The organism is Cereibacter sp. Soil_C_27 (assembly GCF_057657095.1).
Genome location: NZ_JBDGJD010000011.1, coordinates 1 through 49,251 on the forward strand (window position 1 = coordinate 1; position 49,251 = coordinate 49,251).

A 49,251-nucleotide genomic window follows, 5' to 3' on the forward strand; every position below is an offset into this window, starting at 1 on the left:
ATGCCGACGGGCAGGACTGGTTCGCCCGCATCTTCGGCCGCTCCGGCTTCACCCTGCTGCCCGACCCCGCCCGCCTGCCGCGGGCTTTGCCCGACATCTACCGATCCCTTACCCAGGAGACCTGACCATGCGTTCCCTCACCGCCCTGCCGCTGCTCTGCCCCGGCCTGCTGCAAGCCGCCACCTTCGACCGTCCGGTGCCGCAGGCCCAGACGGACGCGGCTGAGTTCTGGTTCGCCGTCGCCTCGCTGGCGCTGCTCGTCAGCCTGATCGCGGTGCAATGGCTGGTCAGCCGCAGATGACCCGACAGGCACGCCTGACCCTGCTGCTCTACCCTTTCGGCGCGGGCGCGGCGGCGGTGAACGTGTTCTTCGCCTCGCTCATCTTGTCCTGGGCGGGCGCGCCGGTGCTGCCTCCGGGCTGGGCGGTGTTCGGCGGGGCGCTGCTCGGCATCCCGCCGACATGGCTCTTCGCGGGACATATCGATCTGCTGATGCGGGAAGCGGAGCCGCACCCATGACTGCCTGGCCGAAACTTCTCGCCGCACTGGCGGTCTTCGTCGGGTCAATGGGCGGGCTGAATCTCGCGGCCCAGTATGAGAGCCTGACCCTGCCCATCGCCATCATCCTGATCGTCCCGATGGGAGTGCTGGCAGCGCTGACCGGCGTCTGGCTGACCGGGGGAGACAACAATATCTTCACGCAGATCGGCCTGATGGTGCTGGTGGGGCTCTCGGCGAAGAACGCGATCCTGATCGTCGAATTTGCCCTCGAGCTGGAATTCGATGGCCGTACCCCGGTGCAGGCCGCCATCGAGGCCAGCCGCCAGCGTCTGCGGCCGATCCTGATGACCTCAATGGCCTTCATCATGGGCGTCGTCCCTCTTGTCATCTCGACCGGTGCGGGTGCCGAAATGCGCTCGGCGATGGGCGTCGCGGTGTTCTCCGGCATGATCGGGGTCACCTTCTTCGGCATCTTCATGACCCCAGTGTTCTATGTCCTGATGCGTCGCGTGGCAGGGAACCGGGCGCTGATCCAGCACAAGGACGAGACGCCAGCGGGCGCCGAGGAGGCGGGAGAGCATGCCCGGCGGGAGCTGGTCACCTAGGAAAACCTGAATTTGGGGCGCTGACGGTCAGGCAAGCAGCTGATTGGCGGCGCCTCGCGTCCTCCTGCGCCAAAGCCGCGCGTTGTCTCGATCAATACGCGCAAGCCGCTTTGGCAAAGCGAATTCTCCGTGTATAGACTAGGGGAGGCAGGCTTCTCCTTCTTCTCCGACTGTGCCTGACCGTTAACGATTTGCCCGCGCCCTGCAAGAACAGCCGTGCGGAACCCGCGAGCTTGATTGGAGACAGAGATGAAACGCATTGCAGCGCTCGCGCTCGCTGGTTTTCTTGCCGCTCCCGCCTTCGCCGCCGGTCCAGTGACCGCGATCCCGGAACCGGCCGTGGAGCCGGCGCCTGCCCCCGTTGTGATCGCCCCGGTGACCGACTGGAGCGGATTCTACGTGGGCGGCCAGCTTGGCTACGGAGATGTCGACACGGACGTCGACGATTACGATGGAAATGGCGCCATCGGCGGCGTGCATGCCGGCTATCGCTATGACTTCGGCCGTGCTGTCATCGGCGCCGAACTGGCCTACGACATCACCAACATCGACATCGGCGACGCCGGCGACGAGCTCGACAACGTGGCGACGCTGAAGCTGATGGCGGGTGGCAAGATTGGGCAGGGTCTGCTCTACGCGACCGCCGGTGGAGCCTGGGCCGACACGAGTTCGGATGCAGGAGATCCTGACGACGGCTACGTCTACGGTATCGGCTACGACCATATGTTGAACGAACGCTGGTCGGTGGGCGCCGAGTTGCTGCGCCACAGCTGGGATGCGTTCGACGACACCGGCACCGATGCGGATGCAACCACGCTGCAGGCGAAGGTCGGATTTCGGTTCTGACTACTGCCACATCGATCCGGAGGGGTGTGGAGCGTTCCACGCCCCTTCTGCATGCCCGAGGCGGCACCTGCCAAACGCAGGGCGACTTTATCGCAAGACGAACGATACGGCATCTGAGGCCCTCGCGGTTAGTTCTCTCCTGTGCGTCCGGGCGCGGCGCGCTCCCAGCTGGCCGCAAGACGCAAGAGGTTCGGACACCGACGGCGCGTCCTGGCTGAACTCTTGGTTCCGGGCCGCTCGCGCCATTCCCTTTCGATGACTTACTCGGCTGCGCCGCGATGGACCGTGGCGTGTCTGGTGAGACAGGCGGGCGCTGCGTTGCGGGCGCGCGTCCAAGGCAATTTCCTTCACCGGATTTCGGGCGGTGTCAGGTCAGATCATGTAGCGCCTTGCCGAGGGGCGCCCGTATCTGAAACTCCGAGAACCGCACCTTCAGGCCATCCCCCTCGGGGCTGCAGCACATAGGGCCAACAAGATAGCTCGATGCCTGTGGGAACGGGCAGAGACGCAACAGCGGCCACCGCGTTCCGTCCTGTGACCACTGCAAACGCAGGTCTCCGTTTGCGACGGTGACCCGCAGATGGAGCTTGGAAGCACGCCCATGGTGGACAGAAGTTGCCCAGTCCGATTGACCGACCGTCAATACGCTCCCGAGACAAGCCTCGCCGTCGGACAGCTCGATCCCCGCCTTGATCCAGGTGGTCTCGTCCACGCGCACCATGATCCCAGCTTGGTCGTAAAGATCAGTATAGTCACCCTCGATGCACAGAGACGCCGTAAAATCCCCCTCCCTGCGAGCCCCGAAGAAATGCCCGGTGTCGCGGGTGAAGCCATAATGGGTGTTCCGCCAAAAATCCGATCCCCTGTCGGTTGTCACGGCCAGAACATCGTCGGTGATCGCCCAGTTGCGCGGCTCATTCAGCCAAGTGCATGTCTTGAACAAGGATGCCTCCTGCGGGGATGCCTGTCGGGCAGTCGCGTGTCGAGCCGCCGGGCCTCATGCTGCAGCTGCTCCGCCTGACGAACTTTGCCTGCACCATCTCGCTACGGCAAGTCCGAGCGTCCGGTTCCAAGCCGCGTCACGGCGTTGTCACTTACCAACCGCGCCTTAGCTCTGCCTGTCCCGCCGGGCCTATCAGCGCTGCGAGCATTACGCCGACGAGGCTGTCGTAACTGGAAGCTCATCGCCGAAGCGTTCTAGGTCCCACTGCTGCTGATCGAATCGCTGATCCCAGCCGATCTGGCGGGCTCGCCCGCGGCGGCGGGCAAATCCTCGCGATGCCAACCAGCGCCGCCTGAGCGAGCGCGGTCTTCGATCTCCCCTAAACTGCTGGTGAAATCGGCTGCAGGAGCTTGCCCGACGCGCGAAGAAAAATCGTCTATAAGACGACCAATTTTGCCGTCTTTATTTTCTTGATTAACACGATAAAGTCTGTCGTAATTATCGTGACAGGGCAGCGGTGCCCGTCGGACATGACAGGAGGCGACCATGCAGATGACTGCCGAGTTCCGTCAGGAGTTTCCCCAGGACATCATCCGGGGCGGCTTCGGCCTTGGCGATGGTAATGTGCCGCGCCCGGAGTGCCGGGTGCATCTGGTCTCGCGCGATACCGGCGAGGTGCTGCTGAACGGGATGCCGCTGGTGGTCTTGGCCGGCGATGCGGCCGCGGCCGTCGCGTCGCTGATGGAGACGCGCGATCCGGCGGAGTGGCGGGCCGAGGTCAGCCGCGTGGCGCCGGGCCGGGAGGGGCTGTGATGTTCGAGTTCACCAGCTTCGGCGCGGGCCGCTTCACCCCCTTCTACCTTCCAGAGACAAAAGACCAACAGGAGATGTCGACCATGCTTGATAAGGTAACAGTGGATCCGGCGCAGACCCAGACCGAGGCTGCCTCGCGTCCCAACCCCTTCGCATTGGTGGGCTGGCGCATGGCCTTTGCCACCGCCGGGGTGGCTCTGCTGACCGGCATGGTGCCGCAGGCGCAGGCGCAGACGCTGCTGAACGTCAGCTACGACCCGACGCGGGAGCTGTATCGCGAGTTCAACGAGGCGTTCTCGAAGCGCTGGGTGGCCGAGGGCCATGAAGCGCCGACGATAGAGACCAGCCACGGCGGGTCGGGCGCGCAGGCGCGCTCGGTGATCGAGGCACTGGATGCGCAGGTGGTGACGCTGGCGCTGGCCTCGGACATCAACGCGATTGCCGAGAAGTCGGGGAAGGTTCCGGCGGACTGGCAGTCGAGGCTGCCGCACAACGCCTCGCCCTATACCTCGACCATTGTGTTCCTTGTCCGCGACGGCAACCCGAAGGGGCTGACCGATTGGGGCGATCTGGTGCAGGACGGGGTGCAGGTGATCACGCCGAACCCGAAGACCTCGGGCGGCGCCCGCTGGAATTACCTTGCCGCCTGGGCCTGGGCCGAGAGGAACGGGCAGGATCCGAGGGAGTTCGTCGGCAAGCTCTACAAGAACGTGCCAGTGCTGGATACCGGGGCGCGCGGGTCGACCACGACCTTCGCGCAGCGCGGTCTGGGCGACGTGCTGCTGGCCTGGGAAAACGAGGCCTATCTCGCGCTGGAAGAACTGGGCGAGGACAAGTTCGACATCATGGTGCCGACCGTGTCGATCCTCGCCGAGCCGCCGGTGGCGCTGGTCGAGGGCAACATCAAGGATGAGGCCGAACGCGAACTGGCGACGGCCTATCTGGAGTATCTCTATTCCCCCGAAGGTCAGGCCATCGCCTACAAGAACTTCTACCGGGCCTGGGATGCCTCGGCGGCAGATCCCGAGGACGTCGCCCGCTTCCCGAAGCTCGACCTCGTGACCATCGCCGACTTCGGCGGCTGGGAGAAGGCTCAGCCGGAGCACTTCGGCGACGGCGGCACCTTCGACCAGATCTACGTGTCGCAATGAGCTACGCGCCGACCTTTCGCCTGAAGCCGCCCTCCCCCCTGCCGGGGTGGGGGCTCTCCTTCGGCGTCATGCTGACCATGCTGTCGCTGATCGTGCTGCTGCCAATTGGCGCGCTCCTGCTGCGCGGGGCGCAGGTCGGGCTGCCGGAGTTGCTGGCGGTGCTGGGGCGCGACCGGGTGCAGGCGGCGCTCTTGCTGTCGTTCCGGGCGGCGCTGATCGCGGCGGGGTTCAACCTCGCCTTCGGTCTGGCGCTGGCCTGGGTGCTGGTGCGCTACGACTTCCCGTTCAAGCGGGTGGTGGACGCCAGCGTCGATCTGCCCTTCGCGCTGCCGACCGCCGTGGCGGGCATCGCGCTGACCGCGATCTACGCGCCGAACGGCGTGTTCGGCGGGCCGCTGATGGCGTGGTTCGGCCTGCAGGTCGCCTATAGCGAGTTCGGGATCTGGATCGCGCTGATCTTCGTCGGCCTGCCCTTCGTGATCCGCACCGTGCAGCCGGTGATCGAGGAGATCGACCGCGAGATCGAGGAGGCCTCGGCCACGCTGGGGGCCTCGCGCGGGCGGACCTTCACACGCGTGATCCTGCCGATGCTGACGCCGGCGCTCCTGACCGGCTTCGCACTGTCCTTGGCGCGGTCGGTCGGGGAATACGGCTCGGTCATCTTCATTGCGGGCAACCTGCCGCTGCAGACCGAGATCGCGCCGCTGCTGATCGTGATCCGGCTGGAGGAATACGACTACGACGGCGCCGTGGCCATCGCGCTGGCGATGCTGGGAATTTCTTTCGCGATGCTGCTGGCGATCAACCTGATCCAGATCTGGAGCCGTCGCCGCATGGGCGAGGTCTGAGGGGAGATCATGACAACCGCTGTTCTGACCCGTTTCCGCCCCGCCACCACCGAGCCTGTCTGGCTCAGGCGCATCCTCATCCTTTCGGTGCTGGCCGTGCTGGCGGTGCTGGTCTTCGCGCCGCTGGCTGCGGTCTTCATCGAGGCGCTGCGGCAAGGCTGGGCGATGGCGTTGGCCTCGCTGGGCAACCGCGACGCGCTGGCGGCGATCCGGCTGACGCTGACCGTCGCCGCCTTCTCGGTGCCATTGAACGCGGCCTTCGGCATCGCGGCGGCCTGGGCCATCACCAAGTTCGACTGGCGCGGCAAGGCCTTCCTGATCACGCTGATCGACTTGCCGTTCTCGGTCTCGCCGGTGGTGGCAGGGCTGTGCTTCGTGCTGCTGTTCGGCGCCAACACCACCATCGGCGGCTGGCTGGTGGCGGGCGGCTACCCGATCGTCTTCGCCGTGCCGGGGATCGTGCTGGCGACGATGTTCATCACCTTCCCCTTCGTCGCGCGCGAGCTGATCCCTATCATGACTGAGCAGGGCACCGCCGAGGAAGAGGCGGCACTGACGCTGGGCGCCTCGGGCTGGCGGATGTTCTTCACCGTGACGCTGCCCAACATCCGCTGGGCGCTGCTCTACGGCGTCCTCCTGTGCAACGCGCGGGCGATGGGCGAGTTCGGCGCGGTGGCGGTGGTGTCAGGCAAGATCCGTGGCCAGACCTCGACCATGCCGATCATGATCGAGATGCTCTACAACGAATACCTCTCGGTCGCGGCCTTCACCATGGCCGCCGTGCTGGCGCTGCTGGCGCTGGTGACGCTGACCCTGAAATCCGCGCTGGAATGGAAATACGCCGACCAGCTCGCCGCCACCCACCGGCATTGAGGAGACCCCGATGCACATCCAGATCGACGAGATCGCCAAGTCCTTCGGCCCGACCACCGCGCTGCATCCGGTGAGCCTTTCGATCCCCTCGGGCGCGCTGATCGCCCTGCTGGGGCCGTCCGGGTCGGGCAAGACCACGCTGCTGCGCATCCTTGGCGGGCTGGAGTTCCCGACCTCGGGCCGGGTGCTGTTCGACGCGCAGGACGCGACCGGGCTGACGGTGCAGGAGCGCCGCGCGGGCTTCGTGTTCCAGAGCTACGCGCTGTTCCGGCACATGACGGTGTTCGACAACATCGCCTATGGCCTGCGCGCCCGGCCGAGGAAGACGCGGCCGACGGGGCCGGAGATCGACCGCCGCGTCCACAAGCTCCTCGACCTCATCCAGCTGCCCGACATCGCCCGCCGCTACCCGGCGCAGCTCTCGGGTGGCCAGCGCCAGCGCGTGGCCCTCGCCCGGGCGCTGGCCATCGAGCCGCGCATGCTGCTCTTGGACGAGCCCTTCGGCGCGCTGGACGCGCGGGTTCGGAAGGAGTTGCGGCAGGGGTTGCGCGACATCCATGACGAGACCGGGCTGACCACCATCTTCGTAACCCACGATCAGGAGGAGGCGATGGAGCTGGCCGATCTGGTGGTGGTCATGTCGATGGGCCGGATCGAGCAGATCGGCAAGCCCGCCGAGATCCGTTCCCGCCCGAAGACCGACTTCGTGCGCCAGTTCATCTCGGTATGAGCGTTGGTCCTCGGGGGCATTGATACCTAAGTGCGATCGGGAAGGTCCGGCGAGGCGTTGCGCAGATTAACGGCTGCGCACCGTCAGAAAGCCCCTCCACGGCGATGGACGCGCCCGAGGGAAATCGCCCCAATTGCACCCTCGAATCCGTAAGCGGCCGGTAACATTTTGGACGAGGCGGCAGCCACCACGTTGGGAACATGCCTTCATGAGGCGACGTCATGGACATGCTGGCTGACGCGCTCTAGTTGGTGCGCAGTCAACACAAAAGCAGGATGCGAGCTGCGCGTTTCATCGAATAGCGCGCCACTGACGATGGATGCCGGGTAGCGACCGGACCCGTGCCGCAGCCGCCGCAGGAATGTTTTCAAGAAATTGTCCGCCGCCATGGCGTGCACTGCCCGCTTGGAACCTTGTCAGCACTGGAGAGTTATCGCACGCGTCAAAATGACGGGGTCCAATGAATATCATGCACATCGCACTCGGTGGGTGCCTCCGGGCTCCACCTGTGCACTACGGGCGCACGCCAGACACCGGCGGACATATTGCCTATGTTTTAGGGGCAAGTCTTCACCAAGCAGATCTGCCCGGGGTGGGCCGTGTGGATATCGTGACCCGGGCTTTCGAGGGATATGGGCCGGACTACGCGAAACCCGTGGAACAGGTTTCGCCGGGAGTGACTGTGATACGGCTGCGGTCGCAGACGGGGGGCTACCTCTCCAAGGAAGGGCTCTGGTGTGAACTCGCAAGCATCGAGCAGTCTCTTGTTCGGCACATTGATAAGAACGGGCGCCCTGACGTTCTGCATGCCCATTTTGCGGATGCCGCTGAAATCGCACTGAAAGTCGGGCAGCGGTTCGGAATACCCGTCGTTTACACGCCTCATTCTCTTGCGCTTCAGAAAGCCGACCGCGACGGCGCCGAGCCTCGGCGGTTGGCGGCCGAGAAGGACGCCATAGGCCAAGCGGCGGCCATCATCGTCTCGAGCCGCGACGAGGCGGAGCGGCAGATATGCGATTATGACCCTTCGGCAATCGGGCGTGTGCACAAGATACGTCCCGGTCTCCCCGACCCAGCGCGGGACCAATCGGTCGTGGCTGCGCTGGATCTCCTCGGCTCCGATCTCACGGATCCGAAACGCCCGGTCGTGCTGGCAATTGCGCGGCCGGTGGCCAAGAAGAACCTTCTTGGGTTGATCGAGGCATTCGCAACGAACAGCACGCTGCGAAATCTCGCCAATCTCGTCATCTTGGCCGGTCAGCATGACAGCTGCGCCGAAGACAGCGCCGTGCTTGAAAAACTCATCGCCGCTCGAGACAGACTGGGCCTGAGGGGCATCATGTCCCTGCCTGTCCGTCACACGCGCGAAGAGGCATGGAGCCTCTACAAGCTCGCCGCCAGTTCCAAAGGTGTGTTCGTCAATCCCGCCTTCTTCGAACCGTTTGGCCTGACGCTGCTTGAGGCCGCCGCAGCGGGTCTGCCGGTTGTCGCAACACGCAACGGAGGCGCGCTGGAGATTGTGGAAACGCTGGAGAACGGAATCGCCGTTGATCCGCGAGACCACGGGCAGATCGCCGATGCCTGTCTCACTCTGATCAGGACCCCGAGCCTGTGGGAGAGGGCGTCTCGCAACGGCTTGGATGGGCTGACCGCCTTTTCCTGGGAAACCTACGCCCGACAGAGCGTCGATCTGTATCGTGACCTCGCAAAAGGCGCTGCGGAGGGCTTGGTGACCCAATCGTGTCCGCTGGTTGTCTGTGACATCGACAACACCCTGACCGGGTGCGTCCACAGCGCGGCGAAATTCGCATCCTGGGTTCGACGCGGGCGGTATCCATTCGTCGTTGCGACCGGCCGCACGCTGGTTGAAGCGCGGTCGATCCTCCGTGCTTGGGACCTGCCGACGCCCGCCGCCTATATCACGTCGGTCGGATCCGAGATATACAGGACGGGACCGAATGGCCTGATGCTCTGGCAGGCTTATTCCGCCCGACTGGCCGCCGACTGGGATCGCCCAAGCGTGAAGAACTGCCTAGATGCTCTGGGCGTGATCTGGCAACCCGCTCTTGACCAGAACCCCGCAAAGCTCAGCCTCTTCGGCGATGCCAAGGAGGCTCTTCGCATCGAGGCCACGCTCGCGGCGGAGCGCCTGAAAGCGCGTGTCATCGCCTCGCACGGGCGTCTGATCGACGTAATGCCGATTTCAGCGGGGAAGGCAAATGCCATAGCCGCGCTGGCGGCGGAGTACGGGCTGGGGATGGAGGATTGTATTGCCTGCGGCGACAGCGGCAACGATCTCGACATGCTCACACTCTGCGGCACAGCCATCGTCGTCGGCAATGCGACGGCCGAGCTGTCGCATATGGCGCCGCGCCCAGGTCTCCTTAGGGTCACGCGCCATCATGCGGCGGGTGTGCTCCAAGGGCTGGAACAGGCTGGCCTTGTGATGTCGTCCCCATGAAGCGACCCATCGGGTATTTCGTCCATCATCAAGGCCGGGGCCACGCACTGCGCTGTGCAGCCTGGATGAATGCGCTTTCGCCGGATCAACCCGTCACCGTCTTCTGTGCCCGCGACGACATCTTCCCGCCGCTGCGGGATGGGATCACCATCCACCTCATCCCTTCGCTGTTTGAAGCGCAGGGGGACGAGCCAGCGGGGCTCGCCGATATCCCGACGCCCGACACTCTTCACTGCGCCCCGCTCGGTTGGTCGGGCATCCGGGAGGCCATGGCTGCAATAACCGGGTGGTTCGCGAAGGCCTCACCTGCACTGATGATCTGCGATGTCTCCGCGGAAATCGCCCAGCTGTCGCGCATCTGCTCGGTGCCGCATGTCAAGGTGCTCCAGCACGGGGATCGGAGCGATCCCGGTCACCTCGCCGCCTATGACGGCGCCGTGGGACTTTTGGCACCGTTCCACGCCTCGCTTGCTCAACCCGACTGGCCTGAGCGCCTCCGCTCGCGTTTGCATTTCGCGCCCGGCCTCGGCGTCGAAGCTGGGGCGGCGCCAAGCCGCGCAGCGGCGCGCGCCGCCCTCTGCCTGCCGCCGGAGCAGGAGATGATTTTCGTCCTGTCGGGCGGTGGAGGGTGTGGGTTCTCCGAGGCCCCGATCTGCGTCGGAGCACGCGCGACCCCGGATGCCCGATGGATCGCCGCCGGTCCTGTCGCACGCGACTGGCATTCGACAGCGCCGGGGAATATCGACTTCGTCGGATGGATCGACACTGTCGCCGATCACATCGCCGCGGCTGACATCGTTATAGCCTCGACGGGCAACACCACCTGCCACAGTATTCTCGCCTCCGGACGTCCATGGCTCGCTGTGCCCGAGTGGCGCTACTTCGACGAACAGGTCTTCAAGGCGCGCGCGCTCGCGGCGGCAGGGGCTGCCGTCCACCTCACCGCCCTGCCCTCCTCGGCCCATGCCTGGCTGAAGGCTCTCGAGGATGCGCGCTCGACCCACAGCCCCGAACGCCAAAAAGCTCTGACGGGGGGGAATGCCCATGATGCCGCAGCTTGGCTCGAAGACCTTGCAGAGCGCCTCTGGCGGAAGCCGGCTGGCGGCCCTGTTCCGAAATCACCGGCGCAGCCGCGCCTAGCCGCCTCATAAGGACATCGCAATGGCATCCCCTACCGTTTCCGTACTGACGATCGCTTCGGGCCGTGTCGACCACCTGCGTAATGTCATGATTGGCCTTGACCGCCAGACCGTACCACCGTGCGAACTCGTCATAGCTCGCATGCAGGCCGCTCCTTTCGAAGATCTTCCCCAAGTCTCCTTTCCGGTGTTCGAGATCGTAGTCGACGGCGACGACCACGGCATGCCGCTCGCCGCCGCACGCAATGCAGCCGCTCGCCGTGCCTCGGGTGAAATCCTGGTCTTTCTGGATGTGGATTGCATCCCGGCGCCCGGACTTGTGGAAGACTACCTGAGAGCCTCTGCGGATTTCCCGGGCCTGCTGATGGGTGAAGTCATGTACCTGCCCGGCGGAGCTAACCGGCCCGGTTGGGAGGTCTCGCAGTTCGAGCAAGTCGCCGTTCGCCACTCCGACCGGCAGGGACCGCCCTCAAGCGGGATCGAGACCTGCACCGACTACCGCTGCTTCTGGTCGCTGAACTTCTCCCTTCCCGCCCAGGCCTTCCTGGCATCAGGCGGGTTTGACGAGCGCTACATCGGCTACGGCGGCGAGGACACCGATTTTGGGAAGACGCTTTCCACCCTGGGGATCGGCATCGCATGGATGAAGGGCGCGAGGGTGTTTCACCAATATCACGAGCACCACATGCCACCCATTCACCATCTGACCAGCGTCGTGCGAAATGCCGAGCTCTTTGCTTCCAAGTGGGGCTACAGGACGATGGAGCACTGGCTTTATGCGTTCAAGCTCATGGGATTGATTGATACCGTCGGATCCGAGATCCGCATCCTGCGTCAACCCAACGCCGAGGACGCCGCCCTTACCCGCCAGACTCCCGACAAGCCCTATGCGAACACGACGCGGGTCATCCGTGTGCTGAAAGAACAGCTGGCGCAGAAGGAAGAGGCGACGACCGATATGCTTGCCGGCCAGAGGGCGTTACGCCACCCCGCTTCCGTCTCGGCAAAATGAGGATCGCGGTTCTGTCGCATGTTCGCCATCCGATTGCCGAACCTTTCCGGGGCGGCATGGAGGCGCACTCGTGGCATCTGGTCAATGCTCTCATGGAGCGGGGTCATGAGGTTACTCTGTTCGCCTCCGGCGACAGCGACCCCCGCTTTAACCTCTATGCGGCCATGCCCGAGCATTATGACCTCCGCTACCCCTGGCACGACTTCGTGGGAACCGACGCATTGAACGACCACCTCGATCAATCGTTCGGCGCGGTCTGCCGCGAGTTGCTGACAGGCCGCTTCGATGTAGTGCACAACAATTCCCTTCACCGCTATCCGCCGCGCCTTGCCCGCACGCGGCGTATCCCGATGGTGACATCGCTGCACATCCCGCCCTTCGACGCCCTGCATCGCGCCGTTCGGGAAAGCGCCGCGCCGTGGTCAGTGTTCACAGTCACCTCGCAGGTTCAAATCGCATCGTGGTGGGGTGAGGCCCCACCCGACGAGGCCCACGTCGTCGTCAACGGGATCGATCTTGCGCGCTGGCCCTTCCGACCAGAGGGGGATGGCAGCGCCGTCTGGGCGGGACGGATCACGCCAAACAAGGCGCCCCATCTCGCCGCCAGAGCGGCGCTAGAGGCCGGACTCCGCCTGCGCCTCTTCGGAATCATCGAGGATCAGGGCTACTTCGAAAACAAGATCAAGCCGCTTCTCGGACAGCAGGTCAGTTACGACGGCCACCTGTCTGGAGAGGATCTGGCCACGGCGCTGGGACGGGCGTCCTTACTGCTGTTCACACCGCTTTGGGACGAACCCTTCGGCCTTGCGGCGATCGAGGCCATGGCCTGCGGGCTGCCTGTTGCCGCCTTCCGCAGCGGTGCTGCGGAAGAAGTAATTGGCGAAGCTGGCCGATTTGCAAATGCAGGGGACGTCGTCGGCTTGGCCCATGCTGCCCGCTCCGGCCTATTGGTGTCACGAAAACTGGCGCGCGCCCGCGTTCGGAACAACTTTACCATCAAGACGATGGTGGACCGCCTTGAGGCGCTCTATCGTAGCGTGATCGACGCGCGCGCCGTAGAATCTCCCTCCGTAACCTTTCCTCCCATAGAACTCGACATTGCATGTCGTTAAGCAATGCTGACTTGTTGGCATAGGAGATTTGGCCAAGGCCTTTGCTATGGCCCTGACGTTGCCCCCAACTTTTATTCAGCGTGAGCGAGACTCTGAGTTTGAGTTTTGCCCATTCGGGCGGTTTGGGCAACGGGGGCTGGCGCGGAGCTTTGCGGGTTGCGCAGCGTCAGGCGCCGTTGCGGGGTGAAGGTCTGGGCGAAGGCGGCAGGGGTCTGCCAGCCGAGGCGGGAGTGGGGGCGTTCGGTGTTGTAGTCCGTGCGCCAGGCGGCCAGCGTGACGCGGGCATGGTGCAGTGACGGGAATAGGGTCTCATTCAGCAGCTCATCGCGCAGGCGCCCATTGAAGCTCTCGATAAAGGCGTTCTGGGTCGGCTTGCCGGGGGCGATGTAGTGCCAGTCAAACTTGCGATCATCCACGAACTTCAGGATCGCGTTCGAGGTGAACTCGGTCCCATAGCATGTTGGGAATGTAGCGCGGTTGAAGGTTATGGCCGCCTGCGCAGCCCCCAAAATCGCGCAGCAGGCGGCCATAACCGGGTCTCGGATCTCTATGGTGGTTTTGCGAACCACACCACAGAGGAGACCGGCCATGGCCAAGGTTGAGCATACTTCGGATGCCCGTGTTCTGGTAGGCATCGACATTTCCAAACACCGGCACGAGGTGCTGATTGCCGTCCCCGGCAAGGCACGCCGCCGCCGGATGACCGTGCTGAACACGGCCGACGATTATCGGCGCCTGATCGACGTCCTGCGGGGTTTCGAGCAGCCGGTCACGATCGGGTTCGAGGCGACGGGGAACTACCACCGGGCCCTTATGTTCGCCCTCGGCTCTGCGGGTTTCGAACTGAAGCTGGTATCGTCCATTGCGCTGGCCCGCACGCGGGAGGCGCTCCACAACAGCTGGGACAAGAACGATCCGAAGGATGCACAGGTCATCCTGCGCATGCTGGAGATCGGTGCGGTGCAGGTCTTTCATGACCCGCTGGTTGCCGGCACCTGCGATATCCAGGAGTTGTCGAAGACCTACGAGATGGTGGCGCGCGCCAAGACCGAACTGTGGCACCGCATCCTGACCCATTACCTGCCGCTGTATTTTCCAGAGGCTGACCGGTTCCACCGCAGCTCAAGAGGTGACTGGTTCCTGGCGTTCCTCGAAGCCTTTCCGTCCCCCCACATGATCACCGCCATGGACAAGGACGCCTTCGTCGCGGCGGCATGGCCGGTGATTGGCCGCCGTGTCAGCAAGGCCGCACTCCTGGCGGATATTTACGAGACGTCAAAGACTTCCGTGGGGCTTCCAGTCGCGCGAGACTCGGATGCGATCCGAATGTTCCGCCTCGTGCTTGCCCAAGGGCGTAGTTTGATCCAGCTGCGCAATGCCATTGAGGAGCGCGCCGCCGAGCTACTGAGTGCGCATCCCGATTACAAACTCCTGCGCTCGATCCCGGGCATCGGTCCTGTCAATGCGCTCGCCGTGCTGGCCGAGGCAGGCGATCTGCGGCGTTTTCGGCATCACCGCCAATTCCTGAAGTTCTGCGGCATGGATCTGGCGACGGTGCAGTCCGGCCTGTTTCGCGGCAGGAGCAAGATCTCGAAGTATGGCAATGCCCGCCTGCGCCGCACCCTCTGGATCGCGGCGCAGGCCGCCGTGCTGAAGCCCGCCAACAGCTTCCGAGACAAGTTCGAGCGATACATCGCGCAGGACCGCCACAACCCTGATCTGCGCCGCAAGGCCTATACTGCCATCGCAGCCAAGATGGCCCGCACCATTCACGCCGTGATCAAGTCCGGCGAACCCTATCGCCCCTTCTTCGAGGGGGTGAGCCCAGGCGGAAGGACCCCTCTCTGTAGAGCCGTGGAGGCAGGTTCCTGACCTCGTAGATAATGTTCGGGCCTTTCGCTTGGGATTTAGGATCTCGTCTTGAGGACGGTGAGGGCGGCATCCAGACCGACCCTGTATTTGCTATGGAAGAGACCACTTCTTGACGGCGGAGCCCGCCTGGGCAACCATCTCCAAGGCATCCGATCGCTCGGATGCCCAGTGATCTGATGCCTCAAGCGGCAAATCTTTCCCGACATAGGACGTTGTCGCTGACGATCGTCTGGGGCTTGCCGCGGGCGTCGAACAGGGTCGCCAGTTCCCGCGCCACCCGTGCGCCAGACAACGAGGTGTCGGCGATCAGGGCGAGGCATTCGCGGGTGCAGTCATCCACAACAGTCATGATCCTGAACCGACGACCATCCGTCAGCTGATCGGACACGAAGTCCAACGACCAGCGCTGGTTTGGCATCAGCGGCAGCACCATCGGAGCCCGTGTGCCGATGGCCCGCTTGCGCCCGCCGCGGCGGCGGACATGCAGCCGTTCCTCGCGGTAGATGCGGAACAGGCGCTTGTGGTTCACCTCGTGGCCCTCGCGGCGCAAGAACACATGCAGCCGCCTGTAGCCGAACCGGCGGCGCACCCGCGCCAGCTCCTTCAGCCGTTCCCGCAGCACAGGGTCATCCCGACGGACCACCTCATACCGCATGGTCATCCGACAACAGCCGATCACCCGGCACGCCCGCCGCTCGCTCATCCCATGGCCCTCCACAAGATGCGCAACCGCTTGCCGCTTCGCGGCGGGCGCTACCATTTTTTTCCAAGGAGATCCTTCAGCGCCGCATTATCGAGCATCGCATCGGCGAGGAGCCGCTTCAGACGCGCGTTCTCGTCCTCGAGCCCCTTCAACCGCTTCGCCTCGCTGACGTCCATGCCGCCGTACTTGGCCTTCCATTTATAAACGGTCGCATCGCTCACACCGTGCTTGCGGCACAGATCGGCGACCGAAACCCCTGACTCATGCTCTTTCAGAATGCCGATGATCTGATCTTCGGTGAACCTGCTGCGCTTCATCTCTGGTCCTTTCGATTGGGCCAGAGTCTATCTCAAAATGGATTAGGCGGAGGGGGCAACGTCAGCGGCAAAGGCCTCATTGTCGCCCTGAAGCGCAAGTGCTGTGACCCCCGATAACCGCAAAGCGCTTATCGTTTCGGATGCGACGACCCCGGCCGCTTCAAGTCCTTGAAGAAGATCGGGCTGTGGATCGGCTTGACGCCTTCTCGAAATCAGTCGGGAGAGCGCGACATCTCGGGCGGAATAACTAAGGCGGGTGACGTCAACCTGCGCCGTGCCCTGCGCTAGGCGGCGACCGTCATGATGCATCGCGGACGGGCGACATGGGTGAGAAACTGGGCGGCGAAGATCGCGCGCCGTCGTGGTGCCAAGCGCGCAATGGTTGCGCTGGCCCGGCGCATCGCTGCGATCCTGCATTGCAGGTGGAAGGACGACACCGACTTCCGCTTCGATACTCCTGTGCTTCATGTCGGCTGAAGTCACAGGTTCCAGACTAATACTTGCCTGATAGCGGCTCTTCGAGGTTTCACAGGGCGCGGTTCCGGTGATGCCAAGCTCAGAATGATGCCGATGCAAATCAAGCACGCCAATGAAATGGCACAACGAGATTGTATCGAACCAGCATCATGGTGGCGGCCATTGCGCGGACCAAGGACCGACGCATGCACCCAAGGCGATTTCAAGCGAAGGCTGCCGAACAGGAAAGCAGATCACTTGCTCAAGGGACAAGCCCGCGCCCGGCGGCACATCCTGCAGGCGCAAAACCGCTTGCCCGGGACGAACCCGTTACTGAAGTCTGGAGCCCAGCTGGTCAGGCCTATCTGAGCTCCGTCACTCCTTCTGGCAGACAGCCTCGATGTTGTTCCCGTCGGCATCCAGTATGTAGGCCGTGTAGCAATTAGCATGGTATCGGGTGCGGATACCGGGTCCGCCGTTGTCGCGTCCGCCTACCTGAATGGCGTGGTTGTGGAAATCGTCCACAGCCTTCCGAGTGACAGCTCGAAAGGCCAGATGCACCGGAGCACCTGTTTTGCGGGAACCGATCAGCCAGAGGCTCGGGTAGCCATCCCGACCGAACCCGGTGCGGGAAGCGGCGCCGTCGGTCGCCTTAACGGCAATGACCTCCTCAAGCCTGTCAGTCGGCACCGAAATCTGGCGCTGACTCACTTTTGATGACGTCGATCTTTCCCCTCAGGCTGTCGCGGTGATGCGGGCTTTCAGGATCGCTATGCCGGCGCGGCCATACATCTGGCGTTTGAGGAGTTTCAGGCGGTTGATCTGGCCCTCGGTCTGGCCGTTCGACCACGGCTGGCTCAGGGCTGCGGAAACGGCAGCTTGATCCTTCCGCAAGCCACGGGCAAAGGCGGACAGCAGGCTGTCCTCCGCCTTGGAGAGCCATGGGTCGAGGTGATCCGCGCTGCTGTTGCGCACCATGTTTTTGAAGCTCTCCGGCAGCACCCTGGCCTTCGCCAAGGCTGGCAAAGAGGCTTCGATCTGCGCCACCAGAACGGCATCCGCCTTGCTCAGGTGGTCACGTCCAACGGTCAGAAGGCGTGCGATCCGTCGCGCTGGTGGCGATTTCCCGACACCGGGCGGTAAAGCCCGTTCGGCGCGGCGCTGGCGGGTTGCCCACTCCCCCACGACCCTGAGGCTGCCGCGGAATCCATCGCCCCTCAGCCGCCGCCACAACTCGGCACCGTTGCGGCAGCCGCCTGACCATTCGGTTTGCAGCCGCGCGAACCAGGGCGTCAGGCTGCTGTCCCGGATGCGAAATACGTCTTCACGCTCGCCGCGCAGGATCTGGCGGACAAGCTTGCGGCTCAGCCCGGTTCGGCGGACGATCTGCTTGATCGGAAGGCCCTCCTTGGCCATGTGGCGCACCATCTCGTTGGTCTGCTGCCTCCGCCGGAACCCCTCGTATTGCAACCTTTCCGCCGCCGTCAGCAGGCTGGGATCCAGCTTGGTGATGCCGATCGCCTTGCGGATCGCGGGCATGTTGCTCTGGACCGCCGACAGGAAGGCCGCGCTGGCATTCTCCAGCAGGTGCCAGCGATCGGCGACCTGAACGGCTTCCGGCAAGGCCTTGCTGATGGCGCCGCCATAGCCGCCGTTGCGGTCGCGGGCGACCACCTCGACCTGCGGATGGGCGCGCAGCCAGGCTTCGACCGTGGCTGGCTCGCGATCCGGCAGCAGATCGATCACGCGGCGGCGCTCCAGATCGCAAACCAGCGTGCCGTAGCGCTGGCCCTTCCGCCAGGCCCAGTCGTCGATGCCGATGATCCGTGCTTCAGCCCCGCCGCAGCCAGCGCCCTGAGAAAGGCTTCGCAGGAACGTATCCTTGCTCACGGACAGCAAGAGCCGCCGCCCGAGCGCCTGCGCGGCACGTCCGCCCAAGGCAAGCGCAAGGTGGCGGATCAAGCCTTGCAAGCGGGCCGTTCGCCGCCAGTAGGGGTGGGTCAGGCCGGGATCCAGCCGCTCGGCAAAGATCGTGCGGCAGCACTTGCCAGAACCGCAGCGAAATCGCCTGACCTGGACCACCAGGTGCACGTCAAGGCCGTGCGCCGGCAGATCGGCAAGGCGGCGGCGATACCGGCTGTGAACCCGTCTGGACCGTGCTCCACACTTGGGACACGCCGCCCAACCTTTTGCAGCCCTGGCAGAAATCTCGATCTGTCCACGGTCGAAACCCAGATGATCGATCACCAACCCGTCGGGCAGAAGCTTCTTCATGTTCAGGCGCGGCACCATAACCTCTCCTCATAAAATCATGCAGAGCAGGTAGGAACGGCAGGCCCAGGCCGTCATCAAAAGTGAGTCAGAGCCAATTTTGCACGCCTAATCACATCTGAGATCTGGTCCGCCGGCACAGCTCGACTGATCAGATACCCCTGGACCTCATTGCACCGGGTCTGGAGCCAGTCGAACTGCTCTCGGGTCTCAACTCCCTCCGCGGTGACCCGGATCGACAAGGCATGGGCCATGCTGCAAATCGCAGAAACGATGGCCCGACTGGACTCGCTGTCTGGCAGTCCGGTGATGAAGGAGCGGTCGATCTTCAGCTTGGTGAAGGGGAACTTCTGAAGGTAGCTGAGCGCGGAGTAGCCGGTGCCAAAATCATCCAAAGCAACACGAATGCCCATCTCCCTGAGCCGCGCAATGATCTCGATATTGGCTCCGCTGTCGTCCAGCAGCGCGGCCTCCGTGACCTCCAGCTCGAGCCGGTCCGGCCTCAGGCCGGTCTCCTCCAGAACCCGAGCGACCATCGCCGTCAGTTCAAGGTCCCTGAACTGACGGGTCGAAAGGTTCACCGAAACGCGGGCGTTGGTAGGCCACTCCACTGCCTCCGCGCAGGCGTTTCGCAGCACCCAGGCCCCGATCTGGTGGATCAGCCCGGTCTCCTCCGCGATCGGAATGAAGATCTCCGGCGACACCGGCCCCCGGACCGGATGGGTCCAGCGCAACAGTGCCTCAAAGCCGCAGATGCGGTGTGAAGCCAGATCATAAAGCGGCTGATAATGGACCGCGAACTCGTCGTTTGCCAAAGCCGCGGTGAGGTCCGCAACGAGAACCGTGCGCTCTTTGAGCCTGATTTCCATGGCGCTGTCGAAGAACCGATAGGTGCCCCGGTTGTCCCGCTTGGCCTCGTATAACGCGATGTCCGCTGTGCGGACCATCTCGGCCCGGTCCGCCTCATCGTCCATCGCGATCCCCATGCTGGCGGTTACCCGGACGGTCTGGTTTGGAAGCGCGATCGGCTCGCTGATCCGTGCCAGAACCGCTTCTGCGATCGCGCCCAGGGCAGCCCGGTCTTGCAGCCCAAACACCAGCATGGCGAACTCGTCCCCGCCCAGCCGGGCCGCCAGGTCGCCTGGGCGGGCCAATTGCTGCAACCGCCTGCCCACCTCGACGAGCAGAGCGTCCCCAAACGGGTGGCCGAGCGTGTCGTTCATGTCCTTGAAGTGATCGAGGTCGATCAGCATCACCGCCACCGGCGCCTCCGCGGAGACGCAGCGCTGTAGGTGTTCGCTGAACTTCATCCGGTTTGCCAGGCCGGTCATTGGGTCGTGATGCGCAAGATGTGCCATTCTTTCCCGCGCGGTGCGCCGCTCCGTCACGTCGCGGAAGAAGATCGAGAGCCCCCCATTTGACGGGTATCCATTGATCGATAGCCATCGGTCCGGATTGGTGAGACGAGCCTCATGTTCGAGCACCTTCTGCTCATAAAGGGCGGACCGAAAGCGGTCTTGGATGCCGGGGAAATGCTCTTCCGGAAAGACGTCCGGGAGCGCCGCGCCGAGGCCAGGGGCGCCGATCCCTTCGACAACGGACACCGCGTTCTCGTTGAAATACTCAACCAGCAAACTGCGGTCGAAGACAACCACCGCGTCGCTGGTGCTTTCCAAGACCGCCGCCAGCCGACGGCGACCTTGCGAAACCTCATCCCGGCTGCGGTCCGCCTCTTGGCGGAGCGCCTCGTGCGACCTGATGATCGCGCGCTCGCGGAGTGCCGCAGCGGCCGCGAACATCAGTCCCAGGATCGAGGAGAACACGACGTATTCCCAACTTTCACCGAATGCTCCGGACAGACTGCCCGCCAGCATGAATATTGCGATAACGATGCCCGGAAGTGTCGCCTGAGCAATCCCGGCGTCGGTGCGCCGTCGTGGTCCGGATTGGGTCAGATCGGATCGCCGGATGAGCGCCAGGTGTTCGGCCGCAGCCCATGCAACAAGTCCATTGGTGCTAAGCCAGAGCATCTGGGTCGCTCCGCCGGACTCGTAAGTGCCGCTCATGATCGCCCGGACATACCGGAAATCCGCGGCCGCCTCCGCGGCGATGCCGAGGACGAGAAGCAGCAGGGGAAATGATCGGTTGCCGTGGTCGTAAAAGACCAGCGAGAGCGCCCCGAAGGCCAGCACGCTGAACCAGAGGGCCGGGTAGAGGAACGCCACCGCGGTTTGCGCAGGCCCCAAGACGGAATGCTTGATATCGAAGTGCAGCAGAAACAGGCAGGCAACAAAGAGCGCACAGTAGATCAGCAAGAAGTTGTAAATCTGCACGGAGGTGATCGGAAGGCTGCGGCTGGAATATTTAGACATCCCGAAGGCAAAACACCCGCCCATCGCGAAAAAGGCCGCCTCGGCAAACGAAGGAAATTCCGCGGTCTTGTCGGCAAGCGCATCGGCCACGAAAATGAAATTGGCCCCGACATAGAGCGCGGAACCCGCGGCAAAGCTGAACCAGACCACTCGGTCACCCGCCTCACTTCGCAGCGCGGCTATGAGGCAAAGCAGAGCCGCAACGAGTGGCCAAGCCAGGTTTGCAACGGCGGACCACGTCTGGATATCCTGCGTCGACAACCGGAGGAGCGCCGGAGCAAACCAGAACGCGGTCAAAGCGGCCAGAAGGCACGCGAGCCCGAACAGTCGCCGCGTGGGTTCATTCAGCATTGTGTGGTATTGCTCGTATGATGGCGGCCGCACACAATGCGGCGTGGGCACAACCGAAGTCAATCGCCGCAGGTCAGAATGTATCCTTATGGTTGAGCATGTGGCCGCATCGGCGCAAACCCGCCTTTTGTGATCCGGTTCGGCTCCTGCCCCCAGACGCAGAGAAGGGCCTTAGCATCGCGATGATCCATACCAACCGTAGCTGTCCCCGGGTCGGCGCGGTCGGTCGCCCGGCGGCGGTCACGTGAGTGGCGCGTTGTGCAACGCCAGCAGACCCCCCGATCAAGACGACCGCAGCCTGAACGGTCCTACCCGTCGAGGATCGCCCCTGTGCTGGTCCGCGACGGGCTCACCGGTCCGATTGCTAGATAGCCTCCGGCAGTCGCAGAGCCTCGGCCTGAAGAGCTGCTAGGCTCTCGTTGCGGCGGGCCAGCGTCTCGTGCCATTCCTGCGCCTCACGATCCTTGAAGAACGAGGCGTCCGGCGCCAGGCGCGCCACGGCTTCTTCCACCTCATCGAGGCTGACCCGGAAGAATTCCTTCCGGAAGTTCTGAAGGTTAATCCGGCGGTCGGCGAATTCGCTGTGCAAGGCGTATTCAAGTGTGGGCGCGGCATCGGAATAGATCATGGCGTGTGTGTCAAACAGGAACGGGACGCTGGCATCACCGAGCTCGCGCACCCGATCGTCGGGATCAAGCCGGCGGGTGAGCCCGATCTTTACGACGTTCTCGCCAAAGGAGCCGATGTTCGAGATGATGTAGACGTAGCCGGACTTCGTCATCTCGGCCATTGCTTGGGCCCTTTCGCTCACGCCGTGGGCCGCCGCAAGATCTGCCTCGAGCTTCGCGATGCGCTGCTGGAGAGCCGTGCTGCCACCGTCGGCGCCGGCCTCCTTTCGGGCTTGAGCGAGTAGCGTCTCGTATTTCTCCTCCTCCCGCCGGGCAGCCTCTGCTTCCTTCAGAAGCTTCTGCTCTTCGCGGGACAGTCGGTTGGCTTCGGCGCGTTCATCCTTCTCCTGCTTGATCTTCTCGCGATACTCGTGGGTGAGCCGCAACTCCTCGATCTTCAAAGCGATGAAAGCCGGATTGAGCCGCATGTTCATGGACGTATTTGAATCGTCGATCGCCTTTGCAGAGGCCTGGATCCGCTTCTCCATGGCATTGACGTTGTTCCAGCGGACGTTTGCAATCGCCGCCTCGCACTCGTTGTTGAAGGCCCGCATCGTCAGTCGCATCTGGCGATTGATCATCGTCTGACCCTTGCTGACGCTGCCTTCGACGGTCCAGCTCGTGTTGCTGCTGACTGCCGCCTTGGCCGTCACCATGGCCTTCTGCCTGTCGCGGATCTGGACGATCCTCTCCTTGTATTGCTCGCTGTCGCTGAACTCGAAGTGAGGCTCATAGATGCCGAGCTCGGCGAAGGACAGGCGCTCGTCATAAAGGGCCATCTGCGCTTCCAGCCTGTCGAAGACGACCTTCTTGTCCTTGTAGCCTCGCCGAAGGGCCTCGATGTCATTCGCCAGCTTGGCGGAGGTTTGCGAGAGATCTGCCACCTTCTCCTCGGCAACTCTGATGATTTCTTCTGCAGATGCTAACGCGCAATCCGTGATGCGCTTTGCTTCCTCATCGGCATTGAGCACTGCGCCGTATTTGGTCTCGATCTGCTGGCGTCGCTCGATGGCTGCCTGCGTCAGGGCACGCGCCTCAGCCAGCTCTGCCGCGGTGGCGTCGTGCGCTGCAGCCATACGCTTTGCCAGCCGCCTTCCCCGGAGCGCCTGTGCCCCCGTGATTACGAGGAGGAGGACTATAAGACCAGCACCGGCGGCGAGAACCTGGATGTCCGTCAGTGGCAGATTGTTCAGGCGTTCCAAGATTTTCCCCCTCAGGATATGAGAGAGCACGATTGCCCGCGCAGCCTTGTGTGGCAATCTTAAACGTCTGTGGCATAAAGCCAGCGTCGCTTAGTCCTAACGCTGTCCGCCATCGTTGTGCTGCGTGCCCCATTCGGCATACAGGGGTATTCTGCGCAACCTCCGCGTTGAGGTCCGGAGCCCGCTCCTCCCACCAGACCGGGCCCCGCTCACCCGAGACCACCTTGGCCACATCGACTGCGCAGTGACCCCCATCCTACCCGCTGCGTCTCCGGAAGCCCGGGTCATCCTGACGGCGCGTCGAGCGTTCATGAGATCCGGGATGCCAGGGCGCTGACGGTGGCGCTGTTCATGTCGATCATCTTCACCTTCGGCTTCAGCGAGGAGCCGAACGAGGTTGGCCAGAGGATCGGGCACATCGGCGAAAGACGCACCCTAGGCTATGCCGCGCATGGCGCGGCGGGTACCCTTACACCTGCGGCTGACGCTCTCGAAGCCAGTCATCCGCTGGCCGCGACGGTGCTGCGCCGCGCCATGATCCAGGGCACCCTCGACGGAGCGAAGTCCAAGCGCTACGCCCACGCAGCCCGCCACCCTGCGGAATGTCAGTCATGCGATCCGGCCATAAAGGATCATGGCGACTTACCCTCGCACCAACAGTTCCTTGCCGCCCTCCGGCAGAAACACGGCCGCAAACACGGGTTCTGGCAACTTGTTGATGGGTGATGCCAGCCCGTTTCTGTCAGTCAGCCCTCCGCTATTTCGCTGGCCGACTCCTTCGAAGCTCCCGCTGGGATAGGCCGTTGAGGCATCCTCCCCGGCTGTTGGATAGCTTGATGCTGGCCGCTACGGCCCTAGGCAAGCAAGGCCAGCCCGCCATGACGGCTGATCTCCTGCTCGATCGCGGCAATCAGGCTGTTGAGCCCCGGGTTGCGTGGCCTGCGCGCGCGGCGGATGACATAGGCAAGGCCCGGCGGCTTGGGCAGGCGATCCTGCAGGATCTGCATTGTGGGGCGCAGATGGCGGTCGCTGAGCAGCGCCACCCCGAGCCCGGCGTCGACGGCCGCAACGATGCCTGAGGCGCTGGAGCATTCGAACACCGTCTCGAGCAGATCGCCGACATCCTGGCCGATATCCAGCGCCCAGCGGCGATAAAAACACTCATCGTCGAAGGAGAGGAAGGGAATTGGGCCAGTCCCCGGTAGCGCCAGCACGGCGGACTTCACCCAGTGCAACCCTTCGCGAAGTAGGACGATATCGGTGGGGCGCACCTCATGGGCGAAGACCTGGATGATGGCGGCGTCCAGCTCGCCCCGGTCCAGCATGGCGCGGAGCACCAGGCTCATCCGCACGCGCGTGCGCACGGCGACATTGGGATGCAGGCGACGGAAGCGGCCGAGGATGCGCGCCAGATCCGAGCAGGTGGTATCCTCCGTCAGACCCAGCATGATCCGCCCTGTCAGGTCCGTCTTAGTCAGGCTCATCAGCGCCTCGTCATGCAGGCCGAGGATACGGCCGCCATATTCCAGCAGCTCCTCGCCCGCTGCGGTGAACATCGGCGCGCCGGGGCGGCGGTTCAGCAGCTCGCAGTCGAGGCTGGTCTCCAGCCGCCTGATTTTGTGGCTGACGGCGGATTGCGTCAGGCCGAGCATCTCGGCCGCGCGGGTCACGCCGCCATGCTGTCGCACTGCGCGCAAAGCCCGGAGCGCATCGATGTCCAGACGGCGGGCGACAAGATCAGACATGACGAAATCCGTTTGTGGAGAGACGTGCTGTTCTGAACATGGCACTCCAAGGCGGCAATGACTACAGACACGGATGAAACGTCATAAATTCATCGAAATTTGTCATGTGCTGCGCCGACTGCAATCCGCTAGGCGGCAGGGGTCTTCTTTCAACAAGGCCGGTAATGACCCAGCTTTCCACTCCGCAAATCAAGCAGACCCGCCATCCGTTGCTCTGGCCAGCCCTGGCCACCCTGCTGGTGATCTGCTGGAGCTCCGGCTTTGTCGGCATCCGCTACGCCAGCGAAGAGGCAAGCGTCCTCCTGCTGCTGTTTTGGCGCACCTTGCTCTCGGGGCTGATCCTTCTGCCCTTCGCCCTCGCCTTCGGACCCAGGCTGAAGCTGCGCGCAGTGATGGCGCAGATGGGCTTCGGGGTGCTGGCCGTCTTCCTCTATCTGGGCGGCTTCGCGATCGCGATCGAGCAGAGGGTGCCCACGGGGCTCGTTGCATTGATGAGCGACCTCGTGCCGTTGGCGATCGCTGTCCTGTCGCAGCCTCTACTTGGGGAGCGCCTGAGCGCGCGGCAATGGCTGGGGAGCGCCATCGCAACGGGGGGCGTGCTGATCGTCTCCTTCGATAGCATGGGTTTCGGCACGGCCCCTCTCTGGGCCTACGGAATGACCATGGGCTCCATGCTGGTCTTTGCGCTGGCCTCGGTCCTGCGGCGCGGCAAGAAGATCTTTGACATGCCGGTGCATCAGAGCATCTGCATCCATTCGCTGACCGGCGCGGCGCTGTTCGGCATCTGCGCCCTACTGCAGGGAGACGGGCTTCATCCGCCGATGACCCGGAACTTCGCCATCGGCATGGTCTGGCTAGTCCTGATCGCAACCTTTGGGGCCTATTCCGTCTACTATACCAGCTTGAGGCTCTTCCCTGCGGCCAAGGTAAGCGCCGCAATCTACCTGTCGCCGCCGGTCACCATGATCTGGGCCTGGTTCCTCTTCTCGGAGCCGCTCACTCTCGCCATGTTCCTGGGGCTCTCGGTGACGCTGATCGGGGTTTGGTTGACATCGAGGGAGAGGTGACGGGGACGGCCCTGAGCGGCCGATCGGTCCTCCCTGCGCCGACGTTCAAAGCGGCCAGTCGAGCGCGTCGCAGCGAGAGGCGTGCGCAGCCCACACCGGAATTCACACACAATCTGTCGCCGCGGCCCAGCCCTTGGAAGAGGTCATTCGTGCCCTCAGCGGAAGTAGGGCATGGCGGGTAGCACCGTAGTTGCTGCAAGGGCTCAGAGCCGAAGCTGTCAGCAGGAGGCGAACAATCTACCATTTACCCGGAAGAGCCATACATCTACGGTAGGTGCTGGAGAGCGACCATGGCCGAAAAAGCGCGATACACTTTCAAGATCGACGGCTTTACGCCTGAAACGATGCCATTTGGGCGTCTGATCGATTATTACGCGCAACTCAAGCAAATGCTCGGTCTTCCTGAGCATTTGCACTTGGTCGACATATTTGAGAGCAGCCATGGAACCTGCTTGGCGGTAGACGGCGAAGCACGAAAGCGTGTCGACGAACGCTTGCTCAAGATCAGAGACGGCAGCGCACCGAAGACCGCGCTTCGTGCGCGAGATCAGATCAACTTCATGCTGCAGGAAGACGGCGCGAGTGGAGAGTTCTTCGGGCCTGATAAGGGGAACGTCATCCCGTTCCCTGGCACGCGGGCGGACGAAGACGTGATTCATAGCATCTGCGACCAGGCCGTCTTCTCCGGCGAGGTATACCACATCGCTGTGTACAAGGAAGAAGTGAAGCTTCGGGTTGCCACAGACACTTTCGGCGTGGTTTTTTGTGTTGCACCGCGAAAGATGGGTAGTGAGTTGAGAGCGTTCCTTGACGAGCGTCTGCAGATAACCGGGCGCGGGACCTGGAAGCGCACAAGCGATGGTGCTTGGACGGTCAACGATGTGACGATCACTGATTACCGGCCTGTTCAGAAAAGCCTCCGAGAGACCGTCGGCACGCTGCGAGCGCTCAACATGGACTGGCCAGAAGATGTGCTGGGCGAGATTGATCGCATTGAGGAACGAGGCGGCCAGTTCCATTGATAGTAGCGGTTGATAACACCTTCCTGAGTTTACTGCTGAACCCGAAGTCCGAGCCACGTCGTGGACCGAGCGGTCAGCCAACCGAGTTTTGGAAGGAACGGGTCGATGCCATGATCGACACACACTCCGCTAACGGTGACACGATACTCGTCCCGACCCCGTGCCTGTCCGAAGTGCTGATGGCGGTGCCAAGCGTCAGCAAGGCCATTACAGTCATCAAGGAATCGACCGCAATGCAGATCGCTCCTTTCGACGCGAAGGCGGCGATCGAACTCGGGATCGAAAGTGCAAAGGCTCGGAAAGCCGGTGACAAGAAAAGCGGCAGCACAGAGGACTGGCAAAAGGTAAAGTTTGATCGTCAGATTGCGGTCATCGCCAAGACTGCCGGTGCTGAGATCTTCTACACCGACGACAGCAACCAGACGCACTTCTCCAAGCTAATCGGTCTGAGGGTTATCCACACGTGGGAACTCCCGTTGCCCAAGAAGATCGCCGAGCCGACGCTCTTCGAAGACCCAAACAGCTAGTGTTAGCCGCCTGACGGAAGGTTCCTGTAAACAAGCGCCGAGGTTTGATCCCTTTCAGCGCCGACGAGCCACCCCGTTGATTACTGCCATTTGTCCACCATGTCAGAATGTTGAAGGCTGTATTGGGGGCACTGTTGGGCGCCGATTGGGGGCAACGTCATCGCTAAGGCAAACTTGCGTCGATCCAATCGGCGATATCGCAAAAAAGCGTGTCCGCCTCGGCACTTCCTGCGGTGATCCCCCCATACGGCTGGATGTTATAATAGCCGGTCAGCGCAGCTGCACCTTTCGCGAACCCCTTTCTTCGAGAAAACACATTAAAGCTGTGTAGGTTCTCGTCACGATAGGTTCGACGCGATGCGTGATATGGGTCGCCGCCGAAGGTCGCAGGGTAGATGGCCTGCGGCGAGGAACCAAGACCAAGGTGATGCCCAAGTGCCTTGATGATGGTAACGTCATAGAGGCGCGCGACGAAGGTCCGTATCTCGTCGATGCTGCCTGAAACGCCAACATCCTTACATTCGACAGCGACACGAGGCCGACCGAAGGGCTGCCCGCCGGTCAGTCGGAGCTCGGACCCGACTTGCTGTGGTACAATAGCGAGATCAAACTCGTGGGCTGCACCACTCCGGCCCTCAAATTGTACGCCATTCCACATTTCCCAGATTTGAGAGCTTCCTAACTTTTGAAAAGCGATACAACTCGCGTTGCCAGCACCGGACGTTGCGGGAGGGATTCCCGCTGGACGGCCACCACGTTGAATGAAGTCGAGTGTAGGGTCACCCGGAAGCATCCGCTTCCCATCGGAACGTTGCAGCCAGACGTTATGGCCAAGACCATGAAGCTTCTCGGCCACCCCCGTCATCACGAATAGTTCGAAAATCCTCCCTGCTCCTTTTGCATGGCGAAGATTCGCGGCATAGCCCAAAATCGTATCGAGCGCATTTTGGACATCGACGATCATAGTGCTTGTCCTCCGCCTGTGACCTCACGAACCCAGCTCTCGAGACCAGCAAAAAGATCAATGACTGCTAATTGAGCCGCGCCCCGTGCCTCGGGACCGACGGAGATCAATTTATCGTCTTCGTGAAGGCCCACCGTCACGTTCGTTTGCCGTGCCTTTGTGCCAATGTCGTCACGGGAATTGACCAGCATGTTCAATCGTTCAGCTGATGCGTCCATCATCACAAGCACCTCCTTGAGACGATTACCGACATAGTGCGCCGCCCAGACGACCTGATCGTCTCCCTCTATGGGCCTAGTCTCAGGACTGACGGCAATCCGCTCTCTCGGTCTCTGCAAATCGCGCTCTTGGCGGGCGTGGGTACGCGCGGACGCCAGATCATCCGCCGCTTCTTCGACGACCATGCCTGCTTCGATACCTTCGATAAGTTCAAAGACGAGCCAGTCCGCCTTGGAATGTACAAGCGTCTCGAAAAGCTGGAATAGACGAGGATCCAAGTTTGCCAAGAAGCTGTCTCCCTAAGGTGTTTCGTCCTCGCGCTGTATCCTTGTTCGTATCAGAGACCCTGATTTCCATCTAGGCCGATGTGCAGGACGGTCGGGACTATCCGAGGATTTCGCTATCGCCGATTTTCAAAGATGGAAGCTGATTGACTGCGCAGCTGCCAAGACAGCTGGGTGAATGTCAGCTTTCTGAAACGCGCTCAGCCGAGCTAGGTCCGCAATCTGCGCATTTCGTCGCTTCCTGAGCGAGGCGTGAATGGCCTCTATCGCCGATTGCCGCGGGAGCGATGCTGCCACCTCACGGGCGGCTTCCCGCCCTTAGCGTCGTTTTGGGTCCGAACGACGCAGCTTAGATCCTACGGTGAGATCCCCGCCAGAAATCGCGCAAACAGCTCCCGCTGCGACGAGATGCCGAGCTTTGCATAGATGTTGCGGCGGTGGATCCGCACCGTGCCGGAGGCGATCCCCAGTTCCTGACCGGTAGCCTCAGCGGAATATCCCTTGAGGATCCAGCCGGTGATCTCGCGCTCGCGCGCCGTGAGACGGTCCAGCCCTTCCCCCCTCTGCACTGGTCCGGGAGCGGAGCGGGTCGTGAACTCCCGCGAAAGATCTGCCCACTGCCGCCGCATCAGGGCTGTCACGATGGGCGCCACCCCGGTGAGCCTGCGGAATTCCGGCGCGGAGAAGGGACTCTCCTCCCGCATCAACGAGAAGACGACATGGCAGCCGCCCGGCATTTCGGCAAAGCAGCCTACTTCTTCAGCGATCTCTGTCCGCATATAGTAGCTGCGGAAATATTCACCCTGATAGAAACGGTCCGGCGCGAGGCTCTTGAGCCGGTGAAAGCCTGGAGCCACCGGGCGGATCGCTCCCTGGCAGAAGGGATCCAGTAGATACGGCCCCTCCAGATAGTCAGTCACGAAGACTTTGCGGCGATGGATGGGAAAGTCGTCAAAAAGATCAATGGGTTTCGCCTCGCCGTGATAGCCGAAGACCACGGTGAACGTATAGGGCACGACCGAGTGCAGCCAAGTGGCGAGGGTCGGGCAGAACCCCTCAGTGCCAATCGCATCGATAGTCGCACCGACCAAAGCAGAGGGAAAGGAGTCTCGCTTGACCGAGGAAGACATGGGCCGATCTATGCCTTTTGTGATATATACAGCTTCAGACGCGTTTTCTACGCTTTGGCTGGATCCATGCAATAGATGATCGGGCAGAGCATGCAGAGTCAACCGATTGCCGAGCTCAGGAACGTGACCAAGCGCTATGGCAAGGTTACGGCAGCAACCGACCTGACCCTGGCCATCGGAGCGGGGGAGTTCCTGTCCTTCCTCGGCCCCTCAGGCTGCGGCAAGACAACCGCCCTGCGCTTGCTCGCAGGTTTCGAACAGGCCACCGAGGGCAAGGTGCTGATCGACGGCCGCGACGCCACGGCCCTGCCGGCCTGGCAGCGCCCGGTGAACATGGTGTTCCAGCAATATGCCCTGTTTCCACATCTGACTGTGGCGCAGAATGTGGGCTACGGCTTGAACCAGCGGCGTCCGAAACCGCAGAGAGCCGAGGTCGCCGCAGCGGTGGACGAGGCGCTCGCCATGGTGCGGCTCTCCGGCTTTGGCCAGCGGCGCACCTGGGAGTTGTCAGGCGGCCAGCAGCAGAGGGTCGCGCTGGCCCGCGCCATCGTCAACAAGCCGAAGATCCTTCTCCTCGACGAGCCGATGGCCGCGCTGGACAAAAAGCTGCGCCACGACATGCAAATCGAGCTCAAGTCCCTGCAACGCGAGCTTGGCATCACATTCGTCCTCGTCACCCATGATCAGGAAGAGGCCCTGTCGATGTCGGACCGCATCGTGATCATGGACCATGGTCGTATTGCCCAGATCGGCGGTCCCGAAGAGCTGTATGACCGGCCGCAGAGTCGCTACGTGGCCGATTTCGTCGGTCGCTCCAACTTCATCAGTGCGACGACCAGAGGCCGCGAGAACGCCATCCTCCTTGCCGAAGCCGAGGGGCTAACCTTCCGCGCCCGGGGCGGGGATGGCATCCCTGTCGGCAGCCCGATCACGCTGTCGCTGCGGCCTGAAGAGATCCGTCTTGCCGGAAGCGGCAGCGGCCACCGCATGGCCGTGACGAATCGGATCTTCCTTGGCGAGCACACCGAATACCACCTGACCTCCGGAGCCATCCCGCATCTGATCGCCGTTGTCCCGCGCACCGCCGAAGCCGGGTCAGCCCTGCTGGCCCCGGGGGCCGAGGTCATCGCCTCCTGGCGAGAGGGCGCTGCCTTGGCGCTCGAAAACGACTGACGTCAACGACCGGGCGGGCAAGGTCCCGGCATCACTTCAACAGCAACAGGGAATTCCAGATGACAAACCATCGTGACCATATCCCGGCGAAAGAGTTTCTCCAGCGGCTGGAAAGTTACCGCAAGGGCTCGATCTCGCGTCGGCACTTTCTGAACGTGACGGGTCTCGGCGCCGCCACGATGGCCATGGCGGGGGCCATGCCCGGCTTTGCGCGCCGCGCCCAAGCCCAAGGCTCGGTCGGCGACCGCGTGGTGATCGCGACATGGCCGAACTACCATGATCCCGCCAATCTCGAGGCATTTCGCAGTGCGGCTGGAGCCGCGGTCGACGTCAATGTCTTCGGCTCCAACGAGGAGATGCTTGCGAAGCTGCAGGCGGGCGGCACCGGCTGGGATGTGGTCGTCGCGACCAACTACACAATCTCGACCTATGTCCAGGAGGGGATCATCGAGGAGCTCGACCTGTCGCGCATCCCGAACTTCGACAGGGCCTCGACCGACCCGCGCTTCGCCGACCCCGGCGTCATCGACGGCAAGACCTATGCCATCCCGCGCAACATCGGCACGACCGGCTATTGCATCAACACCGCCGAGATCGACGGTGAGACGCCGACCACCTGGAAGGAATTCTGGGATCTGGCGCGTGACCAGCTGTCGGGCCGCGGCATGGTGCATGACTACCAGCTGACCGCCATCGGCAATGCGCTGAAATACTACGGCTACTCCTTCAACTCGGTCGATCCGGCCGAACTGGCGAAGGCGGAGGAGTTGCTGATCGACGCCAAGCCGCATCTCTTCGCGATCACCTCGGATTACCAGCCGTCGATGCGTTCGGGGGATGCGGCGCTGTCGATGTGCTGGACCGGCGACGCGGTGCAGTTGCAGCGCGACATCCCCGAGATCGCCTATGTGCTCGGTCGCGAGGGTGGCGAGCTCTGGTCGGACTTCTTCACCATTCCCACCTCTGCCCCGCACAAGGATGCGGCCTATGCGCTGATCAACTACCTGCTCGAGCCGAAGATGGCCGCGCAGGAGGCGCTGTTCCACGGCTATCCGACCGGAGACGCCCGAGCCGACGCGATGCTGCCCGCCGAGATGCGCGACAGCCCGATCCTGTTCCCGGCGGCGGATCTGCTGAGCGTGCTGGAGTTCGGTGCCGCCGTCACCCTGACCAACCCCGAGCGCGCCGAGGTCATGGCGCGCTTCAAGTCGGCGTAGGCGAAGAAGACGATGCGATCCTCGCTACGCACCACCCTCTTTCTGGCGCCGGCCACGGCTTGGCTGTTGTGCATGCTGGTGCTGCCACTGGTGGTCGTCATCGTCTTCAGCTTCGGCGAAAGGGGGGCCGCGGGCGGTTACGTCCCGGCCTTCACCCTCGACAACTACGCCAACCTCGCCTCCCGTTGGGGCGCCTTCCGCAACACGCTCACCCTCGCCCCGCTCGGCACCGTGCTCTGCCTGCTCATCGCCTGGCCTCTTGCCTATTTCCTAGCGCTGAAGGCCGACCCGCGCTGGCGGACCCTCCTGCTGATCCTGGTGATCGTGCCGTTCTGGACATCTATCCTGATCCGCTCCTATGCCTGGATCCAGATCCTCGGCGGCAATGGCCTGCCCTCGATCATCGCCAGCCTGGGTCTGCCACGTCCCCGCCTGATCAACACCCCCTTCGCCGTGATGGTGGGCATCGTCTACGGCTACCTTCCGCTGATGGTCTTCCCGATCTACGTCGCGCTGGAGAAGCTCGACCGGCGGTTGCTGGAGGCTTCGGCCGATCTGGGCAGCCCGCCCTGGCGCACCTTCCTGCAGGTGACGCTGCCCCTGTCGATGGCGGGCGTGGCGACGGGCTCCATGCTCGTTTTCATCCTGCTGATGGGCGAATTCCTGATTCCGCAGATCCTCGGCGGCGGGAAGGTGTTCTTCGTCGGCAACGCCTTGGTGGACCTGTTCCTGCAATCGAGGAACTGGCCCTTCGGCGCCGCAGTCGCCGCCGTGCTGGTGATCGTGATGCTGATCGCCGTGACGCTCTATCTGAAGGCCATCAAGCGGGTCTCGGGCGGGCGTGACGATGTCGCCCTGATGTGAGGCCCCACGATGCGGATCTATGCCATCGCCGTCTACCTGTTCCTCTACATCCCCATAGGCATCATCGCGCTGTTCTCCTTCAACGCCGGGCGGCATGCCACCCAGCTGACCGGGTTCTCGCTGCAATGGTATGCCAAGGCGCTGGACAACCCCTTCGTCATCGACGCGCTGAAGACCAGCTTCACGGTGGCGCTGACCTCGGCGCTCTGCGCCACCATTGCCGGCACACTGGCTGCGGTCGCGCTGCAGGGCGTGAAGGGGCGGCTGCGCACGCTCTATGACGCGGCGCTCTACATGGCGGTGATGGTGCCCGGGATCGTGATCGGCATCGCTACGCTGATCGCTCTGGTCACGGTCTTCGACCTTCTGAACCCGGTGCTGACCAGTCTGCTCGGGGCCGGCGCGCCGCAACTCGGGCTCGGCAAGGGCTCGCTGGTCGCCGCGCACGGGCTCTTCACCATGGCGCTGGTGGTGGTGATCGTCCGCGCCAGACTTCAGGGCATGGACGCCAGCCTTATGGAGGCCGCCGCCGATCTAGGCGCCCCGCCCTTCCGCAGCTTCCTGCAGATCACCCTGCCCCAGATCGCGCCTGCGGTGCTGGCCGGTTTCCTGCTCGCCTTCACCTTCAGCTTCGATGACTTCATCATCGCCTTCTTCGTCGCCGGATCCGAGACGACGCTGCCGATCTACGTCTTCTCCTCGATCCGCCGCGGCGTAACCCCCGAGATCAATGCCATCGGCACGATGGTGCTCCTCGCCTCGCTCGTCCTGCTGATCACCGCCCAGGTGATCCTGCGCCGCCGCGCGCGCTGACCCATACCGGAGTGAACTTCATGGACCTCAAAGACCGCACAGCCTTCGTCACGGCGGGGGGCGCGGGGATCGGCAGAGCGGGAGCGCTCGCCATGGCTCGCGCGGGGGCGACGGTCGTCGTCACCGATCTGGAAGCCTCGAGAGCCGAGGCGGTCGCCACCGAGATCATCGCGGCCGGCGGCCGGGCCGAAGGTTTCGGGCTGGACGTCTGCGACGACGCGGCTCTCGAGGCGACCATCCTCTCGGCAGCCGCCCGACACGGCGGGCTCGACGTGCTGCATTCCCACGCCGGCACCCAGGTGCCCGGCCGCCTGGATCAGGTGAGCGTCGCCGACATGGATCTGTCCTGGCGGCTGAACGTGCGGGCGCATTTCGTAGCGGCCAAGGCGGCGATGTCGGTCATGGTTCCGCGGCACCGCGGCTCGATCATCATCACCTCGTCGAATTCCGGCGTGCAATACGATCGCGAGATGATCGCATATTGCACCACGAAGCACGCGGTGATCGCCATGGTTCGCCAGATCGCCGTCGACTATGCCCGCCACAATATCCGCTGCAACGCGCTCTGTCCCGGCTTCGTCGACACCGTCTTCAACGCCGGCTTCGAGGCGCAGATGGGCGGACGCGCGGCGCTGGAGAACTACGTGGCCGAGACCATCCCGATGGGCCGCTTCGGCACCCCGGAAGAGATCGGCGAGGCCGTGCTCTACCTCGCCTCGGACCGCTCGGCCTTCATGACCGGTCATGCCCTGGTCATCGACGGGGCGGAATGTCTTTGAACGGAGCGAGCGCATCGTGAGTTTCCCGCCCCATCGGTAGGTCACCCAGAACAGATCAGGAAGTATAGAGACATCAACCCGGAGGCGGGTTCTGGCAGGTTCGAACCACGGCCGGCAAAGCTGCTCTGAACTGCGGCTTGTGAGCCTGACAGGCCCCATGACGATCATCGCCTGCATGCCTCAGTCCATTGGACCGGTTGGACCGTCTGGACCCGACTGCAGCCAGGCTCATCGCCAGCAGATGGCTCCGGCCACCTGAGACTCTTTCCTTCAGCCAGCGGGCGTCCCACGCCTTCAGGACATGCACATTTCGCGGCATATCATCGATCGACCGGCCTCCCGGCGGGACGGTAGGACCGTCAACATACCCTGCTTCTTCTCTTCAGACAGGGCTTTCAAACAGCGCGGGGAGATCATTGCAAACCGAAACCTCGTCCCCACCGGTTTCAAGCCCATCGTTGATTTTCTGAAGTGGGCGGTCACCGTGATCTTGGCAGTAACCAGACATCACACTGCAACGGGAGAACTCACGACTGCGCGAAAAAAAAGTTTGCGATGCGATGCGACCATTTTCGGGTGTGGGTCATAGTGATGGAGTCGGCCTAAGAATTCAGGAGGACCGACAGATGACCAGACCACCTCTTCGCATCCCGCGCGACCGGATCGAGCAGCTTCGGCAGATGCTCGACGCACTTCCCGCCAAGGCTCGCACGGAGTTCAGTGCGCGCGAGACAGTGCTCGCGCTTGAAAGGGAGATCCGCGCGGCCCTCGACAATCGTGGCTACACGCTGCGCGACATTGCGACGTTAATCAGCAGTGAAGATGCGCCGATCAGCCTCAGCACGCTTGCCACTACCTTGCGCAAGCCGCGCTCCGACGCAGGCGCGGCACAGAAGCCCAGAGTAACTGGCAACGTTGTCCTCAAGCAGGGGGCCAATCCTGCAGCCCGGCACGAACAGGAACAGCCCGCGGCGCCTGCGCCGACGGGCACCGGGCAGGGCTGAGGCGGGCATGGCGCGGACGGGAGACGGAGAGCGGCGATCAAACAGCCGCAGGCTGACAGCGACCCTCTGTCTACGGCTAAGCAGCGACGAGAAGCAGCACCTCGAGCAGCGGGCGTCGGATGGCGGATATCCCAGCCTCAGTGCCTGGGCACTCGATCGACTGCGACAGGACGGCATGGGGATGCGCGAGCGGCGGGTGGCTGCCGGGCGGCTGGGGCAGCATGCGGCGCAGCTCGCGTCTCTGGTGCGCACGGGCAAGGGGCGCGAAGGGCGGGACGTAAGAGGCGAGCTGCAGAAGCTGCAGGCCGACGTGCTGGAGATGCAGCGCCACATACTACGGGGTAATGCCGATGCTGGCGAAGAAACTCCGTAACCGGCCGCGCGCCGCAGGGGTGCTGCACAGCTTCGCCGCGAGGGTCGCCTATGTCTGTCGCAAAGCCACCCTTGCTCGCCTGTCGAACTTGGCCGGGGACTGGAAAGACGCAGCGTGGCAGATGGATGCAACGGCGGGTCTCAACCCGCGGCTGCAATCCCCCGGCTGCCATATCGTGCTCTCTTGGCACGCCATGGAGCGACCGCGCGACGCCGCAATGATCGCCGCCGCGGAGGAGGTGATCACGGCACTTGGTGGGGCGGAGCACCAGCACGTCCTCGCGGTGCACCGCGACCGCGACCATCCGCATGTGCATATCGTGCTGAACCGCGTGCATCCCGTAACAGGCAAGGTGCTCTCTGACCGGCATGATCATGCGCGTCTCGAACTGGCCTGCCGACGGATCGAGCAGCGTCACGGCTGGCCTGCGGACCGCGGCCGCTTTCAGCCCCTCGTCATCGACGGCACACTCCAACTCGCACCGCATCCTGCGTCCCATTGGCAGCGGAAGCGCGAGGCGCGCCGGGTTGGCCTGCGACCTGACGGTCAGTGCCAGTGCGCGGTTGAGCGGCGAACAGGATTTGCCTCGCTGCGCGACGTGCTGAACGCCTCGCAACTCGCGATGCTTCATCGCCGACTGAGCGCCGCGACGAGCTGGCAGGCGGTGCATGACGGTCTGCGACTGCTCGGCCTGCTCTACGCACCGCACAGCTCGGGCGCGCGCATCACGCGCTTGGTCGATGGCTGTCATATGGCCGCCAGCCAGCTTGGCCGTGCGTTTGGCCTGCCGCAGCTGCAGCGCAGGCTGGGAGCCTTCATTCCCCAGCGAGGGACGCCTTCGCGGAACGAGGTCCCCCTTGTCGACGACAGGCTCGCCGTGCCGGACGAGATCACCCAGATCCTCCGGCATGTCGATCACCAAGGCGAAGAGCGCCGCAGAGTGAGGAAAGCGCTGGCCGAGGCCCAGGCCGTCGAACGAGCGGAGGTGAAATCCCTGCTTCAGAAGGCAGCTTGGCTTCCAGCGGCACGCGCACTCCGCAGCGTGATGCGCGAGCGGCACGTCGCCGGACGCGAGGCCTTGCAGGATCGGCTTGGCCAAGGGCACGACCAGCGACAGAATGCGCTCGATCTTCTCGCCCGGCTCGACCCAACAGCGGCTTTGCGACGGCGCTACCGGCAAGCGCTGCGAACTCCAGTGACACCTGCGAGTGGCCTGACGACACACCCCGCCGTGCCGGACCATACGACGGCACGCCAAACCTGGATGCTCTTGGGGGATCACACGGATGCCGACCTGACGATGAAGCATATCCCGAAGTCACACCGGGGCGACATCCGGATTGAGGGCGCGGGCGACCTGCTCATCGCCCGTCGCGATCGGGACGAGGGTGTCATCGGGATCGAGCGCCTGACCCTCACCGCAGATGCACGGGTCGGACAGGTGGCGCGCGGCGGCAAGCGGGGTGTCGGTCTGATCGGTCCGCGGGACGCGCCGCGCTGCATCGTGGTGCGGGATGCAATCACAGGGCTTTCGGTGTCCCTGACTGTGCCAGACGCCTTGATCGTCATCCTTGAGGACCCCCGGCCAGCCGCCCTCTCCCGCCATCTGCAACGCCTCGCAGCGGATCGGAGCGTCATGATCGCCACGGATCCCGATGACGAGACATGGGCTGACACCATCCGGCAGATCCTGCCGAATGCGCGACGACGCACATGGGATGCACAGGACCTCTCGCAGTCCATCGAAGCAGGCAGACCTCGAACAGCGGAGACCGAAGACCCGCCCGAGCCCTCGCCCTTCGGATCGGCCGGGCCGTGATCATCCCGTGGTTTCCACCGACGCACGACAGGTCGAACGTCCAAGCGTCCAACCGGTCCAACCGGTCCAACCGGTCCAATGGACGCGAAAGATTTGGCATGCAGACTTCGCGGCAATCCACAGGAATCTGCGCCCGTCCTCCAGTCTGGCTGCGGCGGCGGGGTGACAGACTGCCGAAGATGCCCCAAAATGACGACACCAGCGCAGATCTGTGCGACCCCCCCAAAAAATACGAAGGATACGACACCATGCCTACCGAGGACGCATATGCGCCCGCGCCCGAAGACGCTTGCGCGCTGGACGATATCAAGGACGACACGGCAAGCGGACTGGATCAGGCCATGCCCTGCGAGATGATTTCGGTAGCTGACGTCGACGACGGTGCCGCTACAATTGGTGGCCTGCTCGGGGCTGTTGCCGCGCCCATTCCTGAAGAGGAGCAGGCCCCCCTTTCGGAAGAGGAGAGGCTTGTTGCCGAGATGACCGAAGAATTGCCCGGAGGATATGTCTACCTGAGCGAAAGGAAGCTCATCCATTACATGTCAGGCCCCTTCCCCGTGCGCCTCTGCGGTCCGCTCCGCGTGGCGGCCCTGCTGCGGGATGTTTCTGGCTCGAGCTGGTCCTATGCCGTCGAGTTCCTCGACCGCGATGGCGCGCTGCAGCGCAATGTCATTGCGGCCGCCGACTTGGTTCAGCAGCCCCGGCGCCTCGTCGCCCGTCTGATGGGTCTCGGGCTCGACGTGCGGGGCAGCGCGAACGAGCTCGTGCTCTACATCAGGAGCCTGGACCCTGCAGAGCGTGTCCGCACCACCGACCGGACCGGCTGGATCGAGCTGCCAGATCAGCCGAGTGCTTACGTGCTGACCGACGGCGCCGTTATCGCGCGCGGGGGTGGCACCCCCGTCACCTACACTGGTCAGGCTTCGGCACAGGGAAGCGCCGGCACGCTCTGCGGCTGGCAGGACAGCGTCGGTCGGCTGGCCAACGGCAACGCGGCGCTGATGATGGCCATCTCCGCGGCGCTCACCGGCCCGCTGCTGCGCCTCGTCAATATCGATACGGTCGGGATCAATTTTTTCGCGTCCACCAGCTCGGGCAAGACGACCATCCTGGAGGCAGCTCTGAGCTGTAGCCAGGATCCCTCTGAAATGCACCGCTGGAACGCGACCAACACGGCACTTGAACTGCTCGCCACCTCTGCCCAAGATGGCCTCTTGGCGATTGATGAGTTCCCATATTCACCGGAAAGGGCCATCGTCGCGGCGGCTTATGCGATCGGCAATGGCACCGGCAAGGGGCGCGGCACTGCGGATATCGCCCTTCGCGCGACCGACCGGTTCAGGACTGTGCTGCTCTCGACCTCGGAAGACCCGATCCCCGTCCACCTTGCACGCGCGAGGATGGAGTATCCGGAGGGGCTCGGGGTGCGACTGATCGATGTGCCGGTCAAATCCTGGACGCATGGCGCCTTCGACACGCTGCACGGTCATGCCGGTGGCCATGGCTTTGCCGTCGCGATCGGCGAGGCTGCGCGCGCGCATCACGGTCACCTGCTTGAAGCCTTCGTGCGCCGGCTGGTCAATAGTGAAGCAGCCCTCTGCGACGCTCTACCCGCCGTGATGAGCCGGTTCCAGACCGCAGCTTTGCACACTCTCGAGCTTGACGCGGCAAACGCCCCGGGTCCGGTCCTGCGGGTGATCGATCGGATCGGCTTGGTCGTTGTCGCAGGTACCTTGGCCGTAAATGCAGGGCTGCTGCCCTGGCCGAGGGGCTCGGTGCAAACGGCAGGCCTCGACATCCTGCGGCTCTGGCATGCCGCGCGGATCGTTCGCACGGCTGGACCCGGCGCCGTCATCCAGCGCATCAAGGACCTTGTCGCAGCAGGCCGCTTCATCGATCTCGACGATCCGGCAGCGCCGAGCGAACCGGTCGCGGGATGGAAGGATGCGCAATGGCTCTACGTCGACAGCGCGGCCTTCGCAGCCGAGATCGCCTTGGAAGACGCCCCAGGCCGGACGGCGAAGATACTGTGTGACAAGGGGTTGCTCGTCCCGGGCGGCGAGCAGAATTCGCTGCAATTCAAGCTTCCGGCCAGCCTCGTCCCCTCGCGACCGCGCACCTACCGCATCCGCCGCACCCGGCTGGCGCAGATGTAGGACGTGGCAGCGACAATTGTTGTCCGCGACTGGTGACCGGGCGCATTTCGACCATAAGGTTTGGCGGGCGGGAATAGTGTCAGCTTGCCGGCGCCACATGTGCGTTAGAGAGAGTATTCCATATTTTTTGCGAGAACGATCAAGTCACGCTGGGCAACAGATCCCGCGTGATTTTAGCTGGTCGTGATCCAGAGGGAGTTTTACGGAATTTCGACAGGATATCCACATAAAGTCGCAAATCGGCATGGCCAGGGACAGCCTTTTGGCTCGAAAGGGCGCCTTCGCATGGTAATATAAGAAACAAGGAAACACTGGCCCGGCTTAAGCTACATACGGATACCTGACGCGATGCCCACGATCCTCGAACGTTGCTACGAATTTCACACAGTCAATGCCAAGGTATTCAATTCAGCCGTCGTGTTTGAATTGGCAGAAAAGCTGGGCGTTACGATTATCTTCGAGCCAGAAGATCTACCCGATCCGGACGACGAGACGCTGAATACCTTCAATCTGCGATTGTATACCTACCACGTGGAGGGCAGCGACCTGAAGCTGGTCATCGGCTACGACGGCATTGATCACACTGCCTGCGGACGTCTTCATACTTTTCCATACCTTGAACACGCAAACGGGGTGATCAAGGACTATGTCGACAGTCCCTATTTCTGCCCCGAGCGCTATTGCCAGCGAGTAGGGGAAATTCTCGGTGTATTCGAGGAGCCACGCTCCAATTGGAGCTACCACCCGTTTTTTAACCAGTAGCAACAGTAAATCCGATCAACTCTCGGGACGAGGATACGTACCCCAGACCCAGAGATGGCCAGTATCATCGGAGACTGATTGCATCGACAGCGGTGCACCGATATCAACAATGAGGACTAAGAAAATGACGAACACCAATTCAATTGCTATTCCTGCGCGCCGCTCCGCACCGATCGTTGCTGATGAGAAGATCGCTGCTCGCAAGCTCGGGGTAAAGATCGAGGAGACCATTTTTCAGCCGCGGGTCGTTGTCGGCAAGCACCAGTTCTCGGTTTACGGCTACATGCTTGATGACGGACGGGTCTTGGTCATCGCGAGCAACACCCGCGGTTTCGGCGCTGACATCAAGACGTCTGAAGAATTCGACGACGCACACGATACTGCTTATCAGAACTGCGTTGGCCCGGTTAATTTCAACGCAAATGCGGTAGAAGAGCTCGGCAGGTTGCTCCGCCTGCCGACGCTCGAAGATCTCGCCTGCGTCTGATGGCGTCCGGTGCCCCGGCCCCGCGAGGGCCGGGAGTTCCTCCAGCCTCTGTGATTTCAGTGGCGTTAGCCTATTTATGATGTTGCCCATGTAACGCCTCAGGTGATCATATCTGAGATGCGCATCGACGCGAATAAGTAGTCTGCTTTCCGGAAACGACGTTCGGTCGCTGCATACCCGACTGCCTTAGCGGTTGGATCCGCTCCGGCCAGAAGCTGTCACGTTCCGATGAACTACTTCAGGTGACAATCAGACCTTGGGGTAGGCGAGTCAGACCTGAATACCTTTGGTTCCCAGCCACTCGACGAGCGCACGCCTGATCATCTCGGGTCGCGTGGGCAGGTCTTTTTCCTTTCGGCGTTGATCGTCGATTGCCTCGATGATCTCGCGCGCAAGGCGGAGGTTGACAGCCTCCGTGTCGACACGCGGCCGACCTCTTTGGTTTTTTTCTTTCATGGCGCCATTTAATCCGTTGACAGATGGTTTATTGGTGCCATATATTGTGAGCGGAGGCAAGGGCTGCAACCCCCTGCCTCCGCTCTAACCAGAGCAAATCTTTGGATAAGGAAAGATCGACAATGGCTGATGACATCCGTAGCACCATCCCCGCCGCCACGAAAGACCGTGGCTACACGCCCTCGGCAATCTCGACCGCCTTCTCGACCCTCCTCGGCACGCTGGCGCGGCACGTTGAGGCGGAGCGCAACATTGAGGATGTCGATATTTGGGACCCGGCATTTCGCAACTGGCTGACGGACGCGGAGGAGGCCCATGCCGAGGTCGCACGCTTGCTGACCGGTATCCGGGCAACCGAGATCTCACGCGCTGAAGACAAGCCGCTGCTGCGTATGGCAATGCTGCTCGATCACATGATGTGTTCCGAGGAGCCCGACGCCTTCTTGACGTTCCGTCCCCTGCTGATGCGGTTCGACGGACTGTTCCGCTGCCCCGGCGAGGATCCGGCTGCCACCCGCGTCGATCGGATGCTGCTCAGCGCGCGGGCCCGGATCGACGAGATGGCGGCGCTCGATCTCTATGCCCCCGCCGAAGGCCACGCCCTTCCGCAGGAGATCGCCCTCGAGGACGAGATCCCGGCCGAGGCGCCCCGCTTCCTCTGATCTGACTTAACGCTCGCACCATCGCGTCCCCGCGCCCTGCGGGGAGCGACGACCTGCGTCCCTTCCTCTCTTCGTCCGCAGTTCGCGGCGGTGCCCAGTGCACCGCTCCGGAAGCCCTATGGCCTGTGGACGGAATTCTTTGCTATATTCAGGAGCCCCGACATGATGAACGCCTCTTCGAAGACGATGACCATCTGCGGCAGTGAGCATCCGTTGATCGCCCTGCCCTTGATGCCCGCCTGGATCGCAGCAGCCCGCGAAAAGGGCTACGACCTCGTCGCTCGGGTCAGTGATCGCTACCATCTGGCGCTCCGCTGCCACCGGTGCAGTGATGTCAGCATCGCGAAGATTTTCACCCTGCGGACGGCGCAGCCTCTGTGCCCCTCCTGTCTCGTGGCCGGTCGCGCCGAGGCGGCGCGGCAAGCCGATCTGACCTACCTGCGGTGCTGCGATCACGACCGGCATTACGCGATCTATCGGATGCCCTGCGGCCACGAGGTTCGCCGCCAGATCGGTTTCGTTCAGCGGGTTGGCGGCGCCGAGGTGGGCCTGCGCTGCAAGGTCTGCCTCGAGGAACGGCTTGCTTCTGAATCAGCCGCACGCGGCTGGCAGCTCCTGGGCCCCGCGGCCGGTGCGCGCTTGCACTACCGGCGGTATCGGCACCGGTGCGGCCACGAGCAGGATACGGCGATTGCAAACATGCACACCGGCCGCTTCGGCTGCGGCGGTTGCGGAACCGGCTGGTGGCGCGAGGAGAGCCAGATCTACCTGATGCGCTTCACCTTGCCGAACAGCCGCACCCTTCTCAAGGTGGGCTACTCGCGCGATCCTGGCATGCGTCTCGCCAACCAGCTGCTTCGCTGCCGCAATGTCCCGGCGGAGATCCTGAGGACAATCGGGATGCCGAGCGGACAGGCGGCCATCCGGGCCGAGAAGAGGATCCACACGGAGTTGCGCCGCCACCGGCCGGATGCCGTGGTGCCTCATGCAGTGTTTGCGAACCTGCTGAAGGTACGGACGGAGATCTATGAGCCTGATCTCCTCCAGTTCATCCTCCAGCTGTTTGGCGATCTCGAGGCGGGCAATGACATGCCGTCGGCAGGGGCTCCGGAAGACTAGATCCGACGTTCCGGAGGCACAGCCGGCGTCGCGTGCTCACCCTTCGGAAGCCCCTTGACCCGTGCGGGGGTTCCGGAACGCCGGCACCGGGTCTCCGGATGCCTGTCATGTTTTCCGGGCCCTGCAGGTTCCGGAGGATGACCGGCTGCTGCATCTGCCGGGCATTTGGAGCGCCGTCTCCGGAACCGACGCCTTGAGCTTTGACGCCAATTTCCGGAAGCCACGCTCCCGCCTCCGGAACCACCACCCTTCTGTTCCACGCCCTCTGACCGGGTGTCGGCAGCCAAACCCGCGGCCTCCGGAACCTGCCCTTTCTCCAAAGGATCTCGCCCATGCCCCAACATAGCATCCCTTCCCCGCCCGCCTGGCTGCCGCTCGCGGAAGCGGCCATCGCAAGTCTGCGCCAACACGAGACCGTCCAGACGACCTGCGTCTCCCCCTCGAAGGCCGCCGGAAGGCCTCGGAACCTGACAGATATTCTCCGGGACGCCGACGCCGTGGATCCGCTGCCGCCGGAGCTACGGGATGAGTTGATAGAGGACGGCGCCGATCCGGAGGCCATCGACCCGACCACTTGGGCCCATCGTCCCGCAGGCTGGATCGCGCCTCAGCGCCTGCTGCTGACGATCCGGCTGGCCGCTCTGCTGGGCTCCCGGGAGAGGCTGGAGGCTTGGCTAGCGCCATCGGCGGTCACCGTGATCTCGGGTGTCGACGACGTGGATCTGCTGCGACGGACGCTGCGTCGGGGATATCTGCCTTCCAGCTGGCGCACAGTCGAGCGGGCCGGCGAAGCCGACGCCCAACCCGCGCTTGCGGTAATTGCTCCGGAGATCACCTCCGGTCGGGTCACGCCCGCCGCGCGGACTCGATTTGTCGAGCTGATCGAGGAGACCCTGGATGCGCGGGAGCCGGTGCTGGTCGCGCTGCCGGACGGTCTGCATCTGCCTGACGACCTTGCCGGACTCCTGCCGTCCGCCCTGCCCCTGCCTGCGATTGATCGGGCGATCCTGATCACGCTTCTGCGCCACACGCATTCGGCGACGGGCCGGGTCAACGAGGCCGCGGTCCGTAACGCCCTTCCTAATGACCGCGCCCTAGCCCGGCTGTCACGAGCCCAGTTCCGGATTGCTCTGCGCGCCGACACCGCCTTGGCCGTGGCACAGCGGCTCGCCGAGACCGGCGCGCGACAGTCTGCACCATCCGCCTCCGCCGCCCCGGCGCTGGAGGATATCACGGGATCTTCCGAAGCGCTGTCCGCCGCGCGCCGCATGGTTGCCGATCTGCAGGCTTGGCAGCGCGGTGAGGTGGCATGGTCGGAGCTGACACGCTCGCTCCTGCTCTACGGTCCTCCCGGCACCGGCAAAACGTGGTTGGCGCGCGCGATGGGCGCCAGCGCCGGCATCAGCGTGGTCGAAGCCTCCTACGCCGGCTGGCAGGCCGCCGGTCATCTCGGGGACTTGCTGCGCGAGATGTGCAGGTCCTTCGCCGAGGCGCGCAAGGTGGCGCCGTCGATCCTGTTCATCGACGAGATCGACGCCGCCGGCTCGCGCGAGGCATCGGACGAGCACGGCAGCTCCTATAGGCGGCAGGCAATCTCCGGACTTCTGACCGAACTGGACAGCATCGCCCGGCACGAGGGGGTGATCGTGGTCGGTGCCTGCAACCATCTCCGGGCACTCGATCCGGCCATCCTCCGGCCAGGACGCCTGGACCTGCACGTCGAAGTGCCGCTGCCCGACGCCGAAGCTCTCGCAGGCATTCTGGCGCGACACCTGCACAGTGAGTTTGGCGCCGATGCGCTGGAGACACTCGCCCGCCGCGCGGTCGGCCACAGCGCTGCAAGCGTCGATGCCGCCGTGCGTGAGGCGCGCTCGGTTGCGCGGCATAGTGGTCGCCCGCTGACGCTGGACGATGTCGCCACCTGCCTACGACTCGACGACGTGGACCCCTCGGTCGCCTGGCGGATCGCCGTGCATGAGTGCGGCCACGCCATCGTCGCGACGGCGCTCGACCGAAGCCGGGTAATCCGCATGACGCTGCTGCCAGACGGCGGCGAGACGGTTCGACGTAACACCCCAAATGCCTCGCTCGAGGGGGACGTGACGGGCGAACTGGCTGTGCATCTGGCCGGACGTGCGGCCGAGCGCCTCGTGTTCGCCGCCGCCTCCGGAGGCTCCGGCGGAGCGCGGCAGTCGGACCTCGCGGCGGCAACAGAGCTGGCCTTGGCCTACCATACCAGGCTGGGTCTCGGCTGCCGCGGCCTGATCTGGTCGGATGTGAATGTCGAGGTGGCGCTCCGCGACCCCCAGATCCACGAACGGGTGCGGCAACAGCTCGTGAGCGCTGAGGCCCGGGCTAGTCAGATCCTGACAGCCCGCCTCGCTCTGTTGATCGCAATGGCAACCGCCCTCCTCAAACAGCGCAGGCTGGCGGGCTCGGATCTGGCGGACTGGCTCGACCGCGTGCCGCGCGAAGCGGAGGTGGACGCCGCTACAGCACCGACACAGCCTGCTTTCGGGTGTGACGATGCGCAGCAGGGCTGTCGTTCCGCGCCATGACAAGCGAGAGCGGACTGGCCGCGGAAGGGGACGCAGCAGCAACCCGCATGGCCCAGAATGAGAACTGCCTTCCCTGCCACAAGGGTGGGCGGCGACTTGGCTTCCCGGATACCGGCGGCAATTAGCCAATGCCTGCGTTTGGAAGCGCGCGCAGATTATCGCGCAATGGGATCGGACGGTCAGAGTGGAGTGTATCTTCTTTGTGCTTACAGGGGGGAAGGAGCAGATTTTTCGGCCTCAGCATTTTTTTGTTTTCTTGTCTTCAGGGGAGAATGAGGGCCGCTGCCCTTCGGCGCGGCTTTTGTTTTTTCTCTCAACTTTTGGACAAGTGGTAAGAGCCGCCGTTCGGCGGCAGTTCTTTGTATTTCTTTTCGAGCAGGGGAGAGCCTGAAGACCACTTGATCTGCCCAGCGGGCGTCTTACCGCGGCGCCACGGAAGACGTGGCAGCAACCCGGCCATGCCGCCATGCAGTTTTCTTTCGCGCAGGGCGGTTGGAGCTTGACCCGTATCGCTGTTCATTACCCCGCTTCTCGGTCGCGCCGCATCCGTTTTGCAATAACATGGAAGTTTCTCGCTTTAGAACGAATGCTGCGCCCCCCTGCCGATCCACAGGCCGCTCGCCAACACGCTTGCACGACCGCTCCGTGCTGCTGACCTGCCGGAAGGCGAAGTTATTAACATGTAATGCGCCCATTCGGCGTCCAAACGGACCAATTTCCAGCCTTCGCCCCTCCGTCCTCCCGCCCATCCGAGGTATGATGTTCACGAGCAGCACCGGAGCCAGTTCCGGACAGTCGAAGAACAACATCACCCGCCGCGAGAGCCTCGCGTGCGGGACCGGAGAAGGCACGCCATGGCGCGGGAACGGAAGATCATTGCACGGAAAGGGCCGACGTTGTCGGCGCCGGCCACGCAATCTTCCGACGTCCCGCTTGCATCAACGCAGCTCCCAGAGGACCATCGGGCTCAATTGCTGATGCTGGTCCGCGCTCTCGCCCGCGACGCGGCGCGTGCCGACCATGCAGCTGAGCGCGGCTCCAACTGATACCCACCGCTCCCCGAGGAGGTTCGCCATGTCAAACAGCCTGCGCGCGGCGATCTACGCCCGCTTCTCTTCCGACCTGCAGCGTGACGCGTCGCTCGACGACCAGATCCGCGCCTGTCGGGACTACGCGGCCCGGCAAGGCCTGGAGGTGGTCGAGGTCTATACCGACCGCGCCATCTCCGGCGCGAGCCTGATGCGCAGCGGCATCCAGAAGCTGATGCGGGACGCCCGCACCGACCGCTTCGATGTGGTCATCGCCCATGCACTGGACCGGCTGTCACGTAACCAGGCGGACATCGCCAGCATCTTCGAGCAGTTCCAGTTCTCGAACATCGCCATCGAGACCGTTTCGGAAGGCAGCGTCTCGGAACTGCACATCGGGTTCAAGGGTGCCATGAACGCGCTCTTCCTGCGCGACCTCTCGAAGAAGACGCGGGAGGGCCTGCGCGGTCGGGCGATCGCCGGCAAATCCGCCGGCGGCCTCACCTATGGCTACCGCGTGGTGCGCGCCTTCACCGAGGACGGCGAGCCGATCCGCGGCGACCGGCTGATCGAGCCCCCGGAGGCAGCAGTCGTGCGCCGCATCTTCGAGGACTATGCCAAGGGCGCCTCGCCGAAGAAGATCGCCGAACAGCTGAACAAGGAGGGCATCCCCGGTCCGCGCGGCGGGCCGTGGGGCAGTTCCACAATCCAGGGCAATCGCGAGCGCGGCACCGGCATCTTGAACAACGAGCTTTATACCGGCGTCCAGATCTGGAACCGGCTGACCTATGTGAAGGAGCCGGGCAGCGGCAAGCGCATCTCGCGGCTGAACGACGAGAGCGCGTGGCAGGTGACCGAGGTGCCAGATCTGCGGATCATCGACGACGCCCTTTGGCAGGCGGCACGCCAACGTCAGGGCGGGCTGAAGGTGAAGGGCACCGACACGCCGGTCTGGGACCGCCGCCGTCCGAAGTTCCTGCTGTCCGGGCTGATGGCCTGCGGCTGCTGCGGGGGCGGGTTTGCCAAGATCTCCAAGGATGCCTTCGGCTGCTCCTCTGCGCGCAACAAGGGCAGCGCCGTCTGCACCAACATGCTGTCCATCCGCCGCACGGATCTCGAAGCCGCCGTGCTGACCGCGCTGGAACATCACCTCATGGACCCCGAGCTGGTCGAAGCTTTTTGCCTGGCCTATGCCGAAGAGCGCAACCGGCTGCAGGCCACCGCCTCCGCCGGCCGCGCCGGGCTGGAGAAGGAACTGGCCCAGGTCACGCGGGATCACGCCCGGCTGGTGGAAGCCATCATCGCCGGCGTGCCCGCCGATCAGGTGAAGGACAAGATGATCGCACTCGACGCCCGCCGGAAGACGCTCGAGACGCACCTCTCCGCCACCCCCGTGCAGCACCCGCTGCGGATCCACCCGTCGATGGCGAGGACCTACCGCGACCGCGTAGCGACACTGATCCGCGCCCTGGGCGATGCCGAGGGCATGGAGGAGGCCAAGGAGGTTGTGCGCTCCCTGATCGACCGGATCGTGTTGACCCCTGCCCCCGACGGCAAATCTCTCACCATCGATCTGGAGGGCGCGCTGGCCGGACTGCTGGCGCTGGCGACGGGTCGGCCTCTCCAGGAGGTGAGGCAGGCGTCAGACAAGCAAAAAGCCCCGGGCGGCGAGCGCGGGGCTGTTGATATCATTGGAAAATTAGTGTTGGTTGCGGGGACAGGATTTGAACCTGTGACCTTCAGGTTATGAGCCTGACGAGCTACCGGGCTGCTCCAC

Annotated in this window: 43 protein-coding genes and 4 pseudogenes; 34 read left to right on the top strand and 13 right to left on the bottom strand. The window is 63.5% G+C overall.

The genetic code is table 11. From position 1 onward, the window contains the following. Positions 1–127 precede the first annotated feature (127 nt). The 4 genes and pseudogenes from AC3A5Z_RS22820 to AC3A5Z_RS22835 all read left to right on the top strand — a co-directional run bounded on the left by AC3A5Z_RS22820 (position 128) and on the right by AC3A5Z_RS22835 (position 1,952). Positions 128–301: a protein NnrT gene (locus AC3A5Z_RS22820; protein ID WP_487521573.1), complete on the top strand. Its 174-nt coding sequence runs from the start codon at positions 128–130 to the stop codon at positions 299–301. Continuing rightward, the gene (locus AC3A5Z_RS22825) at positions 298–519 is read left to right on the top strand and encodes an NnrT protein (RefSeq protein ID WP_487521574.1); all 222 of its coding nucleotides are present in this window, start codon (positions 298–300) and stop codon (positions 517–519) included. The genes AC3A5Z_RS22820 and AC3A5Z_RS22825 overlap by 4 nt, the downstream gene beginning before the upstream one ends. A gap of 56 nt (positions 520–575) precedes the next feature. Continuing rightward, a pseudogene (locus AC3A5Z_RS22830) lies at positions 576–1,106 on the top strand (efflux RND transporter permease subunit); the annotation flags it as partial. Positions 1,107–1,355: 249 nt separating this feature from the next. Beyond that, complete coding sequence (locus tag AC3A5Z_RS22835; protein ID WP_487521575.1) at positions 1,356–1,952, top strand: outer membrane protein; 597 nt, start codon at positions 1,356–1,358, stop codon at positions 1,950–1,952. 367 nt (positions 1,953–2,319) lie between these two features. Here AC3A5Z_RS22835 and AC3A5Z_RS22840 read toward each other — a convergent pair whose 3' ends face one another. Then, a complete protein-coding gene (locus tag AC3A5Z_RS22840; protein WP_487521576.1) occupies positions 2,320–2,895 on the bottom strand; it encodes a DUF1349 domain-containing protein in 576 nt (191 codons plus the stop codon). A gap of 546 nt (positions 2,896–3,441) precedes the next feature. Between AC3A5Z_RS22840 and AC3A5Z_RS22845 the strand changes: the two genes are divergently transcribed. The 9 genes from AC3A5Z_RS22845 to AC3A5Z_RS22885 all read left to right on the top strand — a co-directional run bounded on the left by AC3A5Z_RS22845 (position 3,442) and on the right by AC3A5Z_RS22885 (position 13,034). Continuing rightward, positions 3,442–3,708: a hypothetical protein gene (locus AC3A5Z_RS22845; protein ID WP_487521577.1), complete on the top strand. Its 267-nt coding sequence runs from the start codon at positions 3,442–3,444 to the stop codon at positions 3,706–3,708. A 170-nt stretch (positions 3,709–3,878) separates the two neighbouring features. Beyond that, entirely contained in the window at positions 3,879–4,859 is a 981-nt protein-coding gene (locus AC3A5Z_RS22850; protein ID WP_487521614.1) for a sulfate ABC transporter substrate-binding protein, read from the top strand. Beyond that, the gene (gene cysT / locus AC3A5Z_RS22855; protein ID WP_487521578.1) at positions 4,856–5,707 is read left to right on the top strand and encodes a sulfate ABC transporter permease subunit CysT; all 852 of its coding nucleotides are present in this window, start codon (positions 4,856–4,858) and stop codon (positions 5,705–5,707) included. Before AC3A5Z_RS22850 ends, cysT begins: the two co-directional genes overlap by 4 nt. A 9-nt stretch (positions 5,708–5,716) precedes the next feature. Then, the gene (gene cysW, locus AC3A5Z_RS22860) at positions 5,717–6,580 is read left to right on the top strand and encodes a sulfate ABC transporter permease subunit CysW (protein ID WP_487521579.1); all 864 of its coding nucleotides are present in this window, start codon (positions 5,717–5,719) and stop codon (positions 6,578–6,580) included. 10 nt (positions 6,581–6,590) lie between these two features. Beyond that, positions 6,591–7,310 (top strand): sulfate/molybdate ABC transporter ATP-binding protein, encoded by a 720-nt coding sequence (locus AC3A5Z_RS22865; RefSeq protein ID WP_487521580.1) that lies wholly within the window; start codon positions 6,591–6,593, stop codon positions 7,308–7,310. 469 nt (positions 7,311–7,779) lie between these two features. Next, the gene (locus AC3A5Z_RS22870) at positions 7,780–9,771 is read left to right on the top strand and encodes an HAD-IIB family hydrolase (protein ID WP_487521581.1); all 1,992 of its coding nucleotides are present in this window, start codon (positions 7,780–7,782) and stop codon (positions 9,769–9,771) included. Then, complete coding sequence (locus tag AC3A5Z_RS22875) at positions 9,768–10,922, top strand: glycosyltransferase (protein WP_487521582.1); 1,155 nt, start codon at positions 9,768–9,770, stop codon at positions 10,920–10,922. Before AC3A5Z_RS22870 ends, AC3A5Z_RS22875 begins: the two co-directional genes overlap by 4 nt. Before the next feature lie 10 nt (positions 10,923–10,932). Then, positions 10,933–11,922, top strand: a complete 990-nt coding sequence (locus AC3A5Z_RS22880) for a galactosyltransferase-related protein (protein WP_487521583.1) — start codon at positions 10,933–10,935, stop codon at positions 11,920–11,922. Next, on the top strand, positions 11,919–13,034 hold the full coding sequence (locus AC3A5Z_RS22885; protein WP_487521584.1) for a glycosyltransferase: 1,116 nt from the start codon (positions 11,919–11,921) through the stop codon (positions 13,032–13,034). The genes AC3A5Z_RS22880 and AC3A5Z_RS22885 overlap by 4 nt, the downstream gene beginning before the upstream one ends. 71 nt (positions 13,035–13,105) lie before the next feature. Here AC3A5Z_RS22885 and AC3A5Z_RS22890 read toward each other — a convergent pair. Then, positions 13,106–13,486: pseudogene (locus tag AC3A5Z_RS22890) on the bottom strand (integrase core domain-containing protein); the annotation flags it as partial. Between the two features lie 136 nt (positions 13,487–13,622). On the opposite strand from AC3A5Z_RS22890, the gene AC3A5Z_RS22895 reads away from it, so the two are divergent. Further along, complete coding sequence (locus AC3A5Z_RS22895) at positions 13,623–14,906, top strand: IS110 family RNA-guided transposase (protein WP_487521585.1); 1,284 nt, start codon at positions 13,623–13,625, stop codon at positions 14,904–14,906. 211 nt (positions 14,907–15,117) lie between these two features. Here the strand turns inward: AC3A5Z_RS22895 and AC3A5Z_RS22900 are convergent. Next, positions 15,118–15,926: pseudogene (locus tag AC3A5Z_RS22900) on the bottom strand (IS3 family transposase); the annotation flags it as partial. A 129-nt stretch (positions 15,927–16,055) separates the two neighbouring features. On the opposite strand from AC3A5Z_RS22900, the pseudogene AC3A5Z_RS22905 reads away from it, so the two are divergent. Further along, a pseudogene (locus AC3A5Z_RS22905) lies at positions 16,056–16,403 on the top strand (transposase); the annotation flags it as partial. Between the two features lie 354 nt (positions 16,404–16,757). On the opposite strand, the gene AC3A5Z_RS22910 reads toward AC3A5Z_RS22905, so the two are convergent. The 4 genes from AC3A5Z_RS22910 to AC3A5Z_RS22925 all read right to left on the bottom strand — a co-directional run bounded on the left by AC3A5Z_RS22910 (position 16,758) and on the right by AC3A5Z_RS22925 (position 23,246). Further along, entirely contained in the window at positions 16,758–17,093 is a 336-nt protein-coding gene (locus AC3A5Z_RS22910; protein WP_487521586.1) for a VOC family protein, read from the bottom strand. Between the two features lie 24 nt (positions 17,094–17,117). Then, complete coding sequence (locus tag AC3A5Z_RS22915; RefSeq protein WP_487521587.1) at positions 17,118–18,674, bottom strand: ISL3 family transposase; 1,557 nt, start codon at positions 18,672–18,674, stop codon at positions 17,118–17,120. A gap of 56 nt (positions 18,675–18,730) precedes the next feature. Beyond that, positions 18,731–21,376, bottom strand: a complete 2,646-nt coding sequence (locus AC3A5Z_RS22920) for a putative bifunctional diguanylate cyclase/phosphodiesterase (RefSeq protein ID WP_487521588.1) — start codon at positions 21,374–21,376, stop codon at positions 18,731–18,733. 364 nt (positions 21,377–21,740) lie between these two features. Then, positions 21,741–23,246 carry an SNIPE associated domain-containing protein gene (locus AC3A5Z_RS22925; protein WP_487521589.1) on the bottom strand — a complete coding sequence of 502 codons (1,506 nt, stop codon included), beginning with the start codon at positions 23,244–23,246 and terminating at the stop codon, positions 21,741–21,743. Between the two features lie 351 nt (positions 23,247–23,597). Between AC3A5Z_RS22925 and AC3A5Z_RS22930 the strand changes: the two genes are divergently transcribed. Next, a complete protein-coding gene (locus AC3A5Z_RS22930) occupies positions 23,598–23,972 on the top strand; it encodes a DUF6880 family protein (protein WP_487521590.1) in 375 nt (124 codons plus the stop codon). Between the two features lie 128 nt (positions 23,973–24,100). Here AC3A5Z_RS22930 and AC3A5Z_RS22935 read toward each other — a convergent pair whose 3' ends face one another. Beyond that, positions 24,101–24,991 carry a LysR family transcriptional regulator gene (locus tag AC3A5Z_RS22935; protein ID WP_487521591.1) on the bottom strand — a complete coding sequence of 297 codons (891 nt, stop codon included), beginning with the start codon at positions 24,989–24,991 and terminating at the stop codon, positions 24,101–24,103. A gap of 164 nt (positions 24,992–25,155) precedes the next feature. Here AC3A5Z_RS22935 and AC3A5Z_RS22940 point away from each other — a divergent pair, with 164 nt between their 5' ends. From AC3A5Z_RS22940 to AC3A5Z_RS22950, 3 genes are all read left to right on the top strand, one after another. Beyond that, positions 25,156–26,058 (top strand): DMT family transporter, encoded by a 903-nt coding sequence (locus AC3A5Z_RS22940; protein WP_487521592.1) that lies wholly within the window; start codon positions 25,156–25,158, stop codon positions 26,056–26,058. Positions 26,059–26,348: 290 nt separating this feature from the next. Next, entirely contained in the window at positions 26,349–27,080 is a 732-nt protein-coding gene (locus AC3A5Z_RS22945; RefSeq protein WP_487521593.1) for a hypothetical protein, read from the top strand. Positions 27,081–27,190: 110 nt separating this feature from the next. After that, positions 27,191–27,607: a type II toxin-antitoxin system VapC family toxin gene (locus AC3A5Z_RS22950; protein ID WP_487521594.1), complete on the top strand. Its 417-nt coding sequence runs from the start codon at positions 27,191–27,193 to the stop codon at positions 27,605–27,607. 163 nt (positions 27,608–27,770) lie between these two features. On the opposite strand, the gene AC3A5Z_RS22955 is transcribed toward AC3A5Z_RS22950, so the two are convergent. From AC3A5Z_RS22955 to AC3A5Z_RS22965, 3 genes are all read right to left on the bottom strand, one after another. Further along, positions 27,771–28,571 (bottom strand): hypothetical protein, encoded by an 801-nt coding sequence (locus AC3A5Z_RS22955; protein WP_487521595.1) that lies wholly within the window; start codon positions 28,569–28,571, stop codon positions 27,771–27,773. Beyond that, entirely contained in the window at positions 28,568–29,077 is a 510-nt protein-coding gene (locus AC3A5Z_RS22960) for a hypothetical protein (RefSeq protein ID WP_487521596.1), read from the bottom strand. Before AC3A5Z_RS22960 ends, AC3A5Z_RS22955 begins: the two co-directional genes overlap by 4 nt. Positions 29,078–29,430: 353 nt before the next feature. Further along, positions 29,431–30,204 carry a helix-turn-helix transcriptional regulator gene (locus AC3A5Z_RS22965; RefSeq protein WP_487521597.1) on the bottom strand — a complete coding sequence of 258 codons (774 nt, stop codon included), beginning with the start codon at positions 30,202–30,204 and terminating at the stop codon, positions 29,431–29,433. A gap of 90 nt (positions 30,205–30,294) precedes the next feature. Here AC3A5Z_RS22965 and AC3A5Z_RS22970 point away from each other — a divergent pair, with 90 nt between their 5' ends. From AC3A5Z_RS22970 to AC3A5Z_RS23020, 11 genes are all read left to right on the top strand, one after another. Continuing rightward, positions 30,295–31,377, top strand: coding sequence for an ABC transporter ATP-binding protein (locus AC3A5Z_RS22970; protein WP_487521615.1), 1,083 nt, complete (start codon positions 30,295–30,297; stop codon positions 31,375–31,377). A gap of 59 nt (positions 31,378–31,436) precedes the next feature. Then, entirely contained in the window at positions 31,437–32,594 is a 1,158-nt protein-coding gene (locus AC3A5Z_RS22975; RefSeq protein WP_487521598.1) for an ABC transporter substrate-binding protein, read from the top strand. A gap of 12 nt (positions 32,595–32,606) precedes the next feature. Beyond that, a complete protein-coding gene (locus tag AC3A5Z_RS22980) occupies positions 32,607–33,458 on the top strand; it encodes an ABC transporter permease (protein ID WP_487521599.1) in 852 nt (283 codons plus the stop codon). A 9-nt stretch (positions 33,459–33,467) separates the two neighbouring features. Beyond that, positions 33,468–34,271, top strand: a complete 804-nt coding sequence (locus AC3A5Z_RS22985) for an ABC transporter permease (protein WP_487521600.1) — start codon at positions 33,468–33,470, stop codon at positions 34,269–34,271. Between the two features lie 20 nt (positions 34,272–34,291). Beyond that, entirely contained in the window at positions 34,292–35,050 is a 759-nt protein-coding gene (locus AC3A5Z_RS22990) for an SDR family NAD(P)-dependent oxidoreductase (protein WP_487521601.1), read from the top strand. Between the two features lie 626 nt (positions 35,051–35,676). Continuing rightward, positions 35,677–36,054 (top strand): hypothetical protein, encoded by a 378-nt coding sequence (locus tag AC3A5Z_RS22995; RefSeq protein WP_487521602.1) that lies wholly within the window; start codon positions 35,677–35,679, stop codon positions 36,052–36,054. Positions 36,055–36,061: 7 nt separating this feature from the next. Further along, entirely contained in the window at positions 36,062–36,427 is a 366-nt protein-coding gene (locus AC3A5Z_RS23000) for a hypothetical protein (protein WP_487521603.1), read from the top strand. Next, positions 36,405–38,246 (top strand): relaxase/mobilization nuclease domain-containing protein, encoded by a 1,842-nt coding sequence (locus tag AC3A5Z_RS23005; RefSeq protein ID WP_487521604.1) that lies wholly within the window; start codon positions 36,405–36,407, stop codon positions 38,244–38,246. The genes AC3A5Z_RS23000 and AC3A5Z_RS23005 overlap by 23 nt, the downstream gene beginning before the upstream one ends. Before the next feature lie 248 nt (positions 38,247–38,494). Next, positions 38,495–40,402: a DUF927 domain-containing protein gene (locus AC3A5Z_RS23010; protein ID WP_487521605.1), complete on the top strand. Its 1,908-nt coding sequence runs from the start codon at positions 38,495–38,497 to the stop codon at positions 40,400–40,402. Positions 40,403–40,750: 348 nt separating this feature from the next. Continuing rightward, complete coding sequence (locus AC3A5Z_RS23015; protein WP_487521606.1) at positions 40,751–41,164, top strand: calponin homology domain-containing protein; 414 nt, start codon at positions 40,751–40,753, stop codon at positions 41,162–41,164. A 124-nt stretch (positions 41,165–41,288) separates the two neighbouring features. Beyond that, positions 41,289–41,651: a hypothetical protein gene (locus AC3A5Z_RS23020; protein ID WP_487521607.1), complete on the top strand. Its 363-nt coding sequence runs from the start codon at positions 41,289–41,291 to the stop codon at positions 41,649–41,651. A 270-nt stretch (positions 41,652–41,921) separates the two neighbouring features. Here AC3A5Z_RS23020 and AC3A5Z_RS23025 read toward each other — a convergent pair whose 3' ends face one another. Beyond that, a complete protein-coding gene (locus AC3A5Z_RS23025) occupies positions 41,922–42,107 on the bottom strand; it encodes a hypothetical protein (RefSeq protein ID WP_487521608.1) in 186 nt (61 codons plus the stop codon). A gap of 122 nt (positions 42,108–42,229) precedes the next feature. Here AC3A5Z_RS23025 and AC3A5Z_RS23030 point away from each other — a divergent pair, with 122 nt between their 5' ends. The 3 genes from AC3A5Z_RS23030 to AC3A5Z_RS23040 all read left to right on the top strand — a co-directional run bounded on the left by AC3A5Z_RS23030 (position 42,230) and on the right by AC3A5Z_RS23040 (position 46,446). Beyond that, positions 42,230–42,769 (top strand): hypothetical protein, encoded by a 540-nt coding sequence (locus AC3A5Z_RS23030; RefSeq protein WP_487521609.1) that lies wholly within the window; start codon positions 42,230–42,232, stop codon positions 42,767–42,769. 162 nt (positions 42,770–42,931) lie between these two features. Beyond that, positions 42,932–43,888, top strand: a complete 957-nt coding sequence (locus tag AC3A5Z_RS23035; protein WP_487521610.1) for a GIY-YIG nuclease family protein — start codon at positions 42,932–42,934, stop codon at positions 43,886–43,888. Between the two features lie 332 nt (positions 43,889–44,220). Continuing rightward, entirely contained in the window at positions 44,221–46,446 is a 2,226-nt protein-coding gene (locus AC3A5Z_RS23040; protein ID WP_487521611.1) for an AAA family ATPase, read from the top strand. A gap of 313 nt (positions 46,447–46,759) precedes the next feature. Here AC3A5Z_RS23040 and AC3A5Z_RS23045 read toward each other — a convergent pair whose 3' ends face one another. Further along, positions 46,760–46,966 (bottom strand): hypothetical protein, encoded by a 207-nt coding sequence (locus AC3A5Z_RS23045; protein ID WP_487521612.1) that lies wholly within the window; start codon positions 46,964–46,966, stop codon positions 46,760–46,762. Between the two features lie 554 nt (positions 46,967–47,520). On the opposite strand from AC3A5Z_RS23045, the gene AC3A5Z_RS23050 reads away from it, so the two are divergent. Continuing rightward, entirely contained in the window at positions 47,521–49,224 is a 1,704-nt protein-coding gene (locus tag AC3A5Z_RS23050) for a recombinase family protein (RefSeq protein ID WP_487521613.1), read from the top strand. Positions 49,225–49,251: the final 27 nt, after the last annotated feature.

What these genes read in the sequence shown, in the direction of transcription:
- AC3A5Z_RS22820 (WP_487521573.1), top strand. Translation starts at nt 128, where the DNA reads ATGCGTTCCCTCACCGCCCTGCCGCTGCTCTGCCCCGGCCTGCTGCAA.
- AC3A5Z_RS22980 (WP_487521599.1), top strand. Translation starts at nt 32,607, where the DNA reads ATGCGATCCTCGCTACGCACCACCCTCTTTCTGGCGCCGGCCACGGCT.
- AC3A5Z_RS22930 (WP_487521590.1), top strand. Translation starts at nt 23,598, where the DNA reads ATGTCGATCATCTTCACCTTCGGCTTCAGCGAGGAGCCGAACGAGGTT.
- AC3A5Z_RS22995 (WP_487521602.1), top strand. Translation starts at nt 35,677, where the DNA reads ATGACCAGACCACCTCTTCGCATCCCGCGCGACCGGATCGAGCAGCTT.
- AC3A5Z_RS22850 (WP_487521614.1), top strand. Translation starts at nt 3,879, where the DNA reads ATGGCCTTTGCCACCGCCGGGGTGGCTCTGCTGACCGGCATGGTGCCG.
- AC3A5Z_RS23010 (WP_487521605.1), top strand. Translation starts at nt 38,495, where the DNA reads ATGCCTACCGAGGACGCATATGCGCCCGCGCCCGAAGACGCTTGCGCG.
- AC3A5Z_RS22940 (WP_487521592.1), top strand. Translation starts at nt 25,156, where the DNA reads ATGACCCAGCTTTCCACTCCGCAAATCAAGCAGACCCGCCATCCGTTG.
- AC3A5Z_RS22950 (WP_487521594.1), top strand. Translation starts at nt 27,191, where the DNA reads ATGATCGACACACACTCCGCTAACGGTGACACGATACTCGTCCCGACC.
- AC3A5Z_RS22945 (WP_487521593.1), top strand. Translation starts at nt 26,349, where the DNA reads ATGGCCGAAAAAGCGCGATACACTTTCAAGATCGACGGCTTTACGCCT.
- AC3A5Z_RS22885 (WP_487521584.1), top strand. Translation starts at nt 11,919, where the DNA reads ATGAGGATCGCGGTTCTGTCGCATGTTCGCCATCCGATTGCCGAACCT.
- AC3A5Z_RS22965 (WP_487521597.1), bottom strand. Translation starts at nt 30,204, where the DNA reads ATGTCTTCCTCGGTCAAGCGAGACTCCTTTCCCTCTGCTTTGGTCGGT.
- AC3A5Z_RS22955 (WP_487521595.1), bottom strand. Translation starts at nt 28,571, where the DNA reads ATGATCGTCGATGTCCAAAATGCGCTCGATACGATTTTGGGCTATGCC.
- AC3A5Z_RS22975 (WP_487521598.1), top strand. Translation starts at nt 31,437, where the DNA reads ATGACAAACCATCGTGACCATATCCCGGCGAAAGAGTTTCTCCAGCGG.
- AC3A5Z_RS23050 (WP_487521613.1), top strand. Translation starts at nt 47,521, where the DNA reads ATGTCAAACAGCCTGCGCGCGGCGATCTACGCCCGCTTCTCTTCCGAC.
- AC3A5Z_RS22935 (WP_487521591.1), bottom strand. Translation starts at nt 24,991, where the DNA reads ATGTCTGATCTTGTCGCCCGCCGTCTGGACATCGATGCGCTCCGGGCT.
- AC3A5Z_RS23045 (WP_487521612.1), bottom strand. Translation starts at nt 46,966, where the DNA reads ATGAACAGCGATACGGGTCAAGCTCCAACCGCCCTGCGCGAAAGAAAA.
- AC3A5Z_RS22845 (WP_487521577.1), top strand. Translation starts at nt 3,442, where the DNA reads ATGCAGATGACTGCCGAGTTCCGTCAGGAGTTTCCCCAGGACATCATC.
- AC3A5Z_RS22990 (WP_487521601.1), top strand. Translation starts at nt 34,292, where the DNA reads ATGGACCTCAAAGACCGCACAGCCTTCGTCACGGCGGGGGGCGCGGGG.
- AC3A5Z_RS23030 (WP_487521609.1), top strand. Translation starts at nt 42,230, where the DNA reads ATGGCTGATGACATCCGTAGCACCATCCCCGCCGCCACGAAAGACCGT.
- cysT (WP_487521578.1), top strand. Translation starts at nt 4,856, where the DNA reads ATGAGCTACGCGCCGACCTTTCGCCTGAAGCCGCCCTCCCCCCTGCCG.
- AC3A5Z_RS22895 (WP_487521585.1), top strand. Translation starts at nt 13,623, where the DNA reads ATGGCCAAGGTTGAGCATACTTCGGATGCCCGTGTTCTGGTAGGCATC.
- AC3A5Z_RS23005 (WP_487521604.1), top strand. Translation starts at nt 36,405, where the DNA reads ATGCTGGCGAAGAAACTCCGTAACCGGCCGCGCGCCGCAGGGGTGCTG.
- AC3A5Z_RS22825 (WP_487521574.1), top strand. Translation starts at nt 298, where the DNA reads ATGACCCGACAGGCACGCCTGACCCTGCTGCTCTACCCTTTCGGCGCG.
- AC3A5Z_RS22970 (WP_487521615.1), top strand. Translation starts at nt 30,295, where the DNA reads ATGCAGAGTCAACCGATTGCCGAGCTCAGGAACGTGACCAAGCGCTAT.
- AC3A5Z_RS22865 (WP_487521580.1), top strand. Translation starts at nt 6,591, where the DNA reads ATGCACATCCAGATCGACGAGATCGCCAAGTCCTTCGGCCCGACCACC.
- AC3A5Z_RS23040 (WP_487521611.1), top strand. Translation starts at nt 44,221, where the DNA reads ATGCCCCAACATAGCATCCCTTCCCCGCCCGCCTGGCTGCCGCTCGCG.
- AC3A5Z_RS22875 (WP_487521582.1), top strand. Translation starts at nt 9,768, where the DNA reads ATGAAGCGACCCATCGGGTATTTCGTCCATCATCAAGGCCGGGGCCAC.
- AC3A5Z_RS22870 (WP_487521581.1), top strand. Translation starts at nt 7,780, where the DNA reads ATGCACATCGCACTCGGTGGGTGCCTCCGGGCTCCACCTGTGCACTAC.
- AC3A5Z_RS22835 (WP_487521575.1), top strand. Translation starts at nt 1,356, where the DNA reads ATGAAACGCATTGCAGCGCTCGCGCTCGCTGGTTTTCTTGCCGCTCCC.
- AC3A5Z_RS23015 (WP_487521606.1), top strand. Translation starts at nt 40,751, where the DNA reads ATGCCCACGATCCTCGAACGTTGCTACGAATTTCACACAGTCAATGCC.
- AC3A5Z_RS22915 (WP_487521587.1), bottom strand. Translation starts at nt 18,674, where the DNA reads ATGGTGCCGCGCCTGAACATGAAGAAGCTTCTGCCCGACGGGTTGGTG.
- AC3A5Z_RS22985 (WP_487521600.1), top strand. Translation starts at nt 33,468, where the DNA reads ATGCGGATCTATGCCATCGCCGTCTACCTGTTCCTCTACATCCCCATA.
- AC3A5Z_RS23020 (WP_487521607.1), top strand. Translation starts at nt 41,289, where the DNA reads ATGACGAACACCAATTCAATTGCTATTCCTGCGCGCCGCTCCGCACCG.
- AC3A5Z_RS22880 (WP_487521583.1), top strand. Translation starts at nt 10,933, where the DNA reads ATGGCATCCCCTACCGTTTCCGTACTGACGATCGCTTCGGGCCGTGTC.
- cysW (WP_487521579.1), top strand. Translation starts at nt 5,717, where the DNA reads ATGACAACCGCTGTTCTGACCCGTTTCCGCCCCGCCACCACCGAGCCT.
- AC3A5Z_RS23025 (WP_487521608.1), bottom strand. Translation starts at nt 42,107, where the DNA reads ATGAAAGAAAAAAACCAAAGAGGTCGGCCGCGTGTCGACACGGAGGCT.
- AC3A5Z_RS23035 (WP_487521610.1), top strand. Translation starts at nt 42,932, where the DNA reads ATGATGAACGCCTCTTCGAAGACGATGACCATCTGCGGCAGTGAGCAT.
- AC3A5Z_RS22920 (WP_487521588.1), bottom strand. Translation starts at nt 21,376, where the DNA reads ATGCTGAATGAACCCACGCGGCGACTGTTCGGGCTCGCGTGCCTTCTG.
- AC3A5Z_RS23000 (WP_487521603.1), top strand. Translation starts at nt 36,062, where the DNA reads ATGGCGCGGACGGGAGACGGAGAGCGGCGATCAAACAGCCGCAGGCTG.